The following is a 53,686-nucleotide window of genomic DNA, read 5'->3' as shown; positions in this document are numbered from 1 at the left end:
AGATCGCCGGGCGGCACCACGTCGGTATGGCCGTTGAAGCCGAAGCTGCGCGCCCCCTTGGCGCCCCAGCGGGCGAACAGGTTGGGGGTGCCGCCCCTGTCCACGCGATGGACCTCGAATCCGGCATCCGTCAGCAGGCCGCCCAGCAGGACCAGGGCGCCGCCTTCCTCGGGCGTGACGGAGGGGCAGCGGATCAGGCGGGCGGTCAGGTCGGCGGCATCGATCATGTCATATCCAATCGGAAAGGGCGCGGCGGACAAGGTTCAAGCCGGTGACGACAAGCAGGATCAGGGTCCAGCGGCGGAAGACGGCGGCATCCATGCGGTCCTGCAAGGCAAAGCCCGCCAGCATCCCGCCAAAGGCCGGGATGCACAGGACCGCCGACAGCGGGATCGTCTGCGCGTTCAGGATGCCGGATGCCAGATGCGCTACCGTCAGCCCGGCGGCGCCCAGCAGGAAGACGACGCCCTGGACGCGGATCTGTTCGCGCTTCTCGGCGCCAAGGGACAGCAGCAGCACGATCAGCGGCGGTCCCCAGATGCCGGAAATGCCGCCGTACAGCCCGCCGATGATGCCGGTCGCGATCTCGGCCCGGCGGCGGTGGTGGATGGGCAGCGCCAGCGGCCTGCCCGCCAGTTGCCACAGGGCGAAGCCCAGGATCGGCAGGCCCAGCAGCGCATACATCAGCCCCTGCGGGATCTGCCGGGCCAGTCCCGCGGACAGGGTCATGGCCGCCAGCACCATGGCGATGTGCCAGCGATAGCTGCGGATCGACTGGACCGCCGCCGCCGGGCCTTGCCGCAGCGCCTGATGGATATTCGTGGTCAGCACCGGCAGGATCAGCGCGGCCAGGGCCACTTGCGGCGGCAGAAGGGATGCAAAGGCCGAGGCCATGATCAGCGGCATGGCAAAGCCGATGGTCCCCTTCACGAAGCCCGCAAAACCCGTGACGGCGAAAATTGTCCAGAATTGCCAAGGATCCAGTCCAAACATGCCGCGCAAGCTAGCGGGGCAAAGGCGGAATGGAAATGCCAGATGCGCCGGACATTTTCGTTCACTTAATGCTTGCATTGCGCATAATTGTTGCGCTGCGCTTGCGAAGGCGCTACCCATGCTGCAACGCCGCAAGGAGCCTGATCCATGAAAGACATGCCGCACCAGCTTGATACTGTCCTGTCCGAACTGGCCGACCTGCAAGCCCGCGCCACGCAGGCCTTGCGCGCCATGGTCTCGACCAACGGCAAGATCGACGCCGAGGCCCTGGAGCGGCACCAGCACGCGGCCCATGCCCTGTCCTGGCTGGCCACTTACGTCGAATCGCTGCGCCAGCTTGCCGCCTGGTCGGGCCGCGTGGGTGGAGAGATCGAAAGCCTCATCACGCAGATCGGTTTCGGCGAATACCTGACCCAGATCGCGGGCGGCATTCCGATGAGCCAAACGGAATTTGCCCGCCTGTCCGACCTGGGCCTGGACTGGCAGCCGTCCGACGTGGCCCGCGCCCTGATGACGGGCAACACGCCGGATGCCCGCGCCCGGCTGGCCGCGCTGATGGCGGATGCCAGGGGCAGCGCCACCTTTGGCACAACGGGACTGGATGAGGATCTGGAGATGATCCGCGACCAATTCCGCCGCTGGGCCGACGACAAGGTGGTCCCGCATGCCCATGGCTGGCACCTGAAGGACGAACTGATCCCGATGGAGATCATCCAGGAATTGGCCGAACTTGGCGTCTTCGGCCTGACCATCCCCGAGGAGTTCGGCGGCCTGGGCCTGTCCAAGGCCGCGATGGTCGTCGTCAGCGAGGAACTGTCGCGCGGCTATATCGGCGTGGGCTCTCTGGGCACCCGCAGCGAGATCGCCGCCGAACTGATCCTGGGCGGCGGCACCGATGACCAGAAGGCCCACTGGCTGCCCCGCCTTGCGTTGGGGGAAATCCTGCCCACGGCGGTCTTCACCGAACCCAACACCGGCAGCGACCTGGGCAGCCTTCGGACCCGCGCGGTCAAGGACGGCGACACCTGGACCATCACCGGCAACAAGACCTGGATCACCCATGCCGCGCGCACCCATGTGATGACGCTGCTGGCCCGCACCGATCCCGACACCACCGACTATCGCGGCTTGTCGATGTTCCTGGCCGAAAAGACGCCCGGCACGGATGAGGCCCCCTTCCCCACCCCCGGCATGACCGGGGGCGAGATCGAGGTGCTGGGCTATCGCGGCATGAAGGAATACGAGCTTGGCTTCGACGGCTTCACAGTCCGCGCGGAAAACCTGCTGGGCGGCGTCACCGGCCAAGGCTTCAAGCAGCTGATGCAGACGTTTGAATCCGCGCGCATCCAGACCGCCGCCCGCGCCATCGGCGTGGCGCAGAACGCCCTGGAACTGGGGTTGCAATACGCCCTTGACCGCAAGCAGTTCGGCAAGCCGCTGGTGGCCTTCCCCCGCGTGGCCGACAAGCTGGCGATGATGGCGGTGGAGATCATGATCGCGCGGCAGCTGACCTATTTCAGCGCTTGGGAAAAGGATCACGGCCGCCGCTGCGACCTGGAGGCCGGGATGGCCAAGCTGCTGGGCGCGCGCGTGGCCTGGGCCAGCGCGGACAATGCCCTGCAAATCCACGGCGGCAACGGCTTTGCGCTGGAATACCCCGTCAGCCGTGTGTTGTGCGATGCACGCATCCTGAATATTTTTGAGGGCGCCGCCGAGATTCAGGCCCAAGTGATCGCCCGGCGCCTGTTAGGCTGATCCGATTTCGTCTAGGGTGCTGCAACCAAAGCGGTTTTGCCGCATTCCCATTCGACGTTCGCCTGAAGGAGTCCCACCATGCCCCGCCTTGCCCGTTTCGGCACATTCGGCGCGCTGACCGCCGCAGCCCTTGCCCTTGCCGCCTGCGAACCCACGCCGCCCGTGGATCCCGCAAACGACCGGGGCTTCATTCCGGGCGGCGACTATGCACTGGTGGGCATGGACGGCGCGACCGTGCCGCTGCGCAACATGACCCTGACCATCGCCGAAGGCAGCATCTCGGGGCGCGGGCCCTGCAACGGCTATGGCGCCAGGAACAACGCGGAACTGCCGCTGGTGGCCTTGTCGCCCCTGCAGACCACCGGCGTCGCCTGCGGCAAGAACACCACCATCGAAAACCGCTTCTTCCAGGTTCTGCAGTCGGCGACCGAGATGGAATATTACGGCGGCGTGCTAAAGGTGAAATCGCCCCAGACCTGGCTGATCTTCGAACGCGGCGTGACCGCGACGCAGACCCAGGTCAGCGCGGTCGATCAGGCCCGCGCGGGCCAGTAAGGGCGGGTCAGCAGCCCGTCTTCGGCTGGTTGCGCACCAGCCGGTCCACAAGACGCTGGCGGGCCACCGGAACCGGACGGCCCACCAGTTCCCCGGCGATCCGGGTCGCCAGGAAATGCCCGGTGATCGCCAGCCCCTCGGCCAGGCCTTGGGCGCGATTGTCGCCCGCCCCGCCCAGGATCCCCGGCAGGGGCAGCAGGCGGTCCGCCCATTCCCCCGCCCCTTCGCGACTGACGGCCCGGCCCGATTTCGGGCTGACATAGGCCAGCCCCTCCCGCGCGCCCGTCACCGCGCAGGTTGACAGGTCAAGGCCGAAGCCCATCTCCTCCAGCAGGCGGATTTCCCAGCGCAGGTAATCGGCGCCCCAGTCCGCGCCGGTTTCCATCAGGTCCAGCAGGCGTTCGGTATCGGCGACCAAGGCCGGGTGCGGGTCGCGTTCGGGCAGCGCGAAGACCAGCAGCGAACAGACCGCGTTCAGCCCCGCAAGCGCCAGCGGATCGGCCATCAGCCCCGACCGCAGCCGCACCGGTTCGACCGAAAAGGTGCCAAGCTGGTCGTCCCGCCGCGCCCGCCAGCGCAGGTCCAGCCGGGTGCCCGGTTGCAGCATCGCCGCCCGCCGCTGCGAGGCGCCGCCGGGCACCAGCCCGGAATGGCGCCCGTGCCCGTCGGTCAGCACGTCCAGGATCACCGCCGTCTCGCCATGGGCGCGGCGGGCCAGGACCGTGCCTTCGGCCTGCCACTCCATCAGGCACCGGGCAGGGTCAGCGACCCGTCAGGTTCAAGCGGCCAGAACGGGTTAGTGGCGATTTCCCAGACATGCCCGTCGGGGTCGGCGAAATAGCCGGAATAGCCGCCCCAGAAGACCTTTTCCGGCTGCTTCAGGACCATGGCCCCGGCATCGACCGCCGCCTGGAAGACCGCATCGGTTTCCGCGTCCTCCGCGCAGTTCTGCGCCAGCGTCACCGCACCCGTTCCCAAGGCCGCGCCGGGCCGTCCCTGATCGGCGGCCAGATCGTCCAACCCGAACAGCGCCAGCACGGCGCCGTTCATCTGGTAGAAGGTCACGCCCGGCTGCGAGGCGGGATGCGGCACCCATCCCCAGGCTTCGTAAAAGCGGCGCGCGCGGTCCATGTCGGCCACGCCCAGCGTGACAAGCGTGATGCGTTGGCGGGACAGGGACATGGCACCTCCGATAACCCGGCCAGATTGGCACGGGTCCGGGGCGCTGCCAAGCCTATGGGGTGGCGCGGCTGGTGGAGGGTCCGCGCAGCATCGACAGGGTATAGATCACCAGGGCCGCCCAGATCATCGGGAAGGCGATCATCTGCGCGGTGCCGAAGGGCTCGCCAAAGACCAGCACGGCGGTCAGGAAGATCATCGTCGGCGCGATATATTGCAGGATGCCGATGGTGGACAGGCGCAATTCCTTGGCGGCGGTGGCATAGCACAGCAGCGGCACGGCCGTGACCAGCCCGCAGGCGAACAGGAACACCGTGTCCTTGATGTTGCCCGCCGCGAAATGCGATTGCCCGCTGGCCGTCAGCCAGACGACATAGGCCAGCGCCGGGGGTGTCAGCAGCAGCACCTCCAGCGTGAAACCCTGCGTCGGGCCAAGCGGCAGGCTTTTCTTGCAATAGGCATAGATGCCCCAAGACAGCGTCAGCCCGATCGCCTCCAGCGGCAGGCGGCCAAGCTGCACCGTCAGCACCACGACCGCCAGCGCGGCAAGGGCGATGGCCGCCAGTTGCGCCCGGTTCAGCCGTTCGCGCAGCAGCGTCGCCCCCATGGCCACGCTGAACAGCGGGTTGATGTAGTATCCCAGCGCCGCATCCAGCGCGTGGCCGTTGCCCACCGCCCAGACATAGATCATCCAGTTCACGGAAATCAGCGCCGCCGTCAGCATCGCCATGCCCAGAAGGCGCGGCTGGCGCAGGGCGGCGCCCACCTCGGCCCAGCGGCGCTGCCACAGCAGGACGGCCAGGGCGATAGGCAGCGACCACAGCACGCGATGGGCGATCACCTCGGACGGGGGGACATGGGCCAGCTGCTTCATGAACAGCGGCAGAAAGCCCCACATGACATAAGTGGCGATGGCCAGCATCAGGCCGCGCGGGGAATCACCGGATGAAGGCGGGTTGCTCATGCGCTGTGCATAGGCTGCAAATCAGGCGGGCGCCAGATGGATCACGCCAGACCCGGTTCGTCCAGCAGCGTGCGCCCGTCGCGGCTTTCGATTTCGATCACCCACAGGTCGGGATCGAAGCCGCGCTGCCGGGCAATGGCCTGGTCAATCTCCAGTTCAAGGCCAACGGCCAGCACCTGCCAGGGGCGGCTGTCGGTGTCGAAGTCCCATTCGCGTCCGTAAAGCCGCGCGGTGCCGTCCAAATGCGCGCATTTCACCAGCACCGCGCCCGCCGTGTCGTCCCCGCGCGCCGTCACATAGGCGGGGATGTTCGCCAGCCCCAGACGTGCCAGATAGGCCGAAACCCAGATGCCGGTCGCAAGCCTGGGTTCAGGCATCGCCGTCGCGGAAATCGAGGCCCATCTCGTTGTATCGTTCGGCCTCGTCCAGCCAGTTCTCACGGACCTTGACCTGCAGGAACAGATGGACGCGGCGGCCCATGAATTCCTCCAGTTCGGCGCGGGCAGCCTGGCCCACGGCCTTGATCGTCTCGCCGCCCTTGCCCAGGACGATGCCCTTGTGGCCGGGGCGCGCGACATAGACGACCTGATCCACCTTGGCGGATCCGTCCTTGCGTTCCTCCCAGGCCTCGGTCTCGACCGTCAGCTGGTAGGGGATTTCCTCGTGCAGGCGCAGGGTCAGCTTTTCGCGGGTGATTTCCGCCGCGATCATGCGCATCGGCAGGTCGGCGATCTGGTCCTCGGGATACAGCCAGGGGCCTTCGGGCAGCGTCGCGGCCAGCCAGGCGCGCAGGTCGTCGCAGCCATAACCCTTCTCCGCCGAGATCATGAAGGTGTTGGCGAAGGAATAGGCGGCGTTCAGTTCCGCCGACAGGGCCAGCAGCGTTTCCGCCTTCACCCGGTCGATCTTGTTGATGACCAGGGCCACGGGCGTCTTGCTGTCCAGGCCCTTCAGCGAATCGATGATGGCTGTCACGCCATCGGTCATGCCGCGATGCGCCTCGACCAGCAGAAGGATGATGTCGGCGTCCGATGCCCCGCCCCAGGCGGCGGCGACCATCGAACGGTCCAGGCGGCGGCGCGGGCGGAAGATGCCGGGGGTGTCCACGAAGACGATCTGCGCCGCGTCATGGATGGCGATGCCGCGGATGCGGGCGCGCGTGGTCTGGACCTTGTGGGTGACGATGCTGACCTTGGCACCGACCATCTGGTTCAGCAGCGTCGATTTCCCGGCATTGGGTTCGCCGATCAGCGCGACGAAGCCCGCGCGGGTGGATGTTGTCTCGGTCATTCGCGGCCCTCCAGCCGGTCCAGCAGCGCCTGGGCCGCCGCCTGTTCGATGCTGCGCTTGGTGCCCGCGCCCCTGGCCTGCGCCTGTTGCCCGTCGGCCAGCCGCGCGGTGATCAGGAAGACGGGCGCGTGGTCGGGGCCGCTGCGTTCGGTCTGTTCATAGGAGGGCGGCGGCATTCCATTGGCCTGCGCCCATTCCTGCAAGGCGGTCTTGGCGTCGCGGGGATCGTCCTCCAGCGTCTCCAGCCGGTCGGCCCAGAGCCGCAGCACGATCCGGCGCGCGGCGTCAAAGCCCGCATCCAGATAGACGGCGGCCAGCACGGCCTCCATCGCGTCGGCCAGCAGGGCTTCCTTGCGGCGTCCGCCCGACATCATCTCGGACCGGCCGAGCTTCAGCACCTCGCCCAGACCGATCTCGCGGGCGATGGCGGCGCAGGTCTCGCCCCGGACAAGCGCGTTGTAGCGGGGGGCAAGCTGACCTTCGCTGGCGGATTTGTCGGCGTCGAACAGCGCCTCGGCCATGACAAGGCCCAGGACGCGGTCGCCCAGGAATTCAAGCCGCTGGTTGTCGGGACGCGTCGCGCTGGCGATGGATCCATGCGTCAGAGCGCGCACCAGCAGTTCGGGCCGCGCGAAGTCGTGTCCCAGCCGCGCCATGAAGGCGCGGATGTCAGCGCCCGGTTTCACTCCACCGCCTTGAAGAAGCGGTCGGCCCGCCAGGTCCAGAAATAGAGAAGCGACCGTCCGGCCGAGGAGAACATGATCCGGTCCGCGCGGCCGATCAGGTATTCGGCGGGGACGAAGCCCAGGCCGCCGATTTCCTGCGGAAAGCGCGAATCTTCCGAATTGTCGCGGTTGTCGCCCATGAAGAAATACTGCCCCTCGGGGACGGTGAATTTCGGCGTGTCATCCGCGAAGGCGCCGTCCTGGATGTTCAGGATATTGTGGCTGACACCGTTCGGCAGCGTTTCGGTGAAGCGCTGGCTGATGCAGTCGGCGCCTTTCGGGACCGGGTCGTTCACGCAGCGCGGGATCAGGCCCTGGGGGCCCTGCTGTTCCTTGACCTCGACGAACTCTCCCGCGGGCGTGATCGGCACTTCCTGATCGTTGATGAACAGGCGGCCATTGCGCATCTGGACCGTGTCGCCGGGCAGGCCGATCAGCCGCTTGATGAAATCGACGCCGCGCGTCGGATGGCGGAACACGACCACGTCGCCGCGCTCGGGTTCCGATCCCAGGATCCGGCCGCTGATGGGGCACATCGCGAAGGGGCAGGAATATTGCGAATAGCCATAGGCCATCTTGTTGACGAACAGGAAGTCGCCGATCAGCAGCGTGTCCTTCATGGACCCGGACGGGATCCAGAAGGGCTGGAAGAACAGCGTGCGGAAGATGCCCGCGATGACCAGGGCCCAGAAGATGGTCTTCACCGTCTCCCATAGGCCTTCCTTCTTCTTGCCCGCCGTGCTGTCGGCCATGATGTCGTCCCTTATCAAGCGCGGGCGCATGGCCGCATTGGCGCGTTCATGGTCCCCGGCGGGGGGCAAAGTCAAGATTGCGGCGCGTCCGGCAGGGCCTCGATCACCACGAAAGCCTGCGCCCAGGGGTGATCGTCGGTCAAGGTGACGTGAACGATGGCGTGGTGGCCGGGCGGCGTCATCCGCGCCAGCCGGTCGGCGGCCCAGCCGGTCAGTTCCATCACCGGCTGGCCCGAGGGCAGGTTGCTGACCGCCATGTCGCGCCAGCTGATGCCCATGGCAAGCCCGGTGCCAAGCGCCTTGGAGCACGCCTCCTTGGCGGCCCAGCGTTTCGCCAGCGTCCCCGCCTCATCCTTGCGGCGCGCGGCCTTGGCCAGTTCGGTGGGCGTGAAGACGCGATGGCGGAAGCGGTCGCCGAAACGGTCCAGCGTGCCCGCGATGCGGTCGATATTCGCAAGGTCGGTGCCGATGCCGAGGATCATGCGCCTGGCCCCGGCAGGGTCATGGGTATTTGGGCAAAGAAGAAGCGGCAGGTCATTTCGCGCCCTGCACCGTGATGTCGCCGGTCTGCTGGTTGATGGTCAGAGACAGTTGATACCAACCGGCTTCGGGATCCTCGGGCAGGTAGTGCTGCGCGGGCAGCGTCAGCGTCAGGCCACGCGCAGGGTCATAGCTGGTCTGACGCTTGGCAAAGTCCAGGTCGTAGAAGCCGATCCCGTCCGCACCGATGACGCGGCATTGCCGGAAGCCCAGTTCGTCTCGCGGGGGGCTGATGACGACCAGCTTCCATGCGCCGCCCGCGGGTTCGACCATATCCAGCCGCGCCAGGCGGATGTCGCCATTGGCATAGGTCGCGATGTTCTGCTCCCACGGTTCGGCAATGGCATCGACACGTTCCGCATCGCCGCAGGGCTTCACGTCGATCTGCTGAGCCTGGGCCTGACCGGAAAGCAGGACAAGGGCGGCAAGAAGGCGGATCATGTCCGCGCCTCGTCCATCTTGCGGCGCATTTCGCGGATTGCCTCGCCCAAGCCGATGAAGACCGACTCGGCGATCAGGAAATGCCCAATGTTCAGCTCCTTGACCTGCGGGATGGCGGCGATGGGGCCTACCGTGTCGAAGGTCAGGCCGTGGCCCGCGTGGACCTCCAGCCCCAGGCTGTGGGCCAGGGCCGCGCCCTCAACCAAGCCCGCCAGTTCGGCGTCGCGTTCCGCAAAGCGGCCCTCGGTGTCCAGGTCGCAATAGGCGCCGGTGTGCAGTTCGACGACCGCCGCGCCGATGCGGGCGGCGGCCTCAATCTGCGCGGGGTCGTGGCCGATGAACAGCGACACGCGGCAGCCCGCGTCGCGCAAGGGGGCGATGTAGTCGGCCAGCATCGCCTCGTTCCCGGCAACATCAAGGCCGCCTTCGGTGGTGCGCTCTTCCCGCTTTTCGGGGACGAGGCAGACGGCATGGGGGCGGTGGCGCAGGGCGATGGCCTGCATCTCCGCCGTCGCAGCCATCTCCAGATTCAGGGGCAGCCGCAGGTTCGCCATCAGCGCGTCGATGTCGGCGTCGCTGATATGGCGGCGGTCTTCGCGCAGATGGGCGGTGATTCCGTCGGCGCCCGCTTCTTCCGCGATGCGGGCAGCGCGCAGGGGGTCGGGCCAGGGCGTGCCGCGCGCGTTGCGGATGGTTGCGACGTGATCGATGTTGACGCCAAGACGCAGCATGAAGTCCCCCTTGCGGTTTGCGACACCTTAGCGGGGGGCAAGCGGCGGTGCCAGTTCCGTCGCGACCGCCCACCAGCCATGCTGTTTCAACGCATCGGCGGCAATGCGGGCGCGGTCGGGACGGTCGTAAAGCCCGAAGCAGGTCGCGCCCGACCCTGACATGCGCGCGAAGGCTGCCCCCGTGGCGCGCAGGGCCTCCAGCACCTGCCCAATCACGGGGGCGATGGTCAGCGCGGGAGCTTCCAGATCGTTGCGCGTGCCTGCCAGCCAATCCGCAAGATCGGCCAGACCGGCAAAGCGCGGGATGGGGGGCAGACCAGGATTGTCGCGCCGATCCATCGCCGCAAAGACCTGCGGCGTGGAAACCGCGATGCCCGGATTGGCCAGCACCAGCGGGATGGCGGGTAGCGGCGGCAGTGGGGTGACGATCTCACCCACCCCCTCCATCCGCGCGAGGCTTGCTCCCAGGCAGACCGGCACATCGGCGCCCAGCCGTTCGGTGCCTGCGGGCAGCGCATGACCCATCCGGGCCAGCCCGCGCAGCACCGCCGCCGCGTCGGCCGACCCGCCGCCGATGCCCGAGGCCACCGGCAGGTTCTTGGTCAAGGTGATCGCGGCCCCTGCCCCCGCCAGCCGGGCCGCGCGCAGGCACAGGTTGTCGTCGCTGACCGGCAGGCCCGCTGCGAACGGCCCCTCGACCCGCAGGGACAGCGGGCCGGGTTCCATCGTCACCACATCGCCCACGCCCGCAAAGGCCACCAGCGAATCCAGCAGGTGATAGCCGTCGGGACGGTGTCCGGTGACATGCAGCGCAAGGTTCAGCTTGGCTGGCGCGGGCTCGACAATCGCGGGCATCGCTAGTTCGCGGCGGCCTGCGGGGTTGGCTCGGGGGTTTCAGCCGTGCCCGCCGCCGCTTCCTCGGCCAGGACGGCGTCGAGGCCCCGCTCCAGCTTGGCGCGGATGCGGTCGAGATCCACGTCCTCGGTTTCGGTCGGGTCCAGCGACAGGGCGCGTTGCCACTGGATCTCGGCCTCGCGGTGGCGGCCGACCTTCCAGTAGATGTCGCCCAGGTGGTCGTTGACCAGCGGATCCTGCGACATGGTCAGGATGGCGGCCTCCATCGGCGCGACCGCTTCGTCATAGCGGCCAAGCCGGTAATAGGCCCAAGCCAGCGAATCGAGGATATAGCCATCGTCGGGCGACAGCTCGACCGCCTTCTGGATCAGCCCCAAGGCGCGGTCCAGGTTCTGGTTCCGGTCGATCCAGCTGTAGCCCAGGTAATTCAGCAGGCTGGCCTGGTCCGGGCGGATCTCGATGGCGGCCAGGAAATCGGCCTCGGCCTTGTCGAACTGCTGCGACCGTTCCAGCGCGATGCCGCGCGCGTAAAGCGGGAACCAGCGGGCCTCAGCGGGCGCATCCTCCAACAGGGCCAGGGCCTTGTCATAGGCGGGCACGGCCTGGGCGAATTTTTCCTGCTGGCGCAGCAGGTCGCCAAGCGCGATCCAGGCCTGCGGCAAGTCCGGATAGGCGGCGGTCAGCGACAGGGCGGCCTTGCCCGCCTCGTCGGTGCGGCCCGCGCGCGACAGGCTGTCGATGCGCGACAGTTCGGCGGCGGGACGCATCTGGCCCATGCGGCGCAGGGCGTCGAATTCGGGTTCGGCCAGGTCGAACTGCTGGCGCTCCTGCAGGATCTGGGCGACCATCAGGCGCGCCTCGGCGGTGTCGGGCGACAGCCAGGCGGCCAGCCGGGCATGGATCAGCGACAGCGGTTCGGGATCCGGGCTGGAGGCCAGGGCCGAGGCGAAGGTCAGGAAGACCTGCGCGATCCCGTCGGCGGGCGTCCTGACCACGTCGAAGGCCACCGGCTGGCCGGTCTTCAGCCTGTCGCGCAGCGCCAGAAGCTGCGGCTCGGCCTCGATGCCGGGTATCGCCTCGATCATGGCGACGGCCTCGTCCCGGCGTTCCAGCTGGGCGAGGATCTGGGCGCGGGCGGCAAAGCCCAGGATATGCGCGCCGGTGGTTTCATCGGCCAGCAGCGCCTCGGCCCCTTCGTAATCGCCGACCAGGGCGCGGGCCAGGGCCAGGTGATAGTTCACCATCGGCGCGACGCCCGGCAGCCTGGTCAGGCGTTCGAATTCGGCCAGGGCCTCGGACGCCTTGCCCGCCCCCAGAAGGCCCCAGCCCCGCAGCATCCCGGCCAGCAGGTCGGCTTCGGAACTGGCGTCGGTGGGCGTGCCGACATCGGCCAGAAGCCCGGCCCAGTCGCCCCCATGGACCAGATCGGCGCGATGAATCAGGCGCGACAGTTCGGTCGGCTCGCCATCGCCGCCGATGCGGTTGGCAAGCTGGACGGCGCGGTCGATTTCCCCGGCGGATACAAGCGCGACCAGGGCGCTGTCCTGCAGGAAGCGGTCGCCGGGATCATGGGCGACGGCCTGCACGAAGAACCGCGCGGCAGCCTGGAAGTCGTTTTCCACCGTCGCCATGCGCGCGGCCAGGAAGGGCCCGGCAAGACCGAAGGTCAGCGGCGCGGGATCGGATTTCGGCGCGGGGGCGCTGGCGGGGGCATCGCCGTCGGGGCGCGGTTCGGGCCGGTCCTGGGCCTGGACGGGCAGCGACAGCGCCGTCAGAAAGGCAGCGATCAGGGCCAGATTCGGGCGGGTCAGGGTCAATGGGGCCATCCCGGAGATCACAAATGCGTTCCGCCGACCCTAACGCGGTGCCAGGGGCGGGGCAACGCCCGCCCCCATCCCCCCGATCACATATTCGGGTAGTTTGGCCCGTCGCCGCCCTGTGGGGTGGTCCAGGTGATGTTCTGGGAGGGATCCTTGATGTCGCAGGTCTTGCAGTGGACGCAGTTCTGGAAGTTGATCACGAAGCGCGGCCCGCTTGCCTCCTCGACCACCTCGTAGACGCCGGCCGGGCAGTAGCGCTGCGCGGGCTCGGCGTATTCGGGCAGGTTGACGCGGATCGGGATCGTGGGATCGGTCAGCTTCAGGTGGCAGGGCTGGCTTTCCTCGTGGTTGGTGAAGGAAAAGGCCACGTTGGTCAGCCGGTCGAAGCTCAGCTTGCCGTCGGGTTTCGGATAGTCGATGGGCTGGAAGTCACGCGCCTTGCCGGTGGCTTCCGCGTCCGTCTTGCCGTGCTTCCAGGTGCGCAGGATGTTGCGCCCCGTCAGCCCGGCCCCCCACATGTCCATGCCGCCGAGGACCAGCGACGGCCAGAGCCCATAGCGCGACCAGGCGGGCTTGACGTTGCGCACCTTGCGCAGATCCTGGCCGATGGCGCCCGTGCGCACCGCCTGATCGTAATCCGTCAGCCGGTCGCCCTCGCGCCCCGCGGCAATCGCCCTGGCCGCCGCCTCCGCCGCCTCGATGCCCGAGAGCATGGCGTTGTGGTTGCCCTTGATGCGCGGCACGTTGACCATGCCCGCCGAGCAGCCCAGCAGCACGCCGCCGTCGAAGCTGAGTTCCGGCAGCGACTGCCAGCCGCCCTCGCTGATCGCGCGGGCGCCATAGGAGATGCGCTTGCCTCCCTCCAGCAGGTCGGCCACCATCGGGTGGTGCTTGAAGCGCTGGAACTCCATGTAGGGATAAAGATAGGGGTTTTCGTAGTTCAGGTGCACCACGAAGCCCAGCATCACCAGGTTGTCCTCGTAGTGATAGATGAAGCTGCCGCCGCCGGCGTTCTTGCCCAGCGGCCAGCCCATGGTGTGGACGACCCGGCCCTTCTGGAACTTCGAAGGATCGACCTCCCAAATCTCCTTCATGCCGAGGCCGTATTTCTGCGGCTCGTGGCCCTCCGACAGGCCCAGCTTGTTGATGATGACCTTGGCCAGGCTGCCGCGCACGCCCTCGCCGATGAAGACATACTTGCCGTGCAGTTCCATGCCGGGCTCGTAATGCGGCCCCGGGGTGCCGTCCGCTTGCAGCCCCATCTCGCCCGCGACCACGCCCTTCACGCGGTCGCCGTCCCAGACCACCTGGCTGGCCGCCATGCCGGGAAAGATCTCGACGCCCAGGGCTTCCGCCTGCTCGGCCAGCCAGCGGCAGACGCTGCCCATGGAGACGATGTAGTTGCCATGGTTGTTCATCAGCCGCGGCATCGGCCAGTTGGGCACCCGCACCGCGCCCGCCGCGCCCAGGACATAGAAGTTGTCGTCGGTGACTTCGGTGCGGATCGGGGCGCCCCGCTCCTTCCAGTCGGGGATCAGCCGGTTCAGTCCCACCGGGTCCAGCACCGCCCCCGACAGGATATGCGCGCCGACCTCGGAGCCTTTCTCCAGCACCACCACCGACAGATCAGGGTCGATCTGCTTCAGACGGATCGCCGCAGACAAACCCGACGGCCCCGCCCCGACAATGACCACGTCATACTCCATCGACTCGCGGTCAGGCTGCATGCTGTCGGTCATGGCTGGGGTTCCTCCTGGCTCTCTTCGGTCTTGCATGTAGCGTTTCTGCCGCATCGCGGCAATCCTGACGCGACGGCCAAAAACTGCCGTTGGGGCCTCGCGCGGGCTTGCAAAGATGCGGCAATTCGGGGCACGGTGCCGACAACAAGGCTTGCGCCCCTGCCATTCCGAATGGCGGGGGCGTTGCCTTAGCATTTGGACGGCAACCGCATCCCGCAAAGGATTGCATCCCGCAGAGGATTGGGCAGCGATGGACAAGATTCCGATGACCCGCGGCGGCTATGCCGCGCTTGAACGCGAACTGGGCGACCTGAAGTCGAAGGAACGCCCCGCGATCATCCGTCAGATCGCCGAGGCGCGCGAACATGGCGACCTGTCGGAAAACGCCGAATACCATGCCGCCCGCGAAAAGCAGGGCTTCATCGAGGGGCGTATCAAGGAACTGGAATCGATCCTGTCGCGGGCCGAGCAGATCGACCCGTCGAAGCTGTCGGGTTCCGTCAAGTTCGGCGCCGTCGTCAACCTGGTGGACGAGGATACCGACGAGGAACGCACCTACCAGATCGTGGGCGAGGCCGAGGCCGACATCGAACGCGGGCTGCTGAACATCCGCTCGCCCTTGGCCAAGGCCTTGATCGGCAAGGACGTGGGCGACAGCGTCGAGGTCACGACGCCCGGCGGCCAGCGCAGCTACGAGATCCTCGCGATCCGGTACGAATAAGCCGATGTCCCTGGTTGCACGGATCGCCACCCTGGCGCAGCGCGACGCCATCACCGCGACGGGCATTGTCCTGGGCGCCGTCTGGCTGCTCCTGGTGGCCCTGTTCTGGCTGCTGGCGCCGGGGGGCGACGGCAGCGGGGGCGGCATCGCGCGCCTGACGGTCATCATGGGCACGATCCTGCCCCTGGCGCTGATCTGGCTGGCGGTCAGGACCGCCCGCGCCATCGCCGTCCTGCGGGCCGAGGCCGACGACCTGCGCCAGCGCCTGGCCCAGTTGCGCGACATGGCCGCGACCCGTGGCGCCCCGCCCCGCGCGGTGCCCGATCCCGAAGCCTTCGGCGAACCGGATCCGCTGCCGCGCGTCCCTGCCCCGACCCCGGCGCCCCGTCCCACGCCGCGCCCCGTGGCCGAAAACCGGCCGCAGGCGGTGCGCGCAGAACCTTCGGAGCCCGTCGATGCCGACACGCTGATCCGGGCGCTGAACTTTCCCGACGGTCCCGACGATTCGCTGGCCATCGCCGCCCTGCGCCACGCGCTGCAGGACAACGATCACGCCCGCGTGCTGCGCGCGGCGCAGGATGTGGTGACGCTGCTGGCCGGGCAGGATCTGTACATGGACGACCTGCCGCCCGAGCCCGCCTCCCCCGCCGTCTGGCGCCGCTTTGCGGAAGGGGCGCGCGGCAGCGCCGTGGCGGCCCTGGGCGGCATCCAGGATCCGGTCGCGCTGGAGATCACCTCGGCCCTGCTGGACCGGGACGAGATCTTCCGCGACACCGCCCATCATTTCCTGCGCCATTTCGACGCCATGCTGTCCCGGCAGGTGCCGGGGATGGACGATGCCCAGATCGCCGTGCTTGCCGAAACGCGGTCGGCCCGCGCCTTCATGCTGCTGGGCCGGATCGCCGGAACCTTCGGCTGATCACACGGGGCGGCGCAGGATCGCCACCGGCCCCGTCCAGGGCCAGCCATAGGGCCCGCGCCCGATCTCGGCAAAGCCGGTCGCGGCATGGAAGGCCATTGCGGGACGGTTTCTCAGCGCGACCTCGGCCCGCAGGCCGGGGCGGCCGGCCCTGCGCGCGACATCCGAAGCAGCTTCCAGCAGCGCCCGGCCCGTGCCCCGGCGCGGGCCATCCACCACGATCCCGTCGATCACCAGGTCAAGGGTTTCCGGCGCGGGCCGGAACAGCAGCCGCGCCAGCAGCGGCATCTCGGCCAGCAGCCCGCCGTGATGGTCGCGAAAGCCCGCCACGCCCGCCAGACGGCCATCGCTTCGGATCGCGGCAATGCCGTGGCAGGGGCGGATGGGGGGTGCCCTGCCTGCGGCGAAGGGCGCGAAGGCGCCCCACCACATCCGGGCGGCGTCGCGCAGGTGCCGGTCGGGAATGGGGGTCGTGATCTGCACCCGGCCTTGCCTTATCCTTGCGCGTCGTGCAACGAAGGTGCCGCGTTCCGATCCCAAGCGAAAGCCCCATGGCCCCCACTCCTCCGTTCCGCCCCGATGCTCGGCAGTCCCTTGCCGATGACGGCGCGACCGCCACCGTCCGCGAGGCATTCTGGCGCGGCGCCGTCAAGTCGCTGCCCTTCCTGATCGTGATGATCCCCTTTGCGCTGCTGTTCGGCGTCGTCGCGACCGAGGCCGGGATGGACGTGGCCCAGGTTCTGGGATTCTCGGTGCTGGTGCTGGCGGGCGCGTCGCAGTTCACGGCGGTCCAGCTTTTGTCCGACCACGCGCCGGTGATCATCGTGATCCTGTCCTGCCTGGCGGTGAACCTGCGCATGGCGATGTATTCGGCCTCGCTCGTGCCCTGGCTGCGCGATGCGACGGCCGGGCAGAAGGCCTGGGTCGCCTATGCCCTGGTCGATCAAAGCTATGCCCTGTCGATCCAGGAATACGAGGCCAATCCCCGCATGGACCTGCGCCACCGGCTTGCCTTCTTCGCGGGCATCGTGATGGTGGTCTGCCTGCCCTGGATGTTCTTTTCCTGGCTGGGGGCGACGGTGGGCCGGGCGATCCCCGAAGGCATCGCGCTGGATTTCGCCATGCCGATCACCTTCCTGGCGATGATCGCGCCCATGCTGCGCACGCCTGCGCACCTGGCCGCCTGCTTTGTCGCGGTCGCCGGATCGCTGGTCTTGGCGGGCCTGCCGTCCGGTCTGGGGCTGCTGATCGCCTCCCCCCTGGGCATGGCCGCCGGCGCGGCGGTCGAGGTCTGGTCGCATAAAAGGGCGCAGGCATGACGAACGGCATATCCGACCTGACGATCTGGCTGGTGATCGTGGTGCTGGGCATCGGCACCTTCCTGATCCGCTGGTCCTTCCTGGGCACGCTGGGCGACCGGCAACTGCCGGGCTGGGTGCTGCGGATGCTGCGCTATACGCCGGTGGCGGTGCTGCCCGCGCTTGTGGCGCCCCTGGTCGTCTGGCCCGCCGCGGCCGGCGGTCAGCCCGATCCGGCCCGGATGGCCGCCGCCACGGTCACGGTGGCGGTCGGCCTGTGGACGAAGAACATGATCGTGGCGATCCTTGCCGGGGCGATCACGCTCTACGGCCTGCTTTACATGTTGTAGCCGACGATCTTGCCGTCCTTCTGGCGCAGCAGCACGTCGTGGTTGTTGGCCGGGTCACCGTCCATGTGGCGCTTGGACTGCACGTTCGGCAACGTCAGGAACCAGTTGCGCAGCTTCAGCGGGCTGAAGCCGGTGGGCGCGCCTTCGAAGCCCGGCACGCGGCGCAGGGCCTGCCCGGTGTTCACCGCGCAATAGCTTTTTGGGGATGCGCCCTGCGATTCCACCGCGCGGATCGCGGCATCGGCGACCTCGCGGCTGACGAAGACGGTATCCTCGGCCACCCAATAGGTGCTGCGGGCGTGATAATCGATGTAGAAGTGCTTGAAGTTGTCGGTGATGCCGTAGAGCACGTCGTTGCGTTCGGGGATGCGCGGGTGTTCCCAGCTTCCCGCCGGGTCATAGATCACCCGCTGGCTGCCGTTGATCATCAGCCCCGAATGCCCGCCTTCGCCGCGCGGGATGCCGATCACCGTCAGAAGCGTGATCGAGGGCGGCTCGCTTGACACGAAGCGCGCGGCGCGCACCTCCTCGTCCGAATCCCAGACCTTCTGGGCGCAGGCGGCAAGGGCGGCAGGCAGCGCCGCCGCCAGGAAGACCCGTCTTTTCATGGAAATCCTGCCCGATCGATCAGCTGTTGACCAGGGCCATGAAGATCAGGGCCAGGATCGACAGGATCGCGACCCAAGTGGCGAACCTGAGGAAACCCGCGAAGGTCCGCTGCTGTTCGGTGATGTCCATGGTGCCGATCTTGTGTTCGGTGATCTCGTGGTGATGGGTGGCCATAGGCTGGTCTCCTGTCCGGTTTCCCCTTGCGATAACGGATCCCGCCTGCCCTGTCACGCCCCCCACAGCACCGCGCCATCACTCTCGCCGATTTCGGTCACGATGCCCTGTCGGCGCAGGTGGTTCACATGGGCGACCGCCTCGACCAGGGCCAGCCCGAATTCGCCCGCGCCGATGCGGCGCTTGAACAGGATGTCGAAGCAGCCGACAGCGGTGCGCGGGCTTTCCCGCAGCGCCGCGACCATCCGGTCCAGGGCGTTGCCGTGGTTGTCGATCAACTGGCGCAGCCGCGTGGGCAGGCCGGTGAAGGGCAGCTTGTGGCCGGGCAGGACAAGGTGGCGCGGTTCCGCCAGACCGGCCATCCGGGTGCAGCTTTCCAGCCATTCGCCGACCGGATCGGCCTCGGGTTCCGTGGCATAGACCCCCAGGTTCGGCGAAATCGAGGGCAGCAACTGGTCGCCCCCGATCACCAGATCGTCATCCAGCGACCAGAAGGTCGCGTGGCAGGGGGCATGGCCGTGGCCCATGGCGACGCGCCAGCGTCGGTTGCCAAACTCCACCTGCTGGCCATCGACCAGCCGCGTGAAGCCCAGCGGCAGCGGATGGACCACATCGGCAAAGTTGAAGGGCCGTTCCGCCGCGCGCTTTTCCAGCAGGTCCGCAGGCATTCCCGCCCGGCGCCAGAAGGCCAGCGATTCGGGGCTGGCGCGGTCCTGCCGGTCCAGAACCAGCATCCGCGCGGTCAGCCAGGCGGTGCGGCTCATCAGCAGTTCGGCCCCGTCGCGGGCCATGAACCAGCCCGCCAGCCCGATATGGTCGGGGTGGTGATGGGTGCCGATCACCCGCCGGACCGGCCTGCCCGCCAAGGGTCCGGCCAGCAGCGCCACCCATGCCTCGCGGCTGGCGGGCGTGTCGAAGCCGGTATCGACCAGCGTCCAGCCGTCTCCCTCCTCCAGCGCATAGACATTGACGTGATCCAGCGCCATCGGCAGGGGCAGGCGCATCCACAACACGCCCGGCGCGACCGTCACCGCCTGGCCCGCTTCGGGCGGCGTCTCGAACGGATAGGCGATCACGCGGCCAGATCGCCCGCAAGGGCCGCGTCGCTGATGCCCGACAGGTCGTCCAGACCCGCCACGGCCTCGGCCAGATCGGACACATGGCGCGGCAGGACGCGGGCCATGAAGACGCGGGCCAGGGCCTCCTGCGCCTCGCCCCCGGCCTGCGCGGCACGCAGGTGGTAGAGCCCCCCCAGAACCCGCGCGAAAGCGGTGAGATAGGGCACCGCCCCCGCAAAGCGCACCGGCAGGTCACGCTCCAGCAGCGCATAGGTCGCCTCGCGCAGCGTCTCGGACGCCTGCCACAACTGGTTCGCCATTTGCGGATAATCGGCCTGCGCCAGCTTGGCGCCGTCCGCGACCTCATCCAGCAGGCGCAGGGCGGCATCGCCCCCATCGGACAGCTTGCGGCCCACCAGATCCATGGCCTGGATGCCGTTGGTGCCTTCATAGATCCGCGTGATGCGCACGTCGCGCAGATACTGGGCGGCGCCGGTTTCCTCGACATAGCCCATGCCGCCATGGACCTGCACGCCCATGTCCGCGACCCGGCAGCCGACATCGGTGCCGTAAGCCTTGGCGATCGGCGTCAGGAAGGCCGCGCGGGCGGCATGGACGGGATCGTTCGTGGCGCGCTCCAGGTCGATGGCCGTGGCGCAGGCAAGGCCGATGGCGCGGGCGGCAAAGATCTCGGCCCGCGCGGTGGCCAGCATCCGGCGCACGTCGGGGTGGTTGATGATCGGCCCCATCTGGTTGCGGTCGGTCGCATAGGCCACGGCCTGCTGCAACGCCGCCTCGGCCACGCCGACGCCCTGCATCCCCACGCCAAGGCGGGCGACGTTCATCATGGTGAACATCGCGGCCATGCCCTTGTGCGGCTCGCCCACCAGCCAGCCCGTCGCGCCCTCGAAGCTCATCACGCAGGTGGGGCTGCCGTGGATGCCCATCTTTTCCTCCAGGCTGACGACCTTGAGGCTGTTGGCGACACCCGGCCTGCCATCCGCATCGGGGATGAACTTCGGCACCATGAACAGGCTGATGCCCTTGGTCCCCTTCGGCGCATCCGGCAGGCGCGCCAGCACCAGGTGGCAGACGTTTTCCGTCACGTCGCTGTCTCCCCAGGTGATGAAGATCTTCTGCCCCGTCACGCGATAGGTGCCGTCGCCATCCGGTTCGGCCTTGGTGGTCAGCGCGCCCACGTCGCTGCCCGCGCCAGGTTCGGTCAGGTTCATCGTCCCCGACCATTCGCCGGAGATCAGCCTGGGCAGATACAGCGCCTTCAGGTCGTCGCTGGCGTGATGCTCCAGCGCCTCGATCTGGCCCTGGGTCAGCAGGGGGTTCAACTGCAAGGCCAGGCAGGCGCCCGACATCATCTCGGCCACGGCCATGTTCAGCGCCTGCGGCAGGCCCATGCCGCCATGGTCGGGGTTGGCCGCCAACCCGATCCAGCCGCCCTCGGCAATGGCGCGGAACCCTTCGGCATAGCCCGGAGAGGACCGGACGCGGCCATTCTCCAGCACCGCAGGATGTTCATCGCCATTGCGGTTCAGGGGGGCCAGGACATTGGTCGCAAGCTTCCCCGCCTCGGTCAGGATGGCGGATGCGGTTTCCGGCGTCGCCTCGGCAAAGAGGCCGGTGGCGGCAAGGTCGCGGAACGGCACGACATGGTTCAGGATGAAGTCGATCTGCGCGACCGGCGCCTTGTAGCTCATCTGGTCTCCCTCCCCTTCGCGCCTTGGCAATCGGGCCCGACGCGACTATCAGAACTGCTGTTCCGGGCCATCTTAGGGGGCCGGGACCAAGGCTCAACCGAAACCCGGCGTCACGGATGCAGACCGAACACCTGTTGGCAGACCAGATGGGCCTGGCCCGCGCGGCGATCCTGCTGTCGGCGGGCGAAGTCGTGGCGATCCCGACCGAAACCGTCTATGGCCTGGCGGGCGATGCGCGCAATGGCGCGGCGGTGGCGCGGATTTATGAAGCCAAGGGACGGCCCAGCTTCAACCCGCTGATCGTGCATGTTCCCGACGCGGACACCGCCCACGGCATCGCCGATTTCCCGCCCGAGGCCGAGACGCTGGCCGCGGCCTTCTGGCCCGGCGCGCTGACGCTGGTGCTGCCGCTGCGCCCGGATGCCGGCATCGCCTCGCTGGTGACGGCGGGGCTGTCCAGCATCGCGATTCGCGTGCCCGCCCATCCCATCGCGCAGGCATTGCTGCGGCTGACCGGGCCGCTTGCCGCGCCCTCGGCCAATGCCTCGGGCCGGATCAGCCCGACAAGCGCGGATCACGTGCTGGACCCCGACGGGGGACTGGATGGCCGCATTGCCGCCGTGCTGGATGCAGGCCCCTGCCCTGTGGGCGTTGAGTCCACCATCGTCGGCTGGCCCCATGGCCGCGCCACCCTGCTGCGCCCAGGCGGCATCCCGGCCGAAACCATTTCCGACCGCTTGGGCCACCCGCTTGCGGATCACCAACCCGACCCGTCCACTCCGAACGCGCCGGGGCAACTGACCAGCCATTATGCCCCGCAGGCGACGCTGCGCCTGAACGCGGCCATCCCCGCGCCGGGCGAGACGCATATCCCCTTCGCCGCCCCCGGCCCCTTCACCCTGTCTGAGTCCGGCGACCTGACGCAGGCCGCCGCCCGCCTGTTCGACACCCTGCGCCGCGCCGACCGCGAAGGCCGTCCCATCGCCGTGGCCCCGATCCCCGACCACGGCCTCGGCGCCGCGATCAACGACCGCCTGCGCCGCGCCGCCGCTCCCCGAAGCTGACGGCCGCATCTTCTGTGCACAAATATCCTGGATGAGGAGCACCCAAAAAAGGTCCAGTGGACCTTTTTCAGCGACGAACCGAAGGACGGGGGCAGCGCCCCCTGCCCGGTCACAACCCCAGCGACCCATAGACATTCGCGATCCGCCGGATCGCCACGACGTAAGCCGCAGTACGCATGTCATCGACGCGCGGGTTCGACACCCAGACCTCCTTCATCTTCTTGAAGGCCTCGCGCATGGTGTCGTCCAGGCCGGACCGGACCAGATCCAGTTCGTCCGCGCCGTGCAGGAAGGCCTCCTTGAAGCCTCGGGCCAGCTCGAAATTCGTGCCCGTGTCGGCCGAGATCCGCTCCAGCTCCTCGATCAGCAGCCGGGCGCGGGCTTCCTCGTGGCGGCGCTCCAGGCGGCCAAGGCTGATCTGCGACAGGTTCTTGACCCATTCGAAATAGCTGACCGTGACGCCGCCCGCATTGGCATACATGTCGGGGATGATGACCACGCCGTTCCGCTGGAGGATCTCGTCGGCATCGGCGGTGACGGGACCGTTCGCGGCCTCGATGATCAGCTTTGCCCGGATTCGCTCGGCATTGCCGGCATGGATCACGCTTTCGACCGCCGCCGGGATCAGGATGTCGCAGTCATCCTCCAGCGCCGCCAAGCCATTCGCGTCGTAGTCGCCGCCCGCGAAGCCCTTGATGCCGCCGGTTGACCGGATATGACCGCGCAGGGCGTCGATGTTGATGCCCTGCGGGTTGCGGATCGCCCCGTCGCGTTCGATCACGACCGTGACCAGCGCCCCATCCTCGGCCGACAGGAACTGCGCCGCGTGATAGCCCACATTGCCCAGGCCCTGCACGATCACCCGCTTGCCCGCAAGCCCGCCTTCCAGGCCTGCCTTCTTCATCACATCGGCATGGCGGAAGAACTCGCGCAACGCGTACTGCACGCCCCGGCCCGTGGCCTCGACCCGGCCCTCGATGCCGCCCGCATGGCGCGGCTTGCCGGTGACGCAGGCCTTGGCGTTGATGTCGTCGGGATGCAGCCGCTTGTAGGCATCGGCCATCCAGGCCATCTCGCGTTCCCCGGTGCCCATGTCGGGCGCGGGCACGTTCTGGCTGGGCGAGATCAGGTTGCGCCGCGACAACTCATAGGTGAAGCGCCGGGTGATGCGCTCCAGCTCATCCTCATCCCAGGCGCGGGGGTCGATGCACAGGCCGCCCTTCGATCCGCCGAACGGCACCTCGACCAGGGCGCATTTATAGGTCATCAGCGCCGCCAGCGCCTCGACCTCGTCCTGGGTCACGTCCAGCGAATAGCGGATGCCGCCCTTCACGGGCTCCATATGTTCGGAATGGACGGACCGATAGCCGGTGAAGGTGTGGATCTGCCCGCGCAGCCGCACCCCGAAGCGCACCGTATAGGTCGAGTTGCAGACCCGGATCTTCTCCTCCAGCCCCGGCTGAAGATCCATCAGGCTTGCGGCATGGGTGAACATCCGGTCGACCGAGTCGCGGAAGGAAGGGTGGGGGATCGTCATCGGCTGCTCCTGACATTGGTGCCGGTTGGTGACGGTGGAAAGGCTATGCCAGCCGGACGGCGGGTGCCAAGGCCGATCTGAACAAAAATAAGGCATTTGCGTTAACACGAGGCGAATTGCCGTGATGCGCTTGCGCCACGATCACCCAGGGCATCGAGCCAGTTGACACAATCAGGGATTGAACCCTCTGGCCGACCTGCTAACCAGAGGGTGGTTTTGGAATGAAAGATGAAGACGCCTCAATCGGTTAGCCAGGGTCGCAAATTCAGGCAGGTGGTCAGGGGCGCCGCTGCCATTTTCCTTCGCGATGGCTATGCCGGGGCCAGCGTCGATGACATCGCACGGGCAGCCCAGGTGTCCAAGGCGACGCTTTACAGCTATTTCCCCGACAAGACGCTGATGTTCCACGAAGCCATGCGGGCCGAGGTGGCAAGGCTCGACTTCGTTCTTGACATCGACCCGTCCCTGGAACCCGTCCAGGGCATCCCCCGGATCACCGCACAGGTCGCCGCCTGGCTGGTCGAACCGGCGCAGATCGCCCTTTACCGCATCCATGTGGCCGAGGCCGCGCGCTTCGCGGACCTGTCCGCCAGCTTCCACGAGGCGCTGACGCGGATGCTGCGCGGCCGCATCCGCCCCTGCCTGGACCGCTGGATGGCCAGCGGCCTGCTGCTGATCGACGATACCGACACCGCCGCCGGACAGCTTGTCGCCCTGGCGGGCATGGGCCTGCAGGAACCCGCGCTGCTGGGGCGGTCCCAGGCCGCGACCCAAGCTGCCGTCCAGACCTCGGCAGCCGATGCCGCCGCGCTGTTCCTGCGCGCCCATGCGCCGCAGCCGCATCGCGCCCTGCGGCGCAGCATCGGCACGCGATGATGCAATCGTGACAATCGCAGCGTCTTTGCAACCCGTTGTCCCGGCTGTATCATCCTTGCCACAAGCCCGCGACAGACGGGCACCCCGAGGGAATCATTGACGATCATGAAGACGATTCTGCTGACATGTCTGGCCGCGGCGCTGCTTTCCGGCTGCATGGCGCCAGCCCCGGTGCCCGTGCCGGTGCCGGTACCCGCCCCCGTGGCCTATGCCCCGCCCGCGCCGGCACCCGTGGCGGGCGTCTCCGGGCTAACGGAACGCAAGCCCGACCTGTGCGGCGCCAGCAAGAACTATGCCTCGGCCATCGGCCAGCCGGGCAGCGTCATCCCGACGCTGGGCGTGACCAACGATTACCGGGTCGTCGAATATCGCGGGATCGAGCCGCAGGATTATGTTCCCAGCCGCGTCGTCTTCCGTCTGGATGCGGCGGGCACCATCACCAATGTCGATTGCGGATGACCATCATGAAAGCCACATCGCTTGCTCTTGCCCTGACCACAGTCGCCGCCCTTGCCGCCTGTGAACCGATGCCCGCAGAACCCCTGCCCGACGCGGTCCCGGACGCCTGCCGCGCCTCGGCCCATCAGGGGCTCGTGGGCCAGCCGGTCGCGGTCCTGGGGGCCATGACCTTCCCCATCGGCACCCGCCAGATCGGCCCGGACGATGCCGTCACCGCGGACTTCCGCCCGGACCGGCTGAACATCGAATACGGCCGCACCGGCCGGATCGAGAAGGTGAGCTGCTACTGATCCCGAAGGGGATGGCGCCCGCCCCCTTTTCGGCATTGCCATGCGGGCGGCGGGCTGTCACCATCCTGTTTTATGATGAACGCCAGCCCGCCGTTTCATGCCGACCCGGACCGCGTTGTCTTCGACCGGGCGGAACTGTCCCTGATCCTGTCGGTCTATGGCCGCTTCGTCGCGGCGGGGGAATGGCGCGATTACGCCATGTCCTTCCTGCGCGACGCCGCCGTCTTCAGCGTCTTCCGCCGCGCGACCGAACATCCGCTGTACCGGATAGAGAAGCGCCCCCGGCTGCGCGCGGCCCAGGGCGCCTATTCGGTGATCGGCATGGACGGGCGGATCCTGAAGCGCGGGCATGATCTGGCGCAGGTGCTGCGCGTCTTCGACAAGGCACTGATCCGCGCGGTGGACTAGGTGCCGCGCGGCTTGGCCCGCGTGGTGGGATCAGCCTCGCGCGGATCCTCGGGCCAGGGATGGCGGGGATAGCGCCCGCGCATGTCCTTCCTGACATCGGCATAGCTTGACGCCCAGAACCCCGGCAGATCCGTCGTCACCTGCACGGGCTTGCCGCCTGGTGACAACAGGCTGATCCGCAAGGGCCGCCCGCCCACGACCGGATGGCGCGTCACGCCGAACAGTTCCTGCAAGCGCAGCTCGATCGAGGGCTGTTCGTGGTCATAATCGATCGGCACCTTGCGGCCCAGGGGCGTGACGAAATGCGCCGGAACCTCGCGGTCCAGCCGCTGCTGGCCGTCCCAGCCGATGCGCGCCTTCAGCGGCTCGGTCAAATCCAGCGCCCGCAGATCGGCCAGCGTCCGGGCGCGCCCCAGCCAGGGCAGCAGCCAGTCTGCATCCTCCAGCAGACTGGCATCATCAACCGGCCCCATATCCGGCAACAACGCGATCCGCGCCCGCAACCGGGCCGCAGCCGGAGTCCAGGGCAGCCCGTCCAGCCGCAGTCCTTCCAGCGCCGCCCGCGCAATGGCTTCGGGCGGCACGTCCGGCCAGGCGCGATCCGACAGCACCAGCGCGCCCAGCCGTTCCTGCACCCGCGCCAGCACCCGCCCCTCGCGCCGCGACCATTCGCATATCTCCACCGTCTCGATCCGGTCGCCATGCAGGGCGCGCAGGTCGGCCTCGTCCAGCCGGGCGGCCATGCGGATCCGCGCCTCCCGCTGGTCGCCGTCCAGATCGACCGCGACGACCAGCCGCTGCCCGGCCATGGGATCGCCCGCCTCCATCACGGCGCCCTTGCCGCCCGACAGGACATATCGCGGATCATCCCCCTTGCGTCGCAGCCCGATCCGGTCGGGATAGGCCAGAGAAACCATGCCCCCCAATTCTTCTTTGCCCAAATACCCGGGGGTCCGGGGGGGCAGCGCCCCCCCGCGATCGCGGGACGCAACCAGCCGCCGCAGCCGCGCTGCCTCGTCCCGAATCTGCTGGACCACCGCCCGGTTCGCCTCATGGGGATACCGCGCCGCAAAGCCCTTGGGATCGCGCACCGCCGCCAGCCGAAGCGCCAGATCCACCGGCGTGCCGCGCAGGGGATCGCGGCCCGACAGCAGCGCCGCGACATCCGCCGCCCCCTGGCCCGCGCGCAGCAGCATATGCGCCAGCCTGGGATGCAACGGCAGCCGCGCCAAGCTACGCCCGTGATCGGTGATGCGGCCTCCGGCGTCCAGCGCCTCCAGCCCCCGCAGCAGGGCGCGCGCCTCGGCCAAGGCACCCTCGGGCGGGGGCGTCAGGAAGGCCAGGTCGCCCGGCTCGGACCCCCAGGCCGCCAGTTCCAGCGCAAGGCCCGCCAGATCGGCGACAGCGATCTCGGGCGGGGCGAAGGCGGGCAGCGCGCCTTCCTCGGCCCGCGCCCACATTCGATAGCAGATGCCCGGCGCCACGCGGCCCGCGCGGCCCCGGCGCTGATCGGCCTCGGCCCGGCTGACGCGTTCCGTCACCAGCCGCGACATGCCGGACCCCGGGTCAACCCTTGCCCGCCGCGCGCGGCCCGCATCGACCACCACGCGCACCGCAGGGATGGTCAAGGATGTCTCGGCAATCGCCGTCGCCAGAACGATCCGCCGCCGCGTGCCGGGTTCAGACAACGCCGCCCGCTGCTGCGCCACGGGCAGCGCACCATAAAGCGGCAGCACCTCGCAAGCATCGCCAAGCTGCGCCATGACCCGCCGAATCTCGCCCTCGCCCGGCAGGAAGGCCAGGATCGTGCCGCCGGTTTCGCGCGTCTCGGCTTCGGCCAGCGCGATCAGCCGCGCGGCTTCATCCACCAGCCGCGCACCAGCCGGCAGGGGCCGCGGCAGCCAGCGCGTCTCGACCGGATAGGCGCGGCCCTCGGACCGGATCACCGGCGCGTCGTCCAGAAGCCGCCCCACCGGTTCGGCGTCCAGCGTGGCCGACATGACCAGCACCGCCAGATCCTCGCGCAGGGCACCCCGCGCCTCCCATACCAGCGCCAGACCCAGGTCGGCGTTCAGGCTGCGTTCGTGGAATTCGTCGAAGATCACGCAGCCGATCCCGTCCAGGCTGGGGTCGGACTGGATCATCCGCGTCAGGATGCCCTCGGTCACGACCTCGATCCGGCTGCCCGCGACCGATTCGCCGCGCATCCGGTATCCGACGCGCCCGCCCACGGTCTCGCCCAACTGCTCCGCCAGACGCTCGGCGGCGGCGCGGGCAGCCAGGCGGCGCGGCTCCAGCATGACGATCCGGCCCGCGACCCGGTCCAGCAGCGCCAGCGGCACGCGCGTCGTCTTGCCCGCGCCGGGAGGCGCGACCAGCACGGCGCGGCCCTGCGCGGCAAGCGCGTCGCACAGGGCGGGAAGAACATCGTCGATAGGCAACCGATTGGGCATGGCCGCGTTATGTCGCAACGGCGGGCCAAGCGGAACCCCGGCCCGCCGCCCTATGCAAACCCATCCCCGGATCCTATCTTCCGGCAAAGACAACGGAAAAACGGCAGGCGGAATGGGTATCGGCAGCGATCTTCTGGCAGGCATCGGCCTGGGCGATCCGGTGATCCGGCTGGGCGTCACCGGCCTGAGCCGGGCGGGCAAGACGGTCTTCATCACCTCGCTGGTGGCAAACCTGATGGACCGGGGGCGGATGCACGCCCTGCGCGCCGCCGCCGATGGCAGCCTCAAGACCGCCTGGCTGCAGCCGCAGCCCGACGACACCGTGCCGCGCTTTGACTTCGAGCGTCACCTGGTCGCCCTGACCGGCCCCGAACCGCATTGGCCGGAAGGGACGCGCCATGTCAGCCAGTTGCGCCTGTCGCTGCGGCTGGACAGCCGGGGCCTGTTGGGTGGGCTGACCGGCCCGCGCACCCTGCACCTGGACATCGTGGATTATCCCGGCGAATGGCTGCTGGACCTGCGCCTGATGGAAAAGGATTTTTCCGAGTGGTCGGCCGAGGTTCTGGACCGGATGCAGGGCCGCCCCGGTGCCGCCGACTATCAGGCGGCGCTGAACGGCCTTGACGGCGACCGCTTCGACGAACCGACCGCGCAGCGGCTGGCCGAGACCTATACCGCGCATCTTCACGCCGCGCGCGAGGCCGGCTGGTCCGACTGCACCCCCGGCCGCTTCCTGATCCCCGGAGAGATGGAAGGATCCCCCGCCCTGACCTTCGCGCCCCTGCCCGCGCCCTTTGCAGACGGACGGCTTCACAAGGAATTCCGCCGCCGCTTCGACGCCTACAAGTCGCGCGTGGTCAAGCCCTTCTTCCGCGAGCATTTCGCCCGGATCGACCGGCAGGTGGTGCTGGTGGACGTCCTTGGCGCGATCCACCAAGGCCCCCGCGCGGTCGAGGACATGCGCCGCGCCATGGCCGATGTGCTGACCGCCTTCCGCCCCGGCCGCGCGGGCTGGCTGGCGCAGTTGCTGGGCACGCGGCGCGTGGAGCGCATCCTGTTCACCGCGACCAAGGCCGACCACCTGCACCATGTCCAGCACAACCGCCTGACCGCGATCCTGTCGGCCATGCTGCGCGAGGCGCGCGACCGCGCCGATTTCAGCGGCGCCCGGACCGAGGCCATGTCCATCGCAGCCCTCCGCGCCACGACCGAGGATGTGATCCGCCAGGACGGCACGGAACTGCCCGCCGTGCGCGGGCGGCTGCTGGACGGGCGGCAGGCGGCCTTCTATCCGGGCGAACTGCCAGCCGATCCCGCCGCCCTGCTGCATCCCGCGCGCGACGGGGCGGAACGCTGGCTGGACGCGGATTACGCCATCATGAACTTCGCCCCCGCCCCCATGACCGCGCGGCCCGGCGACGGCCCGCCCCATATCCGGCTGGACCGCGCCGCCGAATTCCTGATCGGAGACCGGCTGTGAGCGACACACCCCGCCCTCGCGGCCCCGTGCTGATCGAACTCGACGCGCCCGAGCCGACTGAAGCCCGCCCCGCCCCTGCCGAGGAGGTGCGGGTCGAAGCCCCCAACCCCGCCGACGCCCCGCCCATCGACGAGGCCTCGCCCCTGCTGCCCCGCCCCCGCACGATGGAGATGGTGACGCGCCTGGTCGGGCGCCCGCCGTCCAGGCTGACGCGCTTCTTCATCAATTCGGGCGTGGCGCTGTTCACGTTCCTGTTGTCCATCGCCGCGCTGAACTTCATCAACGACCTGCTGACCCGCTATCCGGTGCTGGGCTGGATCGGGATAGCGCTTTTCGCGCTGTTCACGATGGCGGCGCTTGGCACGGCCTGGCGCGAATACAGGGCTTGGGCGCGGTTCGCGCGCATCGATGCGATCCAGCGGCAGGCGGGCGCGGCCCTGGCCGATGACAGCATGGACAAGGCGCGCGCGGTCGCAGACCAGATGCTGGCGCTGTATGCCAAGCGCCCGGAACTGGACTGGCACCGCAAGCGGCTGGAGGGCAACCGGGGCGACGCCTTTGACGCCCGCACCCTGCTGACCATGGCGGAAACCGAACTGCTGGCGCAGCTTGACCAGGATGCCCGCCGGGAAATCGAGGCTGCCGCCCGCACCGTCGCCGCCGCCACCGCGCTGATTCCGCTGGCGCTTGCCGATGTCGCCGCCGCCCTGGCCGCGAACCTGCGGATGATCCGGCGCATGGCCGAGATCTATGGCGGCCGCGCGGGGGCCGTCGGCGGCTGGCGTCTGGCGCGCACGGTGATGACGCATCTGGTGGCGACCGGCGCGGTCGCGGCGGGCGACGACCTGATCCACACCGTCGCGGGCGGCGGAGTTCTGGCAAGGCTCAGCAAGCGCTTCGGCGAGGGCGTCGTCAACGGCGCCCTGACCGCCCGCGTCGGCATCGCCGCGATGGAGGTCTGCCGTCCCCTGCCCTTCATTGCCCAGCCTCGCCCCAAGGTGGGCAACCTGGTCACGCGGGGCCTGCGCGGGCTGTTCGGACCGGACGAAGATCGCTAGAACGGTCCCGACCGGACAGGAGGGCCGCATGACGCTATTTCTGGGGATCGACGGGGGCGGCACGGGATGCCGCGCGGCCTTGGCGGATGCGGATGGCCGGATCATCGGCCAGGGCCGGGGCGGGCCCGCCAATATCAATACCGATGTGGAAGGCGCGGCGGTCCACATCATGACCGCCGTGGCCGAGGCGGTGGAAGGGTCGGGCGCCGATCCCCGCGACCTGATCGCCACGCTGGGCCTTGCGGGGGGCACGATAACCGCCGCGACCGAACGGCTGGCGCAGCTTCTGCCCTTTGCCCGGATGCAGATCGTCAATGACGGCGTGACCGCCGCGCGCGGCGCCCTGGGCACACAGGACGGCATCCTGGCCGCCATGGGCACCGGATCGGTCTTTGCCGTGCAGCGCGGCGGCGATCTGCGCCAGGTCGGCGGACGCGGCTTTCGCATGGGCGACGAAGGGTCGGGCGCGGTCCTGGGCCGGTCGCTCCTGTCGCTGGCCATCCGGGCCGAGGACGGATTCGCCGACATGACCCCCCTGCTGCAGCAGTTGCTGGAGGAATTCGGCGGGATCGAGGGGATCATCCGTTTCGCCAACCAGGCGGCTCCGGCGGATTTCGCCCGGCTGGCCCCGCGCATTGTCGCGGGCGACGACCCGGCGGCGCGGCAGGTCTTTGACGCGGCAGTGGCCGAAATCCGCCATATCCTGACGGTGCTGCAAGCCGACGCCCCGCTGCCCGTGGTTTTCGTCGGCGGGCTTGGCCCGGCCTATGCGGCGCGGCTGGCGGAATGGCCGCAGCGCCCTGCCCTTGGAGCAAGCGTCGATGGCGCGCTGCTGATGGCGCGGCAGATGGCCGGGGCGGCGTAGGGGGCGCACCGCGCCTGCCGCGACGGGCGCTTGTCATGGCAAGCGGAACCCGCAGGCCGGGTCGTGTTGCCAAACGAAAACGGCGCGCTGCGGAAGGCAGGCGCGCCGATCTGTTTCTGCGGACAAGGGATGGCCCTGCGATCCATCCAGATCGCAGGCCAGCCGCTCACTCGGGGATGACGCGCACCGCGCCGCGCGCGGCACTGGTGGTCAGCGCGGCATAGGCGCGCAGCGCGGTCGAGACCTTACGCTGGCGGGGCTTCGCGGGCTTCCAGCCCTCGGCCTCGCGCTGCGCCCGGCGGGCGGCCAGGGTGGCGTCGTCCACCTCCAGGTGGATCACCCGGTTCGGGATGTCGATGCGGATCGTGTCGCCCTGTTCGACCAGGCCGATGGTGCCGCCTTCCGCCGCCTCGGGCGAGACATGGCCGATCGACAGCCCCGACGAGCCGCCCGAGAAGCGCCCGTCCGTCACCAGCGCACAGGCCTTCCCCAGCCCTTTCGACTTCAGGTAGCTGGTCGGATACAGCATTTCCTGCATCCCCGGCCCGCCGCGCGGCCCTTCGTAACGGATCAGCACGATCTCACCCGGCACGACCTTGCCGGTCAGGATGCCCGACACGGCGTCGTCCTGGCTTTCGAAGATATGCGCGGTGCCGGTGAAGGTCAGGATCGAGTCGTCCACGCCCGCCGTCTTCACGATGCAGCCGTCCTCGGCCAGGTTGCCATACAGAACCGCCAAGCCGCCGTCCTGCGAAAACGCGTGTTCGGCGGTGCGGATCACGCCCCCCTTGCGGTCCGTATCGACCGAATCATAGCGCCGGTCCTGAGAGAACGCGACCTGCGTCGGCACGCCGCCGGGCGCCGCGCGATAGAAGTCGTGGACGGACGCCGCATCGGTGCGCATCACGTCCCAGCGGTCCAGCGCCTCGGCCAGCGAACCGGCATGGACGCTGCCGACATTCGTGTGCAGCAGCCCGGCGCGGTCCAGCTCGCCCAGGATGCCCATGATGCCGCCCGCGCGGTGGACATCCTCCATATGCACGTCGTCCTTGGCGGGGGCGACCTTGCACAGCACCGGCACGCGGCGCGACAGGCGGTCGATGTCGGACATGGTGAAATCCACTCCGCCCTCATGCGCCGCCGCCAGCAGGTGCAGGACGGTGTTCGTTGACCCGCCCATGGCGATGTCCAGCGTCATCGCGTTTTCGAAGGCTTCAAAGGTGGCGATGGAGCGGGGCAGAACGCTGGCGTCGTCGCCTTCGTAATAACGCCGGGCCAGATCGACGATCAGGTGGCCCGCCTCGACGAACAGGCGCTTGCGGTCGGCATGGGTCGCCAGCGTGGATCCGTTGCCCGGCAGCGCAAGGCCAAGCGCCTCGGTCAGGCAGTTCATGGAATTGGCGGTGAACATGCCGGAACACGACCCGCAGGTCGGGCAGGCAGACCGTTCGATGGTTTCCACATCGGCATCCGACACCGTGTCGTCGGCGGCGGCGACCATGGCGTCCACCAGATCCAGCGCCTTGACCTTGCCGCTTTCCAGGATGACCTTGCCGGCCTCCATCGGCCCGCCGGACACGAAGACGACCGGAATGTTCAGCCGCAGCGCGGCCATCAGCATCCCCGGCGTGATCTTGTCGCAATTGGAAATGCAGACCATCGCGTCGGCGCAATGGGCGTTGACCATGTACTCCACGCTGTCGGCGATGATCTCTCGCGAGGGAAGCGAATAGAGCATCCCATCATGGCCCATGGCGATGCCGTCATCGACCGCGATGGTGTTGAATTCCTTGGCGATGCCGCCCGCGGCCTCGACCTCGCGCGCGACAAGCTGGCCCAGATCCTTCAGGTGGACATGGCCGGGCACGAACTGGGTGAAGCTGTTGACGATGGCGATGATCGGCTTGCCGAAGTCGCTGTCCTTCACCCCGGTCGCCCGCCACAGGCCGCGCGCGCCCGCCATGTTGCGGCCGTGGGTGGTGGTGCGGGAACGATAGGCGGGCATGGCTGAGACTCCTTTGGCTGGCGCGCGGTTTTAACACCCTTGGCGGCGGAAGGAAATTGCCGAATTCGCGCGTTTTCGGTTCGTTTCGGCCGTCACGAGGCCAGTTTCATCGTGACGATGCCCGCGACGATCAGGATGGCCGCCAGCAGGCGAAGCGGTGTGACCGGCTCTCCGAACAGGGCGATGCCGATCAGGAAGGCCCCCACGGCGCCGATGCCGACCCAGACGGTATAGGATGTGCCCAGCGGCAGCACCCGCATCGCGACGGCCAGCAGCCAGAATGACGCGATCATGGCCACGACCATGATGCCGGTGGGAAGAATGCGCGTGAAGCCCGCGGATTGCTTCATCGCGGTTGCCCAGACGATTTCCAGAAGACCGGCGAGAACGAGATAGAACCAGGCCATGACGAACCTCCATCCTGCCGGGTCGTCCCGGCGCATCCGCCCGTGATGGGGAGGTCGTCCTCTGGCCCCTAGATACGGATCATCGTCCTGCTGTTCAAGGCGGCGGTGACGAACATGCAGGGATTCGGCCTGTCGGCGACGCTGGGGGCCAGGGTGATTTTCCGAAAGCTGCTTGGCGAAGGCCATCGCCTTCGCCCCGTGACTCCATAGCCACCAACGCCGCCGGGCTTCAAAAGCCCGGCCAGCGCCCGCCCCGCCCCCGGCGGGCGCTGGCCTCTCGTGGTCGCGGAATGGCAATGTCTCTGGCGGCAATGTCGCGCGCGGGCGGGGGAAACGCGGTGCGTTTCCTGGTCCCGCCCGATCGCCCTTACCGCATCCCCAACCCCGCGCGCATCATCAGACGGCGCACGGGGGCGATGCCGTAAAGCCCGCCAAGCGCCGCCGCGCGCAGGTCGCGCAGGGGGCGGATGCCGGCCTGGCTGGCGCGGTTCAGCGCGTCGATGCCCAGCAGGCGCACATAGGCCTCGGGGCGGCGGGCGCGGTCATAGGCGGCAAGGCTGTCCGGGTTGCCGGGATCGTCGCCCGACAGGTCCAGCAGGGCCGAGAGATCCGCCAGGCTCATGTTCAACCCCTGCGCGCCGATGGGGGGGACGACATGCGCGGCCTCGGCGATCAGCGCCGTGCGGGTGCCGGTGAAGCGGTCCGCGATCTGGCTGATGATCGGCCATTGCGTCAGGCGCGTGACCAGGGACAGGCGCCCCAGCACCCCGGCGGATCGGGCGTTCAGTTCCGCCTCGAAGGCGTCGGGCGGCAGGGCGGCAAGGCGCGCGACCTCTCGCCCGTTTTCCATCCAGACCACGGCGGAACAGGGCTTTCCGTCCCGGTCGGGCAAGGGCACCAGCGTGAACGGCCCGCCGGATCGGTGGATCTCGGTCGAGACATTGCCATGCGGCACCTCATGCGTCACCGCAAAGGCCAGCGCCTTCTGGCCGTATCGAAAGGTCCGTACCCCGATGCCAAGCGCCTGGCGCACCGGCGAATCGCGCCCGTCCGCACCGACCAGCAGCCGGGCCTGGACGCGGCGTCCGTCGCTCAGCGTGACGATGGCGCACGAATCGCGGGCCAGCACCGCCGCCGTGCCGGTGCCGGGCTGGAAACGGACATTCTCCATCCCGGCCAGGCGCGCCGAAATCTCTCGCCGCAGCAGCCAGTTCGGCAGGTTCCAGCCGAAAGGCTGATCGCCGATCTCGGACGCGTCGAAATCGCGGACCAGCCGGGCCACGGGCTGCGCCCCGCCCGCATCGACGATGCGCATGACCTGCAGCGGCGTGGCATGGGGCAGCAGGCGGTCCCACAGCCCGATCCGCCGCAGCAGCGCAATCGAAGGCGTCAGGAAGGCGGTGGTGCGCAGGTCGGCGCCTTCGGCCCCTTCCTCGGTCACCGGGGGGGCCGGATCGACGCAAAGGGTCGAAAACCCCTGCGCCCCGAAAGCCGCCGCCGCGATCAGCCCGGCGATGCCGCCGCCGGACACCAGGATGTCGATGCGTTCAGGGTCGCCCGCGATCATGTGCCGCGGCCTAGTTCCCGGCCGTGAACATCAGCATGACCGTGAAAACGACCACGGTCAGGATCACGCCAAGCAGGCCAAGAACGGCGAGGCCGAACTGGAAAACGGCCAGGACAACGATCGCGACAACGACCAGCAGCAGGGCAAGGATGCGGAAAGTCGAACGATTTCCGCTTTTGTCGGCGGTATGGGTCATGGGAAAACCTGTGGTTTGCGCGCGTCCGGCCAGCATTGTGGCGCAATCAGTCCTTGCCCGCAATGCGACGCAGGAACGCAGTCAGGTCGTGGATGTGGTGATCGACATGATCGGGCACCTCGCCCGCCATCATGTCCGGCCCGTGCCGCCCCGGCCCGACCAGGATCGTGCGCATCCCCAGCTGGTGCGGGACCAGCAGGTTGCGGGGGTCGTCCTCGAAAAAGGCCGCGCGGGTGGGGTCGATGCGGGCGTATCCGATCACCGCCTCGAACGCTTCGGGCGCGGGCTTGGGATGGAAATGCGTCTCGGCGATGCCATAGATCGCCTCGAACAGGGGCGCGGGCAGGTTGTCATCGACAAGGCCCAACCCGCGCGCCCGCAGCACCTTCACCGCATAGGCGGCGTCGGCATTGGTGTGGACCAGCTTGCGCCCCGGCAGCGCGGCGATGGCCGCCGCCAGATCGGGCGCGGGCAGCAGGGGCGCGAAGTCGATGTCGTGGACATCCTCCAGATAGGCGATGGGGTCGATGGCATGTTCCGCCATCAGCCCCGCTAGCGTGGTGCCGTGCCGCATCCACCAGTCGCGCCGCAACTGGTCGGCGGCATCGCGTTCCACCGACAGGGTGCGCATGACGTAATCCGTCATCCGCGATTCGATCTGCGGGAACAGCGCCATCTCGGGCGGGTACAAGGTGTTGTCCAGATCGAAGATCCAGGTATCGACATGCGCGAAATCCATGGCCTGTGCCTAGCCCGGCAAAGGCGCGCTTGCAATCGGGCGGCGCGCGGCCAATCGTGCGGCCATGAAGGACGCATATTCCCTGATCCTGGCCGCGATCGAAGCCGGCACCTATCGCCCCGGCGACCGGCTGGTCGAATCGGAACTGGCCGAACGCTTCGGCGTCAGCCGCACCCCGGTGCGCGAAGCCCTGCAGCGGCTGGAAACCCAGGCCATGCTGGTCCGCGACGGGCGCAGCCTGATCGTCGCATCGCTGGACCACAACCAGCTGGCCGAGCTTTACACGGTGCGCGCGGAACTGGAGGCCCTGGCCGCCCGCCTGGCCGCCCGCCACGCCACGCCCGAGGAGGTGCGCGTCCTGGCCCAGATGGTGGCCGAGGACCAGCGGGCCGTCCGCGACCCCGAGGCCCTGGCCCGCGCCAACAAGCGTTTCCACCACCAGATCCACCTGGCCTCGCACAACCGCTATCTGATCCAGCAGCTTGACCTGGTGCATCGGACCATGGCGCTGATGGCCAAGACCTCGCTTGCCGCAGAAGGACGGGGCGAAACCGCGCTTGCCGAACACAAGCGCATCGTGGACGCCATCGCCGCGGGCGACGGGGCAGCGGCGGACAAGGCGCTGCGGCAGCATATCTCGATGGCCTGGGAAACGCGGCTGAAGCTGGAGGCGGCGGTGGATCGTGACTGATGCCCCCCGCCTGATCCAGACCGAGGCCGATCTGGCCGAGGGCATGGCGCATCTGGCAGCCGTCTGCCCGGTCTGGGCGCGCGTCGCGCCGCAGATCGGCCCCCTGCCCCTGCGGCGGCGGACGGACGGGTTCGAGGCCATCGCATCGGCCATCGTCGCGCAGCAGATCTCGGTCGCGGCGGCGGATTCGATCTGGGCGCGCATGAAGGCGGCGGGGCTGGTGACCGAAACCGCCATCGCGGCGGCGGACGAGGACGCCCTGCGCGCGGCGGGATTGTCGCGGCCCAAGGCGCGCTATCTGAAGGGCATCGCGGCGGCGGGGCTGGATTGGGACGGGTTGCGTGTCCTGCCCGACGACGACGTGATCGCGGCCCTGGTGGCGCTGCCGGGCATCGGCGTCTGGACGGCGGAAATCTATCTGAAATTCGCGCTTGGCCGGGCGGATGTGTTTGCGGCGGGCGACCTGGCGCTGCAGGAGGCCGCGCGGATCATGTATGGCTTGGACGCCCGCCCCACCCCTGCCGCCCTGCGCGGAATGGCCGAACCCTGGCGCCCCTGGCGCGCGGTTGCGGCGCGGGGGCTCTGGGCCTATTACCGCCTGGCCAAAGGCCGCGAGGGAGTGACATGACCGTTCTGAAATCCGCCCGCAAGGGCCCCGCCAAGGCCGATGCGGTCGTGGTCTTCCTGCACGGCTATGGCGCGGACGGGGCCGATCTGCTGGGCCTGGCCGATCCCCTGTCGCCGCATCTGCCCGGCGTGGCCTTTTACGCCCCCGACGCGCCGGAACGCAGCATCAACAACCCCTTCGGCTACCAGTGGTTTCCGATCCCCTGGCTGGACGGCTCGACCGAGGCGCAGGCGAAGGAGGCCATGGCCCGCTCCATCGGCTTGCTGAACGACTGGCTGGACAAGGTTCTGGCGGACGAAGGGCTGACGGCCGACCGGATGCTGGTCGTGGGCTTTTCGCAAGGCACGATGATGGCGCTGCATGTGCTGCCCCGTCGCGCTGAGCCCGTGGCGGGCATCATCGGCTTTTCGGGCCGCCTGCTGGCGCCCGAACTGCTGGCGGCCGAGGCGAAGGTGAAGCCGCCGGTCCTGCTGCTGCATGGCGACCAGGATCCCATGGTGCCGTTCCAGGACATGACTTTGGCGGGCGAGGCGCTGGAGAAGGCGGGCTTCACCGTCTATGGCCATGTGATGAAGGGCACCGGACACGGGATTTCGCCGGACGGCCTGTCGGTGGCGCTGAGCTTCCTGAAGGATCGGTTGAGGAAGTAAAGCCGGGGGTTTCACACCCCCGGACCCCCGTGGGATATTTGGGCACAGAAGATCAGGCCCAGATCGCGGGATCGGCCAGTTCGACGGAATTGCCCGCCGGATCGCGGAGATAGATCGACCGGGCGCCGTTCGGCCAGTGGAAATCCGCCTCGATGGCGATGCCTTGGGTGGTCAGGTGGTCGCGCCAGGCGTCAAGCTGGTCGGGGGCGACAGCCAGGCAGAAATGGCCCGGTCCGCGTGCGCCATGCGGGGGCACCGGCAGCCTGGCATCGGGTTTCGGCGGCTGTTCGGTGGCGGCGGGGTTGAAGACCAGCAGCACCTGCGCGGGCGCCACCCGAAAGAACAGGTGTCGCCCTGGCACGCATTGGAACGGCTCCAGCCCCATCACGTCGCGCCAGAAGATTAGCGCGGCGTCAAGATCCTCGGCGTAAAGCGCGGATTCCAGCGTGCCGAGAACAGGGGGCGTCCGGTCGGTCATGGGATGCAGCCTGCCATCTGTGTGGCCCTGGGGCAACCGTCACGGCCTTGTCATCGACATCGGCTATCCCATCGGCGGACCGGATAGATCCGGGGGCTTGCCAGATGCCGGACGCGATATATAGTCGGGGTCACGGATCTGACGGGCGCCCCCGGTCACCCCATGGGGGCAGACGGGAAGGCCATATGCTTGACGACCGACATCAAACGGACTTTCGGACCCAGTTCGTGCGCGAGCCTGCAAGCCTGCGCCATTATCCCGCCCTGGTCCTGAACGCGGATTACCGGCCGCTGTCCTATTACCCGCTGTCGCTCTGGCCTTGGCAAGAGGCGATCAAGGCCGCCTTCCTGGACCGCGTGGACATCATCGCCGAATACGAGGAGGTGGTGCGAAGTCAGCGCCAGGCGTTCAAGCTGCCCTCGGTCGTGGTCCTGAAGGATTACGTCAAACCCCAGAAGCGCGTGGCATTCACGCGCTTCAATCTTTTTCTGCGGGACGAATTCTGCTGCCAGTATTGCGGCGCCAGGGGCGACCTGACCTTCGACCATGTGGTGCCCCGGTCGCGCGGCGGCGTCACAAGCTGGGACAACGTGGTCGCCGCCTGTTCGCCCTGCAACCTGCGCAAGGCCAATCGCAGCCTGCGCCATTCGGGGATGAGCCTGCGCCGCAAGCCGCGCCAACCCTCGCCCGAGGAGATGCATGCGGCGGGCCGGCGCTTTCCGCCGAATCACCTGCACAAAAGCTGGATGGACTTCCTCTACTGGGACGCTGAACTGGAAAGCTGAGGGGCCGGGCGCCCCTTTTTCAGGCGTCGTGGTCGTGCCGGTCGCCCTGGGACAGGTGCAGGGCGGCGGCGGCCGACAGCGTGACCATCGCCAGCACCACCACGGGCGCACCGGCGGCAAAGGCCGCCCACAGCGTCAGCGCGGCGACAAGGACGACTGCGGCGATCAGGACCAGAAAATGCGGCAAGGGCATGGCATGGCGTCTCCTTCCCTTCAATATGGGATGAAGAATCGGCTTTGAAAAGGCGATGCGGAAAATGCGCGCGAAAATGTCGCGCGCATCCGGGCGGTCAGATCAGGCCCGCATGTTCCAGGGCCGCGTCGATCAGGCGGCGGGTCGGATCGGTCAGCGGCACCAGCGGCAGGCGGACCCGTTCGTCGCAAAGCCCCAGCCGCGACATCGCGTATTTCGCGCCGACCAGGCCCGGCTCCACGAAGATCGCGACGTGCAACGGCATCAGCCGGTCCTGGTACTCCAATGCCTTGGCGTAATCGCCCGCCAGCGTCGCCTCCTGGAACTCGGCGCACAGCTTCGGCGCCACGTTCGCCGTAACGCTGATGCAGCCCACGCCGCCATGGGCGTTGAAGCCCAGCGCGGTCGCGTCCTCGCCCGACAGTTGCATGAAATCCGCCCCGCAGGTGATGCGCTGCTGGCTTACCCGCTCCAGCTTGCCGGTGGCGTCCTTGACGCCGATGATGGTGGGCAGCTTGGCCAGTTCGCCCATGGTTTCGGGCATCATGTCCACGACCGAGCGGCCGGGGATGTTGTAGATGACGATGGGCAGGTCGGACGCCTCGGCCAGGGCGGTGAAATGCGCGATCAGGCCCGCCTGGGTAGGCTTGTTGTAATAGGGGGTCACGACCAGGGCTGCGTCGGCGCCCACCTCGGCCGCGTGGCGGATCAGGCCGATGCCTTCGCGGGTGCTGTTCGATCCCGCGCCCGCGATGACCGGGATGCGGCCATCCACGGCGCGCACCACCTCCTCGATCACCAGGCGGTGTTCGTCATGGGTCAGCGTCGGGCTTTCGCCGGTGGTGCCGACGGGGACAAGGCCGTGGCTGCCTTGCTCGACATGCCAGTCCACCAGCTTCTTCAGCGTGTCCAGGTCCAGTTCGCCGTCCTTGGTGAACGGCGTGACCAATGCGGGCAGGGATCCCTTGAACATGACACGCTTCCTTGCAGATGATATGGATTGCGCGCCTGATTAACGGGGCGGACGGAACTTGCCAAGGTTGTGAATTGCGTCCCGGCGATGCGGCGGCGACACAGGGTGGTGATGCGACTTCTGCGCGACATGCTGGCCGTGGGGCTGCTGGCCCTTGCCCCTTTGGCCCCCGCGCGGGCCGAGGATGCGGGCGCGATGGCGCTGGCCCTGTCGGCGGCGGAAGCGCGCGATTGGGTGACGGCCCGCGACGCCGCCCGCCGGTCCGGCCCGATGGCCGAGGCCCTGGTCGGCTGGCAGGCCCTGCGCGCAGGCCACGGGGCCATCGGCGACTACATCGCCTTCGCCCGCACCCATGGCGACTGGCCGGGGCTGGCCCTGCTGCGGGAACGGGGCGATGCGAAGCTGCGCCCCGACCTGCCCCCGCAGGACATCCGCGACTGGTTCGGCGACCGCCTGCCCGGCACGCTGGTGGCCGAAAACGCCTATCTGGCGGTGGTGGATACCGAGTCCGCCAAGGCCGAGCGCGCCCGCTTCTGGACCACCGTCCCGCTGACCGCGCCCGAGGAAACCGCCTTCCTGGCCGCCCATGGCGCCGAACTGGCGCCCCTGATGACCGCGCGGGCCGTGGCGATGCTGGACCGCCGGGAATGGGCGCAGGCCGAACGCCTGCTGCCGAAACTGCCGGAGGCCGACCGCCCCCTGCTGGCCGCGCGCATCGCCTTGCAGGCGGGGCGGGCGGGCGTGGACGACCTGATCCTGGCCCTGCCCCCTGCCGCCCGCACCGATCCCGGCCTGACGCTGGACCGCTTTCTGTGGCGGGTCCGCGCCAAGCAGCACGAAGGCGCGCAGGCCTTGATGCTGGAGGCCTCGACCACTGCCGACACCCTGCGCGATCCGGCGGCCTGGGCGCCCATGCGCGTGGATTACGCGCGCATGGCGATGCGCAATGGCGACTGGGCGCGGGCCGAGGCCCTGGCCCGGCCGCATTTCCTGCCGCCGGACAACCGCCATTACGCGGATCTGGAATGGCTGACGGGCTTTGCCGCGTTGAAGCAGGGCGCGGCGGACCGGGCGCTGGCGCATTTCCTGCATCTGGAAACGGTGGTCGGCAGCCAGATCAGCAAATCCCGCGCCTTCTACTGGCAGGGCCGTGCCCGCCAGGCGCTTGGCGACAAGGCGGCGGATGCCGCCTTTGCGCAGGCGGCGGCCATGCCCGGCACCTATTACGGCCAGCTTGCCGCCGAACAGGTCGGCGCGACGATGCCCGCCGACTACGCCACCCCCGGCCCCCTGCCCGACTGGCGCCGGTCCCCCTTGGGCGGCAGCGGCGTCTTCCAGGCCGGGCTGTGGCTTCTGGCGACGGGCCGCCCGGACGAGGCGCAGCGGTTCTTCCTGCATCTGTCGGAAACCGCCGATCCGCAGGACAGCCTGCGCATGTCCCGCCTGATGGCCGAGGCCGGGATGCCCTGGCACGCCCTGCGCCTGTCGAAACGCGCCGCCGACAAGGGCGTCATCCATCCCGCCGCGCATTTCCCCCTGACCGGGCTGGAGCGGACCGATTTCAGCGTCCCGACCGAACTGGCCCTGTCCATCGCCCGGCAGGAATCCGAATTCAACCCTGCCGCCCGCAGCCCGGTCGGCGCGCGCGGGCTGATGCAGGTGATGCCCGACACCGCCCGACAGATGGCGCGCGAGATCCGCGAGCCCTTCGACGTGGCGCGCCTGACGACGGACGGGGCCTATAACGCCCGGCTGGGTGCCGCCTATCTGGCGGGGCTGCGCAACCGCTTCGGAGCCTCCACCGCGCTGACGGCTTCGGGCTACAACGCGGGGCCGGGACGCCCGGCCCGTTGGCTGCGCGACTTCGGCGACCTGCGCCGCGATGCCGATCCGGTGGACTGGGTGGAACTGATTCCCTTCGACGAAACGCGCAACTATGTCATGCGCGTGACCGAGGCGATGCCCGTCTATCGCGCCCGCATCCTGGGCCGCCCCGCGCCCATCGTGCCCACCTGGGATCTGACCGGCGGCGGGCTGATGCCGCCTCCCGTGGCGCGGCTGACCCTGGCCCTGTCGGCGCGGCCCGTGGCAAAGCCCTTCATCGGACCAAGGCTGCCGGAAGGGTGGAAGCCGGTGGCGGTCGAGGCAGCGGCCCGAGACTGAAAACCGGCCCACCGGAAGGGCGACACGCGCAAGCGGTGTACGGCCTGTGTACGCCCTGTGAATCCCCGGCGGACGCCCGGTGCGGCGCAAGATCCAGCTTTTGCTGGCCCATCCGCCGCCCGCCGCCCGATCCGTTGCGCCCCGCGCCCATGCAACGCGCGGCGCTGTTGCGTCATCCCTGACGGACCCTCGCGCGCCACAGCGTGAACAGCCCCGCCGCCACGACGATCGCCGCGCCGATGACGATGTTCATGTGCAGCACCTCGCCAAAGACCAGGACGCCGATCACGCTGACCCAGGCCAGTTGCGTATAGGCGAAGGGCTGCAGGGCGGATGCCTCGGCCAGTTCATAGGCGCGGATCAGCAGGTAATGCGACAACAGCCCGCAGACGCACAGCAGCCCCATCCAGATCCAGTCGGTCGGGGCCAGCCATTCCCACTGGCCGATGCCCAGCACGGTGACGGTCGCCGCCCCCGCGATGCCCGTCCAGAAGAAGCTGACGGTCGCCGGATCGTCGCGCGACACATGCCGCGTCAACAGCCCGTAGAGCGCGAACAGCAGCGCCGAGACAAAGGCCAGGACCGAGCCAAGGTTCAGCACCGCGCTGCCCGGCTGCAGGATGATCAGGATGCCAACAAAGCCCACGCCGATGGCCGTCCACCGCCGCCAGCCGACCTTCTCGCCCAGGATCGGGCCGGACAACGCGGCGACCAGCAACGGATAGGCGGTGAAGATCGCGTGCGTGCCGACCAGGCCAAGGCGCACGAAGGCCTCGACCATCAGGGTGGTTTCCAGGACCAGGATCGCGCCGCGCAAAAGTTGCGTCTTGGGGCGTTTGGTGCGGATGGCGCGGCGCAGCCCGCCCGGCTGGCGCGCCACCATGGCGATGACGAACAGCGCAAAGACCCAGTATCGCAGCATGACCACCAGCACGGGCGGATATTCCGACCCCAGCATCCGCGAAAAGGCGTCCTGCAGCGCGAAGATGAAGCTGGTCGCGCACATCAGCAGGATCGCAAGCCCGGTCCGGTCCGGCACCGCGCCAGTCCTGGCCGGCACCGGCGGCGCCGCGGAGGCGGTGGCCGCCGAGGCGGCATAGGGCGGGTGGTTCTGGTCTTTTGACATGGCGCGGTCCTTGGCTGGCCCCGCCATGCGCCCGTCCTGCCGCAAGGTCAAGGCAAGCCCGCCTTGCGCATCGTGCAATCCCGCAGGATTGCACGCCGCCCCTCAGTCGCGGGTGCGGATGATCTTGGCCAACGGCTCGAAGATCTGCGTGTTCGCGGCGATCAGGCGGCCCGACTCCAGCGGGTCGTCACCGTCGCGGATGCCTTCGACAAAGCCGCCCGCCTCGCGCACCATCAGGATGCCCGCCGCCACGTCCCAGGGCTTGTTGCCGCGTTCCCAATAGCCGTCGTAACGCCCCGCCGCGACCCAGGCGAGATCCAGCGCCGCCGATCCCAGCCTGCGGACCCCCGCCGTCAGCGGCATCAGCCGCGCCAGATCCTGAAGCGCGGCGGGTAGCGGACCCCGGCCCGCGAAGGGGATGCCCGTGGCAAACAGCGATTCGTCCAGCCGCCGGCGCCCCGACACGCGCAGCCGCTGGTCGTTCATGAAGGCGCCGCCGCCCTTCTCGGCCACGAACAACTCGTCCTTGGCGGCATCGAAGATGACGGCGGCGACGATCTCGCCCTTGTGCTCCAGCGCGATGCTGACGGCCCAGTGCGGCAGCCCGTGCAGGAAGTTGGTGGTGCCGTCCAGGGGATCGACGATCCAGCGGCGGGTGGGGTCTTCACCCGCTTCCTCGCCGGTTTCCTCGCCCAGCCAGCCATAGTTCGGGCGCGCGCCGCGCAGTTCTTCCTTGATGATCCGCTCGGCTTCCTGGTCGGCCTTGCTGACGAAGTCGCCCGCGCCCTTGACGCTGACCTGAAGGTTCTCGACCTCGCGGAAATCCTTGACGAGGCTGCGCCCGGCCTTGCGGGCGGCCTTGATCATGACGTTCAGATTGGCGCTTGCCATGGGATGCTCCGGGAATGGGGTTGGAGGCGTCATAGGGGGAAGCGGGGGAAATGTGAAGCATCCCACCACACCGCACCACGGGCGGGATCAGGAAATGCGTGCGTTTCCCCCGCCCGCGTGTGACGGCGCCACCAGAGACGGTGCCATCCCGCGACCCAGTAGGCCGGCGGTTTGGGTAGATAGGACAACGCATGGCGAAGGCGATGGCCTTCGCCAGTCTAAGCCGCCGCCCCCCGCAGCATCCGCAACGGCTCGGTCCGCGACAGCCGCAGCACATGAGCCATGTAGGGTTGCGCCAGATCCTCGGTCCGCACCGCCGCGTAGAGCCGCCGGATGATCCCGCCGCGCGTCAGGGGCAGCATGGCGATTTCCGTATTGGCGGATTCGCGGCGCAGCACCCAGTCGGGCATCACCGCCATGCCACGCCCCGATGCGACCAGCATCAGCGCCACGGCGGTCAGTTCGACGGTGCGGCTCTGGGCGGGCTCCACCCCCGCAGGGGTCAGGAACTGGCTGAACACATCCAGCCGCGCCCGGTCCATGGGATAGGTGATGAGGGTTTCCCCGGCCAGATCGGCGGGATCGGCATAGCCTTTTTCCACCAGCGGATGACCCGCCGGCACCACCAGCGTCGGCGAATAATCGAACAGCGGCTGGAAGATCACGCCTGCCATCTCCTCGGGGTCCGAGGAGATAACCAGATCGACCTCTTGCCGCGTCAGCGCGGGCAGCGCGCCGAAGGCCAGCCGCTGGCGGATGTCCAGGTCCACCTCGGGCCAGGAACGGCGGAAGATGTCCAGGACCGGCAGCAGCCAGTCGAAACAGGCGTGGCATTCCATGGCGATGTGCAACCGCCCGATGCGGCCCGCCTCGACGCCCTTGAACTCGGCCTCGGTGGCCTGGACCAGCGGCAGAACCTGCTCGGCCAGCCGCAGCAGGCGCATCCCGGCGGGGGACAGGCGCATCGGCTTGGCGCGGCGGACGAACAGATCGACGCCTGCCTGCTCCTCCAGTGCCTTGACCTGATGGGACAGGGCGGACTGCGTGATGTTCAGCACCTCGGCCGCGCGGGCGAGGCCCCCCTGTTCATGGATGGCGCGGACAGTGCGCAAGTGACGCAGTTCCAGATGCATGGTGAGACAGGCTCATGTTGATCTTGAGGATTATGAATTTGTCTCACGGCCCCGCCCATGGCACAAGCGCCCAAAGCAAAGGAAACAGCCATGTCCCGCCCGCAGATCAGTTTCGAGTTCTTTCCGCCGAAGACGCTGGATGCGTCCTTCCGGCTGTGGGAAACCGCGCGGGCCTTGGCGCCACTGGCGCCGGACTTCGTGTCCGTCACCTATGGCGCGGGCGGCACGACCCGCAAGCTGACGCATGAGGCGGTGACGACCATCCACCGCCATTACGGCATCCCCGTCGCCGCGCACCTGACCTGCGTGGAAGCCACGCGGGCCGAGACCATGGAGATCGTGCAATCCTATGCCGATGCCGGGATCCGCGAGATCGTGGCCCTGCGCGGCGATGCGCCGAAAGGCCAGGACCGCTTCACCCCGCATCCCGAAGGCTTTGCCAACACGGTCGAGCTGATCGAGGCGATTGCCGCGCGCGGCGACATGACCATCCGCGTCGGCGCCTATCCCGAGCCGCACCCGGACAGCAGCGGCACGGATGCGGACGTCGCCTGGCTGAAGCGCAAGATCGACGCGGGCGCGACCAGTGCCATCACGCAGTTCTTCTTCGACGCCGACACCTTCTTCCGCTTCCGCGACAAATGCGCGGCGGCGGGCATCGACGCGCCGATCATCCCCGGCATCCTGCCGATCCAGGGTTGGGCAGGCGCCAAGCGGTTCGCAGCCACCTGCGGGACCAGTGTGCCCGCCTGGGCCGAGGAGGCGTTTTCCAAGGCCGCAGCCGAAGGCCCGGTGGCGGAGCGCGCGCTGTCGGAACGGACCTGCGTGACGCTGTGCCGCGATCTGCTGGAGGGCGGCGTGGAGCGGCTGCATTTCTATACGCTGAACCGGCCCGATCTGACATTGGCGGTTTGCGGGGCGCTTGGGGTCGAGCCGGTACGCGGCCTGGGCGCGGTGGCTTAAGCCGGGGGCGCTTCGCCCCAGTCTGCCGCAAGGCGGCAGGCGTTCGCCGCTGAAAAAGGTCCACTGGCCCTTTTTTCGGGCGCGTCTCTCCCCCTGTGGGATATTCAAGCCAAGGTGAAAGGTTTTATTCGAAGCCCATCACCGTGGCGAAGGTCATGGCGCCGAAGCCGTTGAAGCGGGTGTTGATCACCACCGAATAGGCGCCCGCGCCCTTGAAGACGATGTAATCGTCCTCGGCCACGTCGTCGGGCAGGGCCAGTTCGCCCGGCAGGCGGTCCACCGAATCGCAGGTCGGGCCGAAGATCACGCGGCCGGACCGTTCGCCGGTGCGGGGCTTGCCTTGCGGCGTCAGAACCTCGATCCGGTCAAGGTTGCCGATGACCGGCAGTTCCGCCAGCCCGCCATAGACCCCGTCGTTCAGGAATACATTGGTCCCGTCGCGCAGGCCCTTGACGCGGGTGATCAGCGCATAGGCATCGCCGCAAAGGCCCCGGCCCGGTTCGCAGACCAGGGCGGGGGCGTCATCGCCAAAGCACTCTGCCACCGTATCGGCGATTTTCGTGAAGATCGACTGCAGGTCAGGCTCGACTCCCGCCACTCGATGCGAGGGGAAGCCGCCGCCGACGTTCAGCCGATGCGCCCTGACGCCCGCCCTGTCGCAGATCTCGCGCGCCACGCGGATATAGCTTTCCCAGGCAATCGGGTCCGTGCATTGCGTGCCCGGATGGAAGGTCAGCGAGGGCACATAGCCCCGTTCCGCCACCAGCCGCAGCAGGTCCACCGCCAGATCCGGCGTTGCCCCGAACTTTGACCCGAAGTCATAGGCCGCGCCCAGGACCGGCAGCTTGAAGCGGGGCGAGATCTCGATCCCTTTTCCGCCCACTTGGGTCGGCAGCTGTTCGAACAGCTTGTCCAGCTCGCTGCGGCTGTCCACCGACCAGGCAAGGATGCCTTCGCGCAGGCCATGGGCAATCTCTCGCCGGGAACGCACCGGGTTGTGGTAATGGCGCGCGGCGCGGGGGGCCAGGCGGCCGATCAGGTCGATCTCGAAAGGGGATGCCACGTCGAAGCCCCGGATCCCGGCGGTCACAAGGTTCTGGATCACCGCCTCGTCCGGATTCGACTTCACGGCATAGGTGACAAGCCCCGGAAAGCCGCTGATGAATTGCCGCGCCCGGTCCTGCAGCACCGTCGGCGCGAAGGCCATCACTGGATGGTCGGGTTGAAGATGGCGGATGAGATCGGCCGGATTGTCCCAAACGGTCTTCTGCGTCCCCATTCTGCGGGATCCTTTCGCGCGTTCGATCAGGTCACGGGCCATGGCTGCCCTGTTTCAGGGTGAAGCCTTCCCGCACCGATTACACCGGAGAAAAGCATGGATTTGCTGTCCATGCTGGTTATTATGACGAAGTTCCTGGCGTCTTGACGAAGCGAAGGGTGTGCCGGTGGATGACCTGAACCGCAATATCGTGGCGCTGCTGTCGCAGGATGCCCGCATGTCTGTCGCGGTTCTGGCGCGGCGGCTTAAGGTGGCGCGGTCCACCCTGCAGGCGCGGCTGGAACGGCTGGAAGCCTCGGGCACGATCGCCGGCTATACCCTGCGCCTGGGCGAGAGTGCGAAGGCGGGCCGTATTCGCGCCACCGTCATGCTGGCGATCGAGCCGCGCAGCCAACCCGCCATCCTGTCGCGGCTGAAGACGATGGCGCAGGTCGAACGCATCCACACCACCAGCGGGCGGATCGACCTGCTGGTGCAGATCGTCAGCGCATCGACCGCCGAACTGGACGAAACGCTGGACCGCATCGGCGCCATCGGCGGTATCCGGTCCTGCGAAAGCCTGATCCATCTGACGACCAAGCTGGACCGAGCCGTCTGACGGGGCTGTCTAACGCAGCCGGAACAGGTCTACGAAATCCTGCGCGGCCTGGGCATCCCCCGCCAGCCCGACCGCCCCGTCCCGCGCCAGATCGGCCAGGGGCACCGGGCCATAGACCGCGCGCGCCAGGCTGTTGCCGCTGCCCGACAGCACGAAATCCGCTGCCGGATCAGCCCCCGCCTGGGGCCGCAAGACACCGTCGCCGGTCAGCTGCAAGGTGAAATCCTCGTCCCCCATCCGCATCCCCGCAAGGGCGCGATGCCCCTCGGCAGGCCCGATCATCGCCGTCATCGAGATGACCAATGCTGACGGACTGATGAAGCGGCGCGGATCGTGGCCCGGATGCAGCGCCCCCCAGCGGCACATGGCCTGCAGCACCGGCAACAGCCCCTGGCCCGACGGGGTCAGGCTGTAATGTCCAGCGTCATACGCGACCACCCCTGCCCCGGCCAGTTGCAGCAGCCGCTGCGTCAGCACCGCCGCCGTCACGCCGGGCAGGCCGTGGCGGATCGCCTGGAACCGCTTGGGCGCCAGCATCAGTTCGCGCACCACCAGCAGCGCCCAACGGTCGCCGACGATGTTCAGCGCATGGGCGGCAAGGCATCCCTCATCATAGCGGATGCGCGGATTCTGGCGGGCCTCGTTCATCGTCCGATCATATCAGTTGCTTTTTCATACTGCAACGCGCACCCTTTCTTTTGTCACCTAAGGGAGGGGATTCTCATGACCTATATTTCCGGTTTCGTCGCGGCCGTTCCGGCGGCCAACAAGAATGCGTTCATCGCCCATGCCAAGGCTGGTTGGCCCTGGTTCCAGAAGCGCGGCGCGCGGCGCATGGTCGAATGCCTGGGAACGGACGTGAAGCCCGGCAAGCAGACCGACTTCTATCGCGCGACGCAGGCGAAAGAGGGTGAGGTGCCGCTGTTTTCCTGGGTCGAATGGCCGGACCGCGCCACGGCCGATGCCGCCTGGGCCAGCATGGAAAGCGACCCGGACCTGCCCCAGATGCCGGAAATGCCCTTCGACGGCGCCCGCATGTTCTGGGGCGGCTTCGCGCCGATTGTCGAAGAAGGCGAAAGCAAGCCCGGCAGCTATGTGCAGGGCTTCGTGCTGGCGGCACCTGCCGACAGGAAGCAGGCCTATATCGACATGGCCAACAGCGCGACGGACATGTTCCGGCGCATGGGCGCGACCTATCAGGTCGAATGCTGGGGCGAGGACGTGCCCCATGGCAAGCAGACCGATTTCTATCGCGCCACGGATGCGAAGGACGGCGAGGTGCCGCTGTTTTCCTGGATCGAATGGCCCGACCGCGCAACCTGCGACGACGCCGCCCGCCAGATGGAAGCCGAGATGGCCGGGATGGAGATGCCCGAGATGCCCTTCGACGGGATGCGCATGTTCTGGGGCGGCTTCACGCCCGTTTTCGACAGCAAGACGGCGTAAGGGGCGATCATGGCCAAGGTTCACGGGCGTCCCGTCTGGTTCGAGCTTGCGACAAGCAAGGACAACCTGGACGCCGCGGGCGATTTCTACGCACGGGTGATTGGCTGGCAGATCGGCGACAGCGGGATGGAGGGCTTCGCCTATCGCCTCGCCAGCGCCGATGGCGGCATGGTGGCGGGGTTGATGGAGATGCCGGGCGACATGGCAGGGATGCCGCCTGCCTGGACGATCTATCTGGGGGTCGATGATGCCGACCGCGCGGCCTCCGACATCAAGGCGGCAGGCGGCCGGGTGTTCCGCGAACCGGCCGACATTCCCGGCACCGGGCGCTTTGCCGTCGCCGCCGACCCGCAGGGCGCGCCCTTCGGCATCCTTGCGCCGCTGCCGATGGAGGACGGCGCGGGCGGCGATGCCTTCGACCAGAGACGGGCCGGGCATGGCAACTGGATCGAGTTGATGTCCACCAACCCAGGGGCGGGCTTCGACTTCTACGCGGGCCTGTTCGGCTGGCGGAAATCGACCGCGATGGACATGGGGGCCATGGGCACCTATCAGCTGTTCAGCCATGATGGCGCCGATATCGGCGGCATGATGGGCCTGGGCCAGGCGCCGCAACCCTGCTGGCTGGCCTATTTCGGCGTCAACGGCATCAACCCCGCCCTCCAGCGGATCCGCGACGCGGGTGGCACCGTGCAGCACGGCCCGACCGAGGTTCCAGGCGGCGCCCATATCGCGGTCGCCGCCGATCCTCAGGGCGCATGGTTCGCCCTGGTCGGCCCGCTGGAGGAAACGCCATGACCCTGGTCCTGACCACCTATGACTGGGTGCCCGACATGCCGCGCGGCTTCGTGCGCGACATCCGCGTCCGCTGGCTGCTGGAGGAACTCGGGCGGCCCTACCGGGTCGAGACGGTGCCCCTGCGCGAGAAATCGCCGGACCATATCGCGCAGCAGCCCTTCGCGCAGGTGCCCTTCATCCGCGACGGCGACCTGACGTTGTTCGAATCGGGCGCGATCCTGCTGCATCTGGCCGAGGGCACGGACCTGATGCCCGCCGACCGCCGCCCGCAGGTCCAGCAATGGCTGATCGCGGCGCTGAACAGCGTCGAGCCCTTTCTCATGGCCTGGGTCATCCCCAAGCTCTTCGGCAAGGACGAAGCCGGCGCCGCCCGCCGCGAACCCCTGCTGCGCAAGCGGCTGGACCAGTTGCAGGCGGCGCTTGGCGGCCGCGACTGGCTGACGGGCGACAGCTTCACGGTGGCCGACCTGCTGATGGCCGACATCCTGCGGATCCCGGCGCAAAACGGGCTGCTGGACGAGTTGCATCCCCTTGCCGCTTACGTCGAACGCGCAACCGCGCGCCCGGCCTTCGGCAAGGCCCTGGCCGACCAGATGGCCCATTGGCGCGCGGCGGATGAAAGGCAGGCAGTCAGCCAGGGCAAGTAGCCCGTCCTTGCCGTTCGCCGACCCAAGGACTATCTTTGGTTCGGCAGAAAAAGAAGTTGATGATGCGCGCGGATAGTCAGGATCAGGCGCAATGCTGGCTGAAGCCGTCAACTTCGGATGGACCGGCCGAACCGGGCTATGATGAATGGCTGACTGCCGAAATCGCCAGAGGCATTGCCGAACTGGACGCCGGGCGATCCACGCCGATTGAAGATGTGAGGCGGGAATTCGGCCAGGAATGAAGATCGTCTTTTCGGACCTGAGCCGGGCCCGGCTTCACGAAATCCAAGCCTACATCGCTTATTACAATGCCAGGGCTGCGATCCGTGTGGCTGATCGCATCCTTTATGCGGCAGAAACCCTGGGCGATTTCCCGGAACTCGGTGCCGGTTGGAAAGACGGTGCGACGCGGGCATTGGTGGTCTCTGGCCTGCCGTATCGCCTGCATTATCGCATCCATGGTGATACCGTCGAGATCATCACCATCCCCATACAAGGCAGCATCCGCCACAATTGACATGACTCTGTGTCCCCGCCTCGCGCTGCATCCCTTGGCCTTTTCCCATCCTTTCGCTAATCCCTCCCCAAGCGAAGGGGATCTGCCGACATGAGCATGGACAAAAGCTTTGACGCCAAGGCCGCCGAGGCGCGGATCAGCGCGGAATGGGAACGGGCGAACGCATTCGCCGCCGGGGCAAACGCCTCGCGGTCCGAAACCTTCACCGTGATGATCCCGCCCCCGAACGTCACCGGCAGCCTGCATATCGGCCATGCCTTCAACAACACGCTGCAGGACATCCTGGTCCGCTGGCACAGGATGCGGGGCTTCGATACGCTGTGGCAGCCCGGCCAGGACCATGCGGGCATCGCGACCCAGATGGTCGTGGAACGCAAGCTCGCGTCCGAGGGCAAGCCGCCGCGCCGCGACTGGGATCGCAAGGACTTCACGGACGAGATCTGGCGGTGGAAAGGGGAATCCGGCGGCACGATCATCAACCAGCTGAGGCGGCTCGGCGCGTCCTGCGACTGGTCGCGCAACGCCTTCACCATGTCGGGCGCCCCCGGCGCGCCTGCGGGCGAGGAGGGCAACTTCCACGACGCGGTGATCCGGGTCTTCGTGGACCTGTATGACAAGGGCATCATCTATCGCGGCAAGCGGCTGGTGAACTGGGATCCCCATTTCGAGACCGCGATCAGCGACCTCGAGGTCGAGAACCGCGAGGTTCCCGGCCACATGTGGCATTTCAAATACCCGCTGGCCGGCGGCGAGACCTATGAATACGTCGAACGCGACGCCGACGGGAACGTCACGCTGCGCGAAACCCGCGATTACATCAGCATCGCCACGACGCGCCCCGAGACCATGCTGGGTGACGGCGCGGTGGCGGTCCACCCGGATGATGCGCGCTATGCTCCCATTGTCGGCAAGCTCTGTGAGATCCCGGTGGGCCCCAAGGAACACCGCCGCCTGATCCCGATCATTACCGACGAATACCCCGATCCCGACTTCGGCTCCGGCGCGGTCAAGATCACCGGGGCGCATGACTTCAACGACTATGGCGTGGCCATGCGCAACAACATCCCGCTCTATGCGCTGATGGACACCAAGGGCGCCATGCGGACGGATGGCCTGTCCTATGCCGAGTCCGCCGCCATCGCG

62 protein-coding genes (2 of these 62 cut by a window edge) are annotated in these 53,686 nt (G+C 68.3%); 27 read left to right on the top strand and 35 right to left on the bottom strand.

The features are described 5' to 3' along the window. Together dapE and AAIL68_RS01705 are read right to left on the bottom strand one after the other, a co-directional pair. Positions 1–227, bottom strand: the start of a protein-coding gene (gene dapE / locus AAIL68_RS01710; protein ID WP_347137754.1) for a succinyl-diaminopimelate desuccinylase. The gene continues 910 nt to the left of window position 1, outside the view; only the first 227 of its 1,137 coding nucleotides appear in the window; the start codon lies at positions 225–227; the stop codon falls past the left edge of the window. Position 228: 1 nt separating this feature from the next. Then, positions 229–993 carry a sulfite exporter TauE/SafE family protein gene (locus AAIL68_RS01705; protein WP_347137753.1) on the bottom strand — a complete coding sequence of 255 codons (765 nt, stop codon included), beginning with the start codon at positions 991–993 and terminating at the stop codon, positions 229–231. A gap of 156 nt (positions 994–1,149) precedes the next feature. Here AAIL68_RS01705 and AAIL68_RS01700 point away from each other — a divergent pair, with 156 nt between their 5' ends. Together AAIL68_RS01700 and AAIL68_RS01695 are read left to right on the top strand one after the other, a co-directional pair. After that, positions 1,150–2,748, top strand: coding sequence for an acyl-CoA dehydrogenase family protein (locus AAIL68_RS01700; RefSeq protein WP_347137781.1), 1,599 nt, complete (start codon positions 1,150–1,152; stop codon positions 2,746–2,748). A 78-nt stretch (positions 2,749–2,826) separates the two neighbouring features. Then, the gene (locus AAIL68_RS01695; RefSeq protein ID WP_347137752.1) at positions 2,827–3,303 is read left to right on the top strand and encodes an META domain-containing protein; all 477 of its coding nucleotides are present in this window, start codon (positions 2,827–2,829) and stop codon (positions 3,301–3,303) included. Between the two features lie 7 nt (positions 3,304–3,310). Here the strand turns inward: AAIL68_RS01695 and recO are convergent, their stop codons facing one another. The 13 genes from recO to AAIL68_RS01630 form a co-directional block, all read right to left on the bottom strand. Further along, positions 3,311–4,048: a DNA repair protein RecO gene (gene recO / locus AAIL68_RS01690; RefSeq protein WP_347137751.1), complete on the bottom strand. Its 738-nt coding sequence runs from the start codon at positions 4,046–4,048 to the stop codon at positions 3,311–3,313. Beyond that, positions 4,048–4,479 carry a VOC family protein gene (locus tag AAIL68_RS01685; protein ID WP_347137780.1) on the bottom strand — a complete coding sequence of 144 codons (432 nt, stop codon included), beginning with the start codon at positions 4,477–4,479 and terminating at the stop codon, positions 4,048–4,050. Before AAIL68_RS01685 ends, recO begins: the two co-directional genes overlap by 1 nt. Before the next feature lie 58 nt (positions 4,480–4,537). Continuing rightward, positions 4,538–5,446 carry an EamA family transporter RarD gene (rarD, locus tag AAIL68_RS01680; protein WP_347137750.1) on the bottom strand — a complete coding sequence of 303 codons (909 nt, stop codon included), beginning with the start codon at positions 5,444–5,446 and terminating at the stop codon, positions 4,538–4,540. A gap of 41 nt (positions 5,447–5,487) precedes the next feature. Then, positions 5,488–5,823, bottom strand: a complete 336-nt coding sequence (locus AAIL68_RS01675) for a DUF1491 family protein (RefSeq protein WP_347137749.1) — start codon at positions 5,821–5,823, stop codon at positions 5,488–5,490. Continuing rightward, positions 5,816–6,736, bottom strand: a complete 921-nt coding sequence (gene era / locus AAIL68_RS01670; protein ID WP_347137748.1) for a GTPase Era — start codon at positions 6,734–6,736, stop codon at positions 5,816–5,818. Before era ends, AAIL68_RS01675 begins: the two co-directional genes overlap by 8 nt. After that, the gene (gene rnc / locus AAIL68_RS01665) at positions 6,733–7,422 is read right to left on the bottom strand and encodes a ribonuclease III (protein ID WP_347137747.1); all 690 of its coding nucleotides are present in this window, start codon (positions 7,420–7,422) and stop codon (positions 6,733–6,735) included. The genes era and rnc overlap by 4 nt, the downstream gene beginning before the upstream one ends. After that, on the bottom strand, positions 7,419–8,213 hold the full coding sequence (gene lepB, locus AAIL68_RS01660; protein WP_347137746.1) for a signal peptidase I: 795 nt from the start codon (positions 8,211–8,213) through the stop codon (positions 7,419–7,421). The genes rnc and lepB overlap by 4 nt, the downstream gene beginning before the upstream one ends. Before the next feature lie 71 nt (positions 8,214–8,284). Continuing rightward, entirely contained in the window at positions 8,285–8,695 is a 411-nt protein-coding gene (gene acpS, locus AAIL68_RS01655; RefSeq protein ID WP_347137745.1) for a holo-ACP synthase, read from the bottom strand. Between the two features lie 52 nt (positions 8,696–8,747). Beyond that, a complete protein-coding gene (locus AAIL68_RS01650; RefSeq protein ID WP_347137744.1) occupies positions 8,748–9,194 on the bottom strand; it encodes a hypothetical protein in 447 nt (148 codons plus the stop codon). Then, complete coding sequence (locus AAIL68_RS01645; protein WP_347137743.1) at positions 9,191–9,925, bottom strand: pyridoxine 5'-phosphate synthase; 735 nt, start codon at positions 9,923–9,925, stop codon at positions 9,191–9,193. The genes AAIL68_RS01650 and AAIL68_RS01645 overlap by 4 nt, the downstream gene beginning before the upstream one ends. A 27-nt stretch (positions 9,926–9,952) precedes the next feature. Further along, positions 9,953–10,780 (bottom strand): 4-(cytidine 5'-diphospho)-2-C-methyl-D-erythritol kinase, encoded by an 828-nt coding sequence (locus AAIL68_RS01640; protein ID WP_347137742.1) that lies wholly within the window; start codon positions 10,778–10,780, stop codon positions 9,953–9,955. Positions 10,781–10,782: 2 nt separating this feature from the next. Further along, a complete protein-coding gene (locus AAIL68_RS01635) occupies positions 10,783–12,606 on the bottom strand; it encodes a tetratricopeptide repeat protein (RefSeq protein ID WP_347137741.1) in 1,824 nt (607 codons plus the stop codon). Positions 12,607–12,683: 77 nt separating this feature from the next. After that, positions 12,684–14,339, bottom strand: a complete 1,656-nt coding sequence (locus AAIL68_RS01630; protein ID WP_347137740.1) for an electron transfer flavoprotein-ubiquinone oxidoreductase — start codon at positions 14,337–14,339, stop codon at positions 12,684–12,686. A gap of 250 nt (positions 14,340–14,589) precedes the next feature. On the opposite strand from AAIL68_RS01630, the gene greA reads away from it, so the two are divergent. Together greA and AAIL68_RS01620 are read left to right on the top strand one after the other, a co-directional pair. Further along, positions 14,590–15,060 carry a transcription elongation factor GreA gene (gene greA, locus AAIL68_RS01625; RefSeq protein ID WP_347137739.1) on the top strand — a complete coding sequence of 157 codons (471 nt, stop codon included), beginning with the start codon at positions 14,590–14,592 and terminating at the stop codon, positions 15,058–15,060. 4 nt (positions 15,061–15,064) lie between these two features. Further along, positions 15,065–15,979: a hypothetical protein gene (locus AAIL68_RS01620; RefSeq protein WP_347137738.1), complete on the top strand. Its 915-nt coding sequence runs from the start codon at positions 15,065–15,067 to the stop codon at positions 15,977–15,979. Here the strand turns inward: AAIL68_RS01620 and AAIL68_RS01615 are convergent, their stop codons facing one another. Beyond that, entirely contained in the window at positions 15,980–16,462 is a 483-nt protein-coding gene (locus AAIL68_RS01615; protein ID WP_347137737.1) for a GNAT family N-acetyltransferase, read from the bottom strand. Between the two features lie 68 nt (positions 16,463–16,530). On the opposite strand from AAIL68_RS01615, the gene AAIL68_RS01610 reads away from it, so the two are divergent. Both AAIL68_RS01610 and AAIL68_RS01605 read left to right on the top strand, forming a co-directional pair. Beyond that, positions 16,531–17,298, top strand: a complete 768-nt coding sequence (locus AAIL68_RS01610; protein ID WP_347137736.1) for an AzlC family ABC transporter permease — start codon at positions 16,531–16,533, stop codon at positions 17,296–17,298. Further along, entirely contained in the window at positions 17,295–17,627 is a 333-nt protein-coding gene (locus tag AAIL68_RS01605) for an AzlD domain-containing protein (RefSeq protein ID WP_347137735.1), read from the top strand. Before AAIL68_RS01610 ends, AAIL68_RS01605 begins: the two co-directional genes overlap by 4 nt. Here the strand turns inward: AAIL68_RS01605 and AAIL68_RS01600 are convergent. The 4 genes from AAIL68_RS01600 to AAIL68_RS01585 are packed head-to-tail and all read right to left on the bottom strand — an operon-like array spanning position 17,615 to position 21,180. Then, positions 17,615–18,235: a hypothetical protein gene (locus tag AAIL68_RS01600; protein WP_347137734.1), complete on the bottom strand. Its 621-nt coding sequence runs from the start codon at positions 18,233–18,235 to the stop codon at positions 17,615–17,617. The two genes, AAIL68_RS01605 and AAIL68_RS01600, sit on opposite strands and share 13 nt — an antisense overlap. Before the next feature lie 19 nt (positions 18,236–18,254). Then, positions 18,255–18,410, bottom strand: coding sequence for an aa3-type cytochrome c oxidase subunit IV (locus AAIL68_RS01595; RefSeq protein ID WP_347137733.1), 156 nt, complete (start codon positions 18,408–18,410; stop codon positions 18,255–18,257). Between the two features lie 53 nt (positions 18,411–18,463). Further along, positions 18,464–19,483, bottom strand: coding sequence for an MBL fold metallo-hydrolase (locus AAIL68_RS01590; protein WP_347137779.1), 1,020 nt, complete (start codon positions 19,481–19,483; stop codon positions 18,464–18,466). After that, complete coding sequence (locus AAIL68_RS01585; protein ID WP_347137732.1) at positions 19,483–21,180, bottom strand: acyl-CoA dehydrogenase; 1,698 nt, start codon at positions 21,178–21,180, stop codon at positions 19,483–19,485. Before AAIL68_RS01585 ends, AAIL68_RS01590 begins: the two co-directional genes overlap by 1 nt. 116 nt (positions 21,181–21,296) lie before the next feature. Here AAIL68_RS01585 and AAIL68_RS01580 point away from each other — a divergent pair, with 116 nt between their 5' ends. Continuing rightward, complete coding sequence (locus AAIL68_RS01580) at positions 21,297–22,244, top strand: L-threonylcarbamoyladenylate synthase (RefSeq protein ID WP_347137731.1); 948 nt, start codon at positions 21,297–21,299, stop codon at positions 22,242–22,244. Between the two features lie 109 nt (positions 22,245–22,353). Here AAIL68_RS01580 and AAIL68_RS01575 read toward each other — a convergent pair whose 3' ends face one another. After that, positions 22,354–23,781, bottom strand: a complete 1,428-nt coding sequence (locus AAIL68_RS01575) for a Glu/Leu/Phe/Val dehydrogenase (RefSeq protein ID WP_347137730.1) — start codon at positions 23,779–23,781, stop codon at positions 22,354–22,356. Between the two features lie 228 nt (positions 23,782–24,009). Between AAIL68_RS01575 and AAIL68_RS01570 the strand changes: the two genes are divergently transcribed. From AAIL68_RS01570 to AAIL68_RS01555, 4 genes are all read left to right on the top strand, one after another. After that, the gene (locus AAIL68_RS01570; RefSeq protein ID WP_347137729.1) at positions 24,010–24,657 is read left to right on the top strand and encodes a TetR/AcrR family transcriptional regulator; all 648 of its coding nucleotides are present in this window, start codon (positions 24,010–24,012) and stop codon (positions 24,655–24,657) included. A gap of 105 nt (positions 24,658–24,762) precedes the next feature. After that, a complete protein-coding gene (locus tag AAIL68_RS01565; protein WP_347137728.1) occupies positions 24,763–25,116 on the top strand; it encodes a hypothetical protein in 354 nt (117 codons plus the stop codon). Between the two features lie 68 nt (positions 25,117–25,184). Beyond that, on the top strand, positions 25,185–25,406 hold the full coding sequence (locus AAIL68_RS01560; protein ID WP_347137727.1) for an I78 family peptidase inhibitor: 222 nt from the start codon (positions 25,185–25,187) through the stop codon (positions 25,404–25,406). A 75-nt stretch (positions 25,407–25,481) separates the two neighbouring features. Beyond that, a complete protein-coding gene (locus AAIL68_RS01555) occupies positions 25,482–25,814 on the top strand; it encodes a DUF2794 domain-containing protein (protein WP_347137778.1) in 333 nt (110 codons plus the stop codon). Here the strand turns inward: AAIL68_RS01555 and hrpB are convergent. Beyond that, the gene (hrpB, locus tag AAIL68_RS01550; RefSeq protein ID WP_347137726.1) at positions 25,811–28,267 is read right to left on the bottom strand and encodes an ATP-dependent helicase HrpB; all 2,457 of its coding nucleotides are present in this window, start codon (positions 28,265–28,267) and stop codon (positions 25,811–25,813) included. The genes AAIL68_RS01555 and hrpB overlap by 4 nt on opposite strands. A 112-nt stretch (positions 28,268–28,379) precedes the next feature. Between hrpB and AAIL68_RS01545 the strand changes: the two genes are divergently transcribed. The 3 genes from AAIL68_RS01545 to AAIL68_RS01535 are packed head-to-tail and all read left to right on the top strand — an operon-like array spanning position 28,380 to position 31,670. Further along, entirely contained in the window at positions 28,380–29,747 is a 1,368-nt protein-coding gene (locus AAIL68_RS01545; RefSeq protein WP_347137725.1) for a YcjX family protein, read from the top strand. Further along, a complete protein-coding gene (locus tag AAIL68_RS01540; RefSeq protein ID WP_347137724.1) occupies positions 29,744–30,805 on the top strand; it encodes a TIGR01620 family protein in 1,062 nt (353 codons plus the stop codon). Before AAIL68_RS01545 ends, AAIL68_RS01540 begins: the two co-directional genes overlap by 4 nt. Before the next feature lie 28 nt (positions 30,806–30,833). Continuing rightward, positions 30,834–31,670, top strand: coding sequence for a BadF/BadG/BcrA/BcrD ATPase family protein (locus tag AAIL68_RS01535; protein WP_347137723.1), 837 nt, complete (start codon positions 30,834–30,836; stop codon positions 31,668–31,670). Between the two features lie 166 nt (positions 31,671–31,836). Here the strand turns inward: AAIL68_RS01535 and ilvD are convergent, their stop codons facing one another. The 5 genes from ilvD to AAIL68_RS01510 form a co-directional block, all read right to left on the bottom strand. Continuing rightward, positions 31,837–33,675, bottom strand: coding sequence for a dihydroxy-acid dehydratase (gene ilvD / locus AAIL68_RS01530; RefSeq protein ID WP_347137722.1), 1,839 nt, complete (start codon positions 33,673–33,675; stop codon positions 31,837–31,839). Between the two features lie 92 nt (positions 33,676–33,767). Further along, positions 33,768–34,082 (bottom strand): multidrug efflux SMR transporter, encoded by a 315-nt coding sequence (locus AAIL68_RS01525; RefSeq protein ID WP_347137721.1) that lies wholly within the window; start codon positions 34,080–34,082, stop codon positions 33,768–33,770. Between the two features lie 367 nt (positions 34,083–34,449). Further along, positions 34,450–35,649 (bottom strand): UbiH/UbiF family hydroxylase, encoded by a 1,200-nt coding sequence (locus AAIL68_RS01520; RefSeq protein ID WP_347137720.1) that lies wholly within the window; start codon positions 35,647–35,649, stop codon positions 34,450–34,452. Positions 35,650–35,659: 10 nt separating this feature from the next. Next, entirely contained in the window at positions 35,660–35,881 is a 222-nt protein-coding gene (locus AAIL68_RS01515; RefSeq protein WP_347137719.1) for a hypothetical protein, read from the bottom strand. 10 nt (positions 35,882–35,891) lie between these two features. After that, on the bottom strand, positions 35,892–36,584 hold the full coding sequence (locus tag AAIL68_RS01510; RefSeq protein WP_347137718.1) for a pyrimidine 5'-nucleotidase: 693 nt from the start codon (positions 36,582–36,584) through the stop codon (positions 35,892–35,894). Between the two features lie 64 nt (positions 36,585–36,648). Between AAIL68_RS01510 and AAIL68_RS01505 the strand changes: the two genes are divergently transcribed. Genes AAIL68_RS01505 through AAIL68_RS01495 form a run of 3 tightly spaced genes read left to right on the top strand, consistent with a single transcriptional unit; the run spans position 36,649 to position 38,553 of the window. Further along, the gene (locus tag AAIL68_RS01505; RefSeq protein ID WP_347137717.1) at positions 36,649–37,275 is read left to right on the top strand and encodes a GntR family transcriptional regulator; all 627 of its coding nucleotides are present in this window, start codon (positions 36,649–36,651) and stop codon (positions 37,273–37,275) included. Positions 37,276–37,318: 43 nt separating this feature from the next. Beyond that, positions 37,319–37,903 carry a DNA-3-methyladenine glycosylase 2 family protein gene (locus AAIL68_RS01500; RefSeq protein WP_347137777.1) on the top strand — a complete coding sequence of 195 codons (585 nt, stop codon included), beginning with the start codon at positions 37,319–37,321 and terminating at the stop codon, positions 37,901–37,903. Further along, positions 37,900–38,553 (top strand): dienelactone hydrolase family protein, encoded by a 654-nt coding sequence (locus AAIL68_RS01495; protein ID WP_347137716.1) that lies wholly within the window; start codon positions 37,900–37,902, stop codon positions 38,551–38,553. The genes AAIL68_RS01500 and AAIL68_RS01495 overlap by 4 nt, the downstream gene beginning before the upstream one ends. A gap of 52 nt (positions 38,554–38,605) precedes the next feature. On the opposite strand, the gene AAIL68_RS01490 is transcribed toward AAIL68_RS01495, so the two are convergent. Then, the gene (locus AAIL68_RS01490) at positions 38,606–39,031 is read right to left on the bottom strand and encodes a VOC family protein (protein WP_347137715.1); all 426 of its coding nucleotides are present in this window, start codon (positions 39,029–39,031) and stop codon (positions 38,606–38,608) included. A 185-nt stretch (positions 39,032–39,216) separates the two neighbouring features. Between AAIL68_RS01490 and AAIL68_RS01485 the strand changes: the two genes are divergently transcribed. Next, a complete protein-coding gene (locus AAIL68_RS01485; protein WP_347137714.1) occupies positions 39,217–39,816 on the top strand; it encodes an HNH endonuclease in 600 nt (199 codons plus the stop codon). Between the two features lie 19 nt (positions 39,817–39,835). On the opposite strand, the gene AAIL68_RS01480 is transcribed toward AAIL68_RS01485, so the two are convergent. Together AAIL68_RS01480 and dapA are read right to left on the bottom strand one after the other, a co-directional pair. Then, positions 39,836–40,009: a hypothetical protein gene (locus AAIL68_RS01480; protein ID WP_347137713.1), complete on the bottom strand. Its 174-nt coding sequence runs from the start codon at positions 40,007–40,009 to the stop codon at positions 39,836–39,838. A gap of 97 nt (positions 40,010–40,106) precedes the next feature. Further along, on the bottom strand, positions 40,107–40,982 hold the full coding sequence (dapA, locus tag AAIL68_RS01475) for a 4-hydroxy-tetrahydrodipicolinate synthase (protein WP_347137712.1): 876 nt from the start codon (positions 40,980–40,982) through the stop codon (positions 40,107–40,109). A gap of 111 nt (positions 40,983–41,093) precedes the next feature. Between dapA and AAIL68_RS01470 the strand changes: the two genes are divergently transcribed. Beyond that, a complete protein-coding gene (locus tag AAIL68_RS01470) occupies positions 41,094–43,145 on the top strand; it encodes a lytic transglycosylase domain-containing protein (RefSeq protein ID WP_347137776.1) in 2,052 nt (683 codons plus the stop codon). 172 nt (positions 43,146–43,317) lie between these two features. Here AAIL68_RS01470 and AAIL68_RS01465 read toward each other — a convergent pair whose 3' ends face one another. The 3 genes from AAIL68_RS01465 to AAIL68_RS01455 all read right to left on the bottom strand — a co-directional run bounded on the left by AAIL68_RS01465 (position 43,318) and on the right by AAIL68_RS01455 (position 46,295). Continuing rightward, positions 43,318–44,271 carry a DMT family transporter gene (locus AAIL68_RS01465; RefSeq protein ID WP_347137711.1) on the bottom strand — a complete coding sequence of 318 codons (954 nt, stop codon included), beginning with the start codon at positions 44,269–44,271 and terminating at the stop codon, positions 43,318–43,320. 102 nt (positions 44,272–44,373) lie between these two features. After that, positions 44,374–45,162 (bottom strand): inositol monophosphatase family protein, encoded by a 789-nt coding sequence (locus tag AAIL68_RS01460; RefSeq protein ID WP_347137710.1) that lies wholly within the window; start codon positions 45,160–45,162, stop codon positions 44,374–44,376. Positions 45,163–45,380: 218 nt separating this feature from the next. After that, positions 45,381–46,295: a LysR family transcriptional regulator gene (locus AAIL68_RS01455; RefSeq protein ID WP_347137709.1), complete on the bottom strand. Its 915-nt coding sequence runs from the start codon at positions 46,293–46,295 to the stop codon at positions 45,381–45,383. Between the two features lie 90 nt (positions 46,296–46,385). On the opposite strand from AAIL68_RS01455, the gene metF reads away from it, so the two are divergent. Next, the gene (metF, locus tag AAIL68_RS01450) at positions 46,386–47,258 is read left to right on the top strand and encodes a methylenetetrahydrofolate reductase [NAD(P)H] (RefSeq protein WP_347137708.1); all 873 of its coding nucleotides are present in this window, start codon (positions 46,386–46,388) and stop codon (positions 47,256–47,258) included. A 124-nt stretch (positions 47,259–47,382) separates the two neighbouring features. On the opposite strand, the gene AAIL68_RS01445 is transcribed toward metF, so the two are convergent. Then, a complete protein-coding gene (locus AAIL68_RS01445; RefSeq protein WP_347137707.1) occupies positions 47,383–48,537 on the bottom strand; it encodes a type III PLP-dependent enzyme in 1,155 nt (384 codons plus the stop codon). A 166-nt stretch (positions 48,538–48,703) separates the two neighbouring features. On the opposite strand from AAIL68_RS01445, the gene AAIL68_RS01440 reads away from it, so the two are divergent. Next, positions 48,704–49,135, top strand: a complete 432-nt coding sequence (locus AAIL68_RS01440) for an Lrp/AsnC family transcriptional regulator (RefSeq protein WP_347137706.1) — start codon at positions 48,704–48,706, stop codon at positions 49,133–49,135. Positions 49,136–49,144: 9 nt separating this feature from the next. On the opposite strand, the gene AAIL68_RS01435 is transcribed toward AAIL68_RS01440, so the two are convergent. After that, positions 49,145–49,783 carry a helix-turn-helix domain-containing protein gene (locus AAIL68_RS01435; RefSeq protein WP_347137705.1) on the bottom strand — a complete coding sequence of 213 codons (639 nt, stop codon included), beginning with the start codon at positions 49,781–49,783 and terminating at the stop codon, positions 49,145–49,147. A gap of 75 nt (positions 49,784–49,858) precedes the next feature. Between AAIL68_RS01435 and AAIL68_RS01430 the strand changes: the two genes are divergently transcribed. From AAIL68_RS01430 to AAIL68_RS01405, 6 genes are all read left to right on the top strand, one after another. Then, positions 49,859–50,581: a DUF1428 domain-containing protein gene (locus tag AAIL68_RS01430; RefSeq protein ID WP_347137704.1), complete on the top strand. Its 723-nt coding sequence runs from the start codon at positions 49,859–49,861 to the stop codon at positions 50,579–50,581. A 9-nt stretch (positions 50,582–50,590) separates the two neighbouring features. Beyond that, positions 50,591–51,379 carry a VOC family protein gene (locus AAIL68_RS01425; protein ID WP_347137703.1) on the top strand — a complete coding sequence of 263 codons (789 nt, stop codon included), beginning with the start codon at positions 50,591–50,593 and terminating at the stop codon, positions 51,377–51,379. Continuing rightward, complete coding sequence (locus AAIL68_RS01420) at positions 51,376–52,026, top strand: glutathione S-transferase family protein (RefSeq protein ID WP_347137702.1); 651 nt, start codon at positions 51,376–51,378, stop codon at positions 52,024–52,026. Before AAIL68_RS01425 ends, AAIL68_RS01420 begins: the two co-directional genes overlap by 4 nt. Before the next feature lie 59 nt (positions 52,027–52,085). Beyond that, entirely contained in the window at positions 52,086–52,268 is a 183-nt protein-coding gene (locus AAIL68_RS01415; protein WP_347137701.1) for a hypothetical protein, read from the top strand. Continuing rightward, the gene (locus tag AAIL68_RS01410) at positions 52,265–52,543 is read left to right on the top strand and encodes a type II toxin-antitoxin system RelE/ParE family toxin (RefSeq protein ID WP_347137700.1); all 279 of its coding nucleotides are present in this window, start codon (positions 52,265–52,267) and stop codon (positions 52,541–52,543) included. The genes AAIL68_RS01415 and AAIL68_RS01410 overlap by 4 nt, the downstream gene beginning before the upstream one ends. A gap of 90 nt (positions 52,544–52,633) precedes the next feature. Beyond that, positions 52,634–53,686, top strand: partial view of a valine--tRNA ligase gene (locus tag AAIL68_RS01405; RefSeq protein WP_347137699.1) — the 5' portion only. The gene runs 2,037 nt beyond the window's last position; only the first 1,053 of its 3,090 coding nucleotides appear in the window; it begins with the start codon at positions 52,634–52,636; the stop codon falls past the right edge of the window.

The sequence above is a fragment of the Paracoccus sp. SSK6 genome, assembly GCF_039770665.1.
Taxonomy (GTDB): domain Bacteria; phylum Pseudomonadota; class Alphaproteobacteria; order Rhodobacterales; family Rhodobacteraceae; genus Paracoccus.
This window is presented reverse-complemented; position numbering and strand designations above follow the sequence as displayed.

Coding starts and splice junctions, on each gene's coding strand:
- AAIL68_RS01705 (WP_347137753.1), bottom strand. CDS start 993: ATGTTTGGACTGGATCCTTGGCAATTCTGGACAATTTTCGCCGTCACG.
- AAIL68_RS01700 (WP_347137781.1), top strand. CDS start 1,150: ATGCCGCACCAGCTTGATACTGTCCTGTCCGAACTGGCCGACCTGCAA.
- AAIL68_RS01695 (WP_347137752.1), top strand. CDS start 2,827: ATGCCCCGCCTTGCCCGTTTCGGCACATTCGGCGCGCTGACCGCCGCA.
- recO (WP_347137751.1), bottom strand. CDS start 4,048: ATGGAGTGGCAGGCCGAAGGCACGGTCCTGGCCCGCCGCGCCCATGGC.
- rarD (WP_347137750.1), bottom strand. CDS start 5,446: ATGAGCAACCCGCCTTCATCCGGTGATTCCCCGCGCGGCCTGATGCTG.
- AAIL68_RS01675 (WP_347137749.1), bottom strand. CDS start 5,823: ATGCCTGAACCCAGGCTTGCGACCGGCATCTGGGTTTCGGCCTATCTG.
- era (WP_347137748.1), bottom strand. CDS start 6,736: ATGACCGAGACAACATCCACCCGCGCGGGCTTCGTCGCGCTGATCGGC.
- lepB (WP_347137746.1), bottom strand. CDS start 8,213: ATGGCCGACAGCACGGCGGGCAAGAAGAAGGAAGGCCTATGGGAGACG.
- acpS (WP_347137745.1), bottom strand. CDS start 8,695: ATGATCCTCGGCATCGGCACCGACCTTGCGAATATCGACCGCATCGCG.
- AAIL68_RS01650 (WP_347137744.1), bottom strand. CDS start 9,194: ATGATCCGCCTTCTTGCCGCCCTTGTCCTGCTTTCCGGTCAGGCCCAG.
- AAIL68_RS01645 (WP_347137743.1), bottom strand. CDS start 9,925: ATGCTGCGTCTTGGCGTCAACATCGATCACGTCGCAACCATCCGCAAC.
- AAIL68_RS01640 (WP_347137742.1), bottom strand. CDS start 10,780: ATGCCCGCGATTGTCGAGCCCGCGCCAGCCAAGCTGAACCTTGCGCTG.
- AAIL68_RS01635 (WP_347137741.1), bottom strand. CDS start 12,606: ATGGCCCCATTGACCCTGACCCGCCCGAATCTGGCCCTGATCGCTGCC.
- AAIL68_RS01630 (WP_347137740.1), bottom strand. CDS start 14,339: ATGACCGACAGCATGCAGCCTGACCGCGAGTCGATGGAGTATGACGTG.
- greA (WP_347137739.1), top strand. CDS start 14,590: ATGGACAAGATTCCGATGACCCGCGGCGGCTATGCCGCGCTTGAACGC.
- AAIL68_RS01620 (WP_347137738.1), top strand. CDS start 15,065: ATGTCCCTGGTTGCACGGATCGCCACCCTGGCGCAGCGCGACGCCATC.
- AAIL68_RS01610 (WP_347137736.1), top strand. CDS start 16,531: ATGGCCCCCACTCCTCCGTTCCGCCCCGATGCTCGGCAGTCCCTTGCC.
- AAIL68_RS01605 (WP_347137735.1), top strand. CDS start 17,295: ATGACGAACGGCATATCCGACCTGACGATCTGGCTGGTGATCGTGGTG.
- AAIL68_RS01600 (WP_347137734.1), bottom strand. CDS start 18,235: ATGAAAAGACGGGTCTTCCTGGCGGCGGCGCTGCCTGCCGCCCTTGCC.
- AAIL68_RS01595 (WP_347137733.1), bottom strand. CDS start 18,410: ATGGCCACCCATCACCACGAGATCACCGAACACAAGATCGGCACCATG.
- AAIL68_RS01585 (WP_347137732.1), bottom strand. CDS start 21,180: ATGAGCTACAAGGCGCCGGTCGCGCAGATCGACTTCATCCTGAACCAT.
- AAIL68_RS01580 (WP_347137731.1), top strand. CDS start 21,297: ATGCAGACCGAACACCTGTTGGCAGACCAGATGGGCCTGGCCCGCGCG.
- AAIL68_RS01575 (WP_347137730.1), bottom strand. CDS start 23,781: ATGACGATCCCCCACCCTTCCTTCCGCGACTCGGTCGACCGGATGTTC.
- AAIL68_RS01570 (WP_347137729.1), top strand. CDS start 24,010: ATGAAGACGCCTCAATCGGTTAGCCAGGGTCGCAAATTCAGGCAGGTG.
- AAIL68_RS01565 (WP_347137728.1), top strand. CDS start 24,763: ATGAAGACGATTCTGCTGACATGTCTGGCCGCGGCGCTGCTTTCCGGC.
- AAIL68_RS01560 (WP_347137727.1), top strand. CDS start 25,185: ATGCCCGCAGAACCCCTGCCCGACGCGGTCCCGGACGCCTGCCGCGCC.
- AAIL68_RS01555 (WP_347137778.1), top strand. CDS start 25,482: ATGAACGCCAGCCCGCCGTTTCATGCCGACCCGGACCGCGTTGTCTTC.
- hrpB (WP_347137726.1), bottom strand. CDS start 28,267: ATGCCCAATCGGTTGCCTATCGACGATGTTCTTCCCGCCCTGTGCGAC.
- AAIL68_RS01545 (WP_347137725.1), top strand. CDS start 28,380: ATGGGTATCGGCAGCGATCTTCTGGCAGGCATCGGCCTGGGCGATCCG.
- AAIL68_RS01535 (WP_347137723.1), top strand. CDS start 30,834: ATGACGCTATTTCTGGGGATCGACGGGGGCGGCACGGGATGCCGCGCG.
- ilvD (WP_347137722.1), bottom strand. CDS start 33,675: ATGCCCGCCTATCGTTCCCGCACCACCACCCACGGCCGCAACATGGCG.
- AAIL68_RS01525 (WP_347137721.1), bottom strand. CDS start 34,082: ATGGCCTGGTTCTATCTCGTTCTCGCCGGTCTTCTGGAAATCGTCTGG.
- AAIL68_RS01520 (WP_347137720.1), bottom strand. CDS start 35,649: ATGATCGCGGGCGACCCTGAACGCATCGACATCCTGGTGTCCGGCGGC.
- AAIL68_RS01515 (WP_347137719.1), bottom strand. CDS start 35,881: ATGCTGGCCGGACGCGCGCAAACCACAGGTTTTCCCATGACCCATACC.
- AAIL68_RS01510 (WP_347137718.1), bottom strand. CDS start 36,584: ATGGATTTCGCGCATGTCGATACCTGGATCTTCGATCTGGACAACACC.
- AAIL68_RS01505 (WP_347137717.1), top strand. CDS start 36,649: ATGAAGGACGCATATTCCCTGATCCTGGCCGCGATCGAAGCCGGCACC.
- AAIL68_RS01500 (WP_347137777.1), top strand. CDS start 37,319: ATGGCGCATCTGGCAGCCGTCTGCCCGGTCTGGGCGCGCGTCGCGCCG.
- AAIL68_RS01495 (WP_347137716.1), top strand. CDS start 37,900: ATGACCGTTCTGAAATCCGCCCGCAAGGGCCCCGCCAAGGCCGATGCG.
- AAIL68_RS01490 (WP_347137715.1), bottom strand. CDS start 39,031: ATGACCGACCGGACGCCCCCTGTTCTCGGCACGCTGGAATCCGCGCTT.
- AAIL68_RS01485 (WP_347137714.1), top strand. CDS start 39,217: ATGCTTGACGACCGACATCAAACGGACTTTCGGACCCAGTTCGTGCGC.
- AAIL68_RS01480 (WP_347137713.1), bottom strand. CDS start 40,009: ATGCCCTTGCCGCATTTTCTGGTCCTGATCGCCGCAGTCGTCCTTGTC.
- dapA (WP_347137712.1), bottom strand. CDS start 40,982: ATGTTCAAGGGATCCCTGCCCGCATTGGTCACGCCGTTCACCAAGGAC.
- AAIL68_RS01470 (WP_347137776.1), top strand. CDS start 41,094: ATGCGACTTCTGCGCGACATGCTGGCCGTGGGGCTGCTGGCCCTTGCC.
- AAIL68_RS01465 (WP_347137711.1), bottom strand. CDS start 44,271: ATGTCAAAAGACCAGAACCACCCGCCCTATGCCGCCTCGGCGGCCACC.
- AAIL68_RS01460 (WP_347137710.1), bottom strand. CDS start 45,162: ATGGCAAGCGCCAATCTGAACGTCATGATCAAGGCCGCCCGCAAGGCC.
- AAIL68_RS01455 (WP_347137709.1), bottom strand. CDS start 46,295: ATGCATCTGGAACTGCGTCACTTGCGCACTGTCCGCGCCATCCATGAA.
- metF (WP_347137708.1), top strand. CDS start 46,386: ATGTCCCGCCCGCAGATCAGTTTCGAGTTCTTTCCGCCGAAGACGCTG.
- AAIL68_RS01445 (WP_347137707.1), bottom strand. CDS start 48,537: ATGGGGACGCAGAAGACCGTTTGGGACAATCCGGCCGATCTCATCCGC.
- AAIL68_RS01435 (WP_347137705.1), bottom strand. CDS start 49,783: ATGAACGAGGCCCGCCAGAATCCGCGCATCCGCTATGATGAGGGATGC.
- AAIL68_RS01430 (WP_347137704.1), top strand. CDS start 49,859: ATGACCTATATTTCCGGTTTCGTCGCGGCCGTTCCGGCGGCCAACAAG.
- AAIL68_RS01425 (WP_347137703.1), top strand. CDS start 50,591: ATGGCCAAGGTTCACGGGCGTCCCGTCTGGTTCGAGCTTGCGACAAGC.
- AAIL68_RS01420 (WP_347137702.1), top strand. CDS start 51,376: ATGACCCTGGTCCTGACCACCTATGACTGGGTGCCCGACATGCCGCGC.
- AAIL68_RS01415 (WP_347137701.1), top strand. CDS start 52,086: ATGATGCGCGCGGATAGTCAGGATCAGGCGCAATGCTGGCTGAAGCCG.
- AAIL68_RS01410 (WP_347137700.1), top strand. CDS start 52,265: ATGAAGATCGTCTTTTCGGACCTGAGCCGGGCCCGGCTTCACGAAATC.